Below are 57,052 nucleotides of genomic sequence, written 5' to 3'. Positions count from 1 at the left end.
GCGAGGCCGATCGCGAGCAGCACGAGCGCGTTGCGATCGTCGCCGCCATTCGGCGTGGCGGCGGCGCCGTTCGGTGCGCCGAGATGTTCATAGGGCTTGTTGAGCTTGTCGATCAGCGGCGCGACCGCGTCCGATTTCGCCTCGAGCGCGCGGCGGATCGAGCGGTGGAGCATCCACGCGTGGATGAGCCGTGCGAGCAGGAAAAAGCCGATGACGAACAGCGCGACCATCGTGATATTTTCCATCAGGCGGAAAAAGCTGTCGCTGACCGCAACGAGCTCGGTGGTCGGCGGCGGCGGCGGCATGAACGACGCGATGTCGCGCGGGTCGATATAGGAGGCGACGTCGGCGGGGCTGATCGATTGCGCGGGCATCGCGACGGGTGCGGCGACGGCGGCGGGCGGAACGGCCGGCGGGGCTGCGACAGCAGCGGCCTGGGTCGCGGCCAAAAGATGGAACATCGTCTTTCTCCCTGCATGCCCGAAGGCATGGTGAAACCACAGGCGGCGACCGCGAGCAAGGCCGCTGAGCCGGACCGCCCCGGGGAGAGCGGAAGGCCGGCCGCGAACCGCGTCGCGGTCGCCGCAAGGACCGGCTGTTGGGGCCGGTCAACTGGTAGACGGCACGAGGGTGCGCCGTGGATGCAGGGTTTGGAGAAAAATTGCTCGTCATTGCGAGGAGCCGGAGGCGACGAAGCAATCCAGTGTAGGCGTAAACCGCTCTGGATTGCCTCCCCCGGCTTTCGCCGGGGTCGCAATGACGGCGTTTTTGGGCGTTAGGTCAGCCTTTCGTCCACCGCCCGCCCAGCGCGCGGAACAGATCGACCTGCGCGTCGGCGATGCGGGCGTCGGCCAGCGCCAGCGCGCCCTCGGCTTCGGCGAAGGTGCGTTCGGCGTCGAGCGCGGCGAGGCCGTCGATCGCGCCTTCGCGCTGCTGCGCGCGGGTGATCTTCACCGCGATCCCGGCCTCGTCGCGCGCCGATTGCAGCGCGGTGCGGCGGTCGAGCATATGCGCGTAGGAAGACAGCGCGGTCTCGGTTTCCTCGAGCGCGCGCAGGACAGTGCCGTCGAAGGTCGCGAGCGAGGCCTGGGTATCGGCCTCGGCCCCCGCGATGCGTCCGCGGATCGCCTCCTGATTGCCGAAGCTCCAGTTGATCAGCGGGCCGAGCAGCCAGCGCAGCGGGCCGCCGCCGAACAGGTCGCCGAGACCGCCGCTGGTCTGGCCGATCGAGCCGCCGAGCGTGACCTTCGGGTAAAGATCGGCGGTCGCGACCCCGATCCGCGCGGTCGCGGCGGCGAGGCGGCGTTCGGCAGCCGCGACGTCGGGGCGCCTTGCGAGCAACGCGGCGCCGTCGCCGACCGGGATCGGCTGGTCGAGGCGGAGCGTCGTGGTGCGCGCCGCGGCGATCGGCGGCAGGTCGGCGGGGGTGCGGCCGGTGAGGGTCGCGAGGCGGAAGAGCGCGGCGTCGCGCTCGGCGGCGATCGCGGGGATGTCGGCGCGGCGCTGGTCGCGCAAGGCGGCGACGCGCGCGGTGTCGAGGCGGGTCGTGAGGCCGACCTCGGCGCGGCGCGCGGTGAGCTTCACCGACTGGTCGAGCAACGCGACGATCTTTTCCGCCACGCCCAGCCGTTCGGCCGAAGAGGCGGCATCGGCGTAGGCACGCGCGGTTTCGGCGACGACGGTGACGCGCACCGCATCGGCATCGGCCTCGGCCGCCGCGACGTCGCCGCGTGCGGCCTCGACCCCGCGGCTGACGCGGCCGAACAGGTCGACCTCGTAACCGACGGTGAGGCCGGCATCGACCTGCCACCCCTCGCGGTCGGCGCCCGCCGGAACCTGTCCGGCGCTGGCGCGGCCATAGGTGGCGCCAGCGCCGAGGTTGGTGCTCGGCAGGCGGTCGCCGCGCACTTCGCGCAAGCTGGCGCGCGCCTTGGCGATGCGCGCCACCGCGACGCGGACGTCGGTGTTGGCCGCGAGCGCGTCGGCGACGAGGGTGTCGAGCACCGGGTCGTTGTAGAGCCGCCACCAGTCGGCGTCGGCGGGGGCGGTGCTGGTGACGCCGGCCTTGACCGAGAGGAAGGGGCCGGACGCCGTCACGGGGGACGGGGGTGTGGCGAAGTCCGGCCCGACCGCGCAGGCTGCAAGGGTCAGCGCGGAGAGGGTGGAGAGCAAAAGGGTGCGCATGGGCTTTCTCCTTATTCGGCGGGCTGGAGCACGGGATCGGACTGGCCGCCGCGGCCGCGGCGGGCGGCGAGGCGGTCGCCGAGCGTGCGGCAGACGACATAGAAGCTGGGCGTGTAGATCAGCCCGAAGAAGGTGACCCCGATCATCCCATAGAAGACCGCAGTGCCGAGCGCCTGGCGCAGCTCGTAACCGGGGCCCGAGGCCCAGACGAGCGGCGCCACGCCGAGGATGAAGGCGAAGCTGGTCATCAGGATCGGGCGGAGACGCGCGCGCGCCGCCGCGACCGCGGCCTCGACGATGCTCGCGCCGCGTTCCTCGGCCTGCTTGGCGAATTCGACGATCAGGATCGCGTTCTTCGCCGCGAGCGCGATCAGCACGATGAGTCCGATCTGGGTCAGGATATTGTTGTCGAGACCGCGCAGGTTCACCCCCGCCATCGCGGCGAGCAGGGTCATCGGCACGATCAGGATGATCGCGAGCGGCAGCGTCAGGCTTTCGAACTGCGCGGCGAGCACGAGGAAGACGAACACCACCGACAGCGCGAAGATCAGCGCCGCGACATTGCCCGCCGCCTTTTGCTGGAACGCCAGATCGGTCCATTCGGCCGAGAAGCCCGCGGGCAATTTCTCGGCGACCTTTTCCATCACCGAAATCGCCTGGCCGGTCGAGTAACCGGGCGCGGTCTCGCCATCGACCTCGACCGCGGGGAAGAGGTTGTAGCGGGTGACGCGATAGGGGCCGGTCCGGTCGCTGAAGGTCGCGACCGCGCCGAGCGGTACCATATCGCCGGTGTTCGAGCGCGTCTTGAGCTGCGCGATGTCCGACGGATCGTCGCGCGCCGCCGCCTCGGCCTGTGCGGTGACGCGAAAGGTGCGCCCGAGCAGGTTGAAGTCGTTGACGTACGCCGAGCCGAGATAGACCTGCAGCGCCTCGAACACCCGCGCCGGCGGCACCCCGAGCATGTCGGACTTGGCGCGGTCGATGTCGGCGTACACGCGCGGTGTCGCGGTGTTGTAGAGGGTGAAGACGTTGGCGAGTTCGCCTTGCTTATGCGCTTCGCCGATCAGCTGGCCGCCCGCCTGTTCGAGCGCCTGATAGCCGGCGTCGCTGCGGTCCTGCACGATCATGCGGTAGCCGCCGCCATTGCCGATGCCTTGGATCACCGGCGGCGGGATGACGAACACGAAGGCGTCGTTCACGTCGGCAAGCGCCGCGCGCATATCATCCTCGATATTGCGTTCGGTGCGGTCGGTGCCCGCGCGCTCGGCGAAGGGCTTGAAGGTGACATAGGCGGCGCCGGCATTCGACGCCTGGGTGCCCGAGGCGCCGTCGAAGCCGGCGAACATCACTGCCGCCTCGGTGCCGGGCACCTCGAGCAGCTTTTTCACGACCTTCTTGAGCACCACATCGGTCTGCTGGATCGAGCTGCCCGGGGGGAGCTGGATCGCGGCCAGCGCATAGCCCTGGTCCTGCGCGGGGACGAAGCCCGCCGGCGTCGCCCAGAATATCCCGGCGGTCGCGGCGATCAGCGCGCCATAGGTGAGGAACGCCTTGCGCGGGGCGGCGACGACGCGGCGCACGGTCGCGGCATACCGGTCGCTCAGCCGGTCGAAACTGCGGTTGAAGCGGTCGCCCGCGAGCCAGGCGAAACGCCGCCATCCCGACGCGGGCGCTTCGGTGGCGCGCGGGCGGAGCAGCATGGCGGCGAGCGCGGGCGACAGGGTGAGCGAGAGGATCAGCGAGATCACGGTCGCGGTGGCGATCGTCACCGCGAACTGGCGGTAGAATTCGCCGGTGATGCCGGTGAGGAAGGTTGTCGGCACGAACACCGCGCAGAGCACGAGCACGATCGCGACGAGCGCGCCCGACACCTCGTCCATCGAGGTGTGCGCGGCTTCGCGGGGGCTGAGGCCATGCTCCATATTGCGCTCGACATTTTCGACGACGACGATCGCGTCGTCGACGACGATCCCGATCGCGAGCACCAGCCCGAACATCGACAAAGTGTTGAGCGAATAGCCGAGCGCGGCGAGCACCGCGAAGGTGCCGATCAGCGACACGGGGATGGCGATGACCGGGATGATCGCGGCGCGCCAGCTTTGCAGGAAGACGAGGATGACGAGGACGACGAGCAGCATCGCCTCGAGCAGCGTCGCCTGCACCGCCGACATCGATTCGCTGATGAACTCGGTCGGGTTCCAGATGATCTTGTACTCGAGCCCCTTCGGGAAGCTCTTCGACGCTTCGGCGAGTTCGGCCTTGATCCCCTCGGCGGCGGCGAGCGCGTTGGTGCCCGGCCGCTGGGTGACACCCATGATGATCGAATCCTGGCCCGACAGATAGGCGTTCACCCCATAATCCTCGGCCCCCAGCTCGACGCGCGCGACGTCGCTGAGCCGCGTGATCGCGCCGTCGGGCGCGGTGCGGACGATGATGCCCGCAAATTCGTCGGCGGTCTTGAAACGGCCCTGCGTCTCGACACTGAGCTGGTGCGCGGCGCCGGTGTCGAAGGGCGGCTGGCCGACGGTGCCGGCGGCGACCTGGACATTCTGTTCGCGCAGCGCCGTGACGATATCGCCTGCGGTGAGGTTCAGCGCAGCGGCGCGGCCGGGGTCGATCCACACGCGCATCGCATAGTCGCGCGCGCCGAAGACCTGGACGTCGCCGATGCCGTCGACGCGGGTCAGCCGGTCCTTGAGCTGGGTCAGCGCATAGTTGGAGACATAGCTGCGGTCGAGCGAACCGTCGGGCGAGAGGACGTTGACCGCCATCAACCACGAAGGCGAGGTCTTGCGCACGACGACGCCCTGTCGCCGCACTTCCTCGGGCAGGCTGGGATCGGCGAGCCCGACGCGGTTCTGGACGAGCACCTGCGCGGTGTCGAGGTCGGTGCCGAGCTTGAAGGTGACGGTGATCGTCAGCCGCCCGTCGCCGGTCGATTGCGACGATTGATAGAGCATATTGTCGACGCCGTTGATCTGTTGCTCGATCGGCGCCGCGACGGTGTCGGCGACGGTCTCGGCCGAGGCGCCCGGATAATTGGCGCTGACCGTCACCGTCGGCGGCACGACCGCGGGGAATTGCGACACCGGCAGCCCGAAATAGGCGAAGGCGCCAACGATCGTGATGATGATCGCGATCACGCCCGCGAAGATCGGGCGGCGGATGAAGAAATGGCTGAGACGCATGGCGAGCCTCCTCGGCCCGAAGGGGGCCGGCAAAATGGTCAATCGGGTTTGGCGGTGCCGCGCCGGACGAAGCCGACGCGGCGGGCCGGATTACGGCGCCAGCGTGGCCTGCGACGCGGCGGGCGACTGCCCCGCGCCGGCGGGCGCGGCGGGGGCGGCCCTGGGCCGGATCACCGTCGGCTTGGCAGTCACCTTGGCGCCCGGCTGGGCGAACTGGATGCCCTGCACAATCACCCGGTCGTCGGCCTTCAGGCCCGAGCGGATGACGCGCAGCCCGGCGACGAGCGGGCCGGTCTCGACCGGCCGTGCTGCGACCGTCCCGTCCTTGCCGACGACGAACAGCTGCTTGCGCGCCTGATCGGTGCGCACCGCGGCGTCGGGGACGAGCAAGGCCGACACCGTCCCGCCCTGCGCGAGACGCATATTGCCGAACATGCCGGGGGTCAGGAAATAGTCGGGATTGTCGATCACCGCGCGGACGCGCAGCGTGCCCGAATTGGCGTTGATCGCATTGTCGGCGAAATCGACGCGGCCCGTCCAGCGATAGTCGCTTTCATCCTGCAGGCGGATCTCGACCTGCTGCGCCGCGGCGCCGCCGGCCTGGCGCTCGCGCTGCGCTTTCAGGAACAACGCTTCCGAACTGTCGAAGTTGAAGTAGATCGGGTCGAGCGCGTTGATCGTCGTGAGCAGGCTGCCGCTCGGCCCCTCGCCCGCGGCGACGAGGTTGCCGGCATCGACGCGGCGGTCGGAGATCCGGCCGCCGATCGGTGCGCGTACCTGGGTGAATTCGACGTCGAGCGACCGCGAGCGCACCCGGGCATCGGCCGCCGCGAGCGCCGCCGAAGCGGCACGCACCCTGGCATTGAGCTGGTCGAGATCGCTCTGCGACACCGCCTCGTCGGCGATCAGGCGGTTGGCGCGGGCGAGGTTGACGCGCGCCAGTTCGAGGTCGCTGCGCGCGCTGGCCGCGTCGGCCCGCGCCTCGGCGAGCGCGGCGGCATAGGGCCGCGGGTCGATGGTGAAGAGCAGCTGGCCCTTGCGGACAATCGCGCCGTCGGTGAAATGCACCGCAGTGACCTGGCCCGAGATGCGCGGGCGCACCTCGACCGAGCGGCTCGCCTCGAACCGGCCGACATAATCGTCCCATTCGGTGATGTCGCGGACCAAAGGCGCTGCGACGGTGACGATCGGCACCGGCGGCGCGGCGATCGCCTGGCCGCCCCGCTGACTGAGGCCGTAGCCGCCGGCGACGACGAGCGCGATCGGCAGGCCGATCAGCGCCCCGCGACGCCAGCGGCTCGGTTTCTTGACCGTGCCGGGGACGAGTTCGACCTCCCGCGCTTTCGCGCGGTCGAAGGGGGAGAGCATGTTCATTTTTGTTACTTTCGGAAGAGGCGGGTGCTGAGCACATCGGCGACGCGCCGGCCGAGCAGGTCATAATGGTCGGTGGTGAAGCCCGCGCCGAGGAAGGCGTCGATCTGCACCGTCGTCACCGCATAGCCATGGTGCCAGGTGAGCACCGCCATGCGGCGCAGCGCCTCGAGCCTCGGGTCGGCGAGGCGGCGGTTGTAGCTGTCGCCGAAAATCGCGCCGAGCAGCCGGCCGACCCGGCCGGGTTCGCGCAAGGACGATGGCCGGTCGTGGCGGGCAAGCATCACGACCGACCATTCCAGCGCCGAAAAGCCCGCGGGTTTGGCTTTCGGTGCCGATGGGGAGAGCGCGGCGACGCGCGAAGGGGCGAGGGCGAAGTCGAGCGCTTCGTTGACGGCGAGATAGGCCATGATTGTCCTCCTTGGATGGGGGTGCCGGGCACAAGGGGGCTGGAGCCCCGGGACGCTTGCGCCCGGCGAGGGGAGATTTCGGATGAGCGAAAGGGTTCGTCCGCCGCGTGAAAACGGGGTCCGTCGCCCGATCGCGAGAATGTTGCTTATGTGCCCGGGCGGTCCCTAGGCGGTTCTACATGTCCGTTTGCGCATCGGCGTTCCCTTCGCGTCCTCGCAGCCGGTCGAACCGCCCAGCCACCTTCTGTACTATCCGGTATATAATCGGAATCGGTGCCGCGTCAAGAGTTTTATACCGCCCGGTACGAAATAATTTTCATCCGCCGTTCAGGCGCGCATATGTCAGGCGCTGGGCCAGAGCGTCATGCTGGTGTCGACCAGCCGTTCGAGTTCGGCGCGGGTCGCGCCGGCACCGGCCTGGACGGTGATTCCCTGGATCAGCGCATAAAGGACACTGGTCAGCCCCTCGGCATCGACATGCGCGGGGATATCGCCCTCGGCCTTGGCGCGTTCGAAGCGTTCGACGAGCAGGCGCTGCGACGAGGCACGGCGACGCACGACGTCGGCCTTGATCGACTCGGCCTCGGGGCTGCAGGCGAGCGACGAAATCAGCCCCATGCACCCCTTGGGGTCGCTGGCGCCGCCATGGATTTCGATCGCGCCGCGCAGATAATATTCGGCGACCTTGCGCGCCGTCGGCTGTTCGAGCGCGGCGCGGCCATATTCGAGCTTTTCCTGCTCGTAGAGATCCAACGCCTTGTGAAACAAGGCTTCCTTGTTGCCGAAGGCGGCGTAGAGGCTGGGCTTGGTGATGCCCATCGCCTCGGTCAGATCGTTCATCGACGCGCCGTCATAACCCTTGGCCCAGAAGACGTGGAGCGCCGAGGCGAGCGCCTGGTCGACGCAGAATTCGCGCGGACGGCCTTTCGGGGCGGAGATGACATCCTGTTCCATAACGGTCGGTATATAATATGCCGCCCGCGAAAGTCCAGAGGCGCCCCTAAAGCCCCTCGCCGCCGGTCCAATGCGCGTTGACCAGTCGCCGCGCGAGCGCGCTGACCTGGTTGCGGATGTCGGGCACCGCGACGACCTCCCACAAATCGCCGCGCGTCATCGGCCCGATCGCAAGGATATGCTCGGCCGGGCGCCCGTCGCGGCCGACGACATGGCCATCGCGGTCGATGTCGAGCCCGAGGCGCAGCGCGTCGGGACGGATGAGCCCCTGTTTGAGCAGGCGGCGGACGAGCGGGTCGGTGGCGCGGAGCAGGTCGCCCTGCGGCCCGGTGCAGTTGACGATCCGCGCGACGTCGAGCCGCTGGCGGCGATCCTCGCCGCGTGGGCGCCAGTGCACCGCGACCCCGTCGAGCCCGGCGGCGACCTCCTCGATCTTGCCGGCGCGAAAGACGAGGCGGCGCTCGGCGATCAGCGCGTCGATGCGGTCGGCGACCGCGGGGGCGAGGCGGTGGCGGTGGACATCCCAGAAGGGGCGCAGGTGGCGCAGGAAGCGCGCGCGCTTGTCGGCATCGGCCGACGCCCACATCATCTGGGTGATCGGGCGGATCGAATCGACCGTCAGGCGCCAGTCGCCCTGCTGCGCCGCGGTGCGCGCCCAGCGCACCAGGTCGGACAGTTCGGGGGCGGGTTTGGCGAGCACCGGACGCACCGGCGCGAGGCCATCGACATGGCGATGCGGGCGCAGGCCGCGGCGCGACATCGCGACGATCCGCCCTTCGAACCCGCTGGAGACGAGCCGCAGCACGACGTCGACCGCGGTCAGCCCGGTGCCGACGACCAGCACCGTCTGGTCGGGTTTCAGCCCCTCGCTGAGCGGCCCCGTCCACGGGTCGCCGACATAATGCAGCGGCGTCAGCCCGCCGCGCGCGATCGCCGGATGGTCGTGCGGCGGCAAATTGCCGATCGCCAGCGCGACCTTGTCGGCCTCGATCAACCCGCCGTTGACGAGGCCGAGGGTGACCTTGCCGCCATGTTCGGCGATGTCGAGCACCTCGTCATCGATCAGTTGAAGCCGGCGGCCATATTTCTCCATCGCCAGCCCGAGCGTTTCGCGCAGATATTGGCCATAGGTCGCGCGGCTGACGAACGCCTTATCGCAGCCGAGCCCGCGCGCGGCGAGCCAGTCGCAGAAATGGCCGGGGCGATCGGCAAAGGCGCTCATGTTGCCGGCGCGGACGTTGAGCAGATGGTCGGCATCGGGGCTGCTGTACGCGACCCCGGCGCCCATGCGCCGCCGGTCGCGCTCGATCAGCAGGACCTCGACGTCATCCTGTTCGAGCAGGTTGATCGCGAGCAGGGTGCCCGAAAAGCCGGCGCCGACGATCGCGACGCGGGTCGCGGTGCGAAAGCGTGGACGCGGCCCGAGGAGCATCGTGCCGTCGAACTTCACCGCGTCACCACGTCGCCCGACACGGTCACCCGTTCGAGCGCGCGATATTCGGGCCAATAGTCGCCGACCGCATAATGCTGGGTCGAACGATTGTCCCAGATGCCGATCGCGTTGGGGGTCCAGCGGAAACGCACCTGATATTCGGGCACCTTGATCCGGTCGAACAGCAATTTGAGCAGCGTGTCGCTCTCCTCCTCGGGCACATCGACGATGCGGCTGGTGAAGGTGTAGTTGACGTAGAGGATCTTCTCACCGGTTTCGGGGTGGGTGCGCACCACCGGATGGCGCACCGGCGGGAAGTCGCGCGCGAGCTGGGCGCGCTTTTCCTCACTCACACGGCCGCCGAAGCTGCGCACGATGTCATGTTCGGCCTCGAGCCCCTCGATGCGGTCCTTCACGGGCTGCGGCAGCCCGGCGTATGCCGCGGCGGTGTCGGCCCACATCGTGTCGCCGCCGAGCGGCGGCAGCACCCGCGCGCGCAGGATCGAGGCGATCGACGGTTGCTGGCGGAAGGTCACGTCGGTGTGCCATTTGTTATAGGCCTGAAACGGCGCGAGGGTTTCGGCGGTGAGCTGCACCCCCTCGACGCCCTCGATGCGCAGGATTTCGGGATAGCCCTCGACATGCGGGATCACCGGATGGCCTTCGAGTTCGCCGAACATGGTGCCGAGCCGGACATGGCTTTCGTGGCTGATGTCCTGATCGCGGAAAAACACGACCTTGAAGCGTAGCCAGGCGGCATGGAGCAGCTCGGCCTCAGCATCGGTCAGCGGCCGGTCGAGGTCGAGTCCGGCGATTTCGGCGCCGAGCGTCGTCGTCGCGGGCGAGATGGCGATGCCCAGCGAGCGGGCCTGTTCGAAAATATCGGGGGTCTGCGGCAGCGTGGCCATGCACGATCCTCTCTTGTCTCAAAGGGCGGGATCGGTCGACTCGGCTTACGTCCCGACATCCGCCCAACATAATTCAACTGAATTAATTGACAAGAGCGCCGCGACAGCCCGCGCGAAAGCCACGACTGGCCGCAGAAAGCACGGCGAGGCTTTTGCACGGTGCTTGGCCGGTTCGGGCGGGAGTGGCCATCAAAGCTTCCCTGTGGCCGCAAGCCATAGGGAGGGGGACCGCCGCCGCAGGCGGTGGTGGAGGAGCCGAAAGCTTGCACGACGCCTGACGGCGTCGGCCCCTCCGTCAGCGGCTTCGCCGCCGCCACCTCCCCATCGCTACGCGACAGGGAGGATCTTACGTAGCCGCCCGAACGGCAGGAATCAGGCGATCGGCAGCGCGCTGGTCGACTTGATCTCCGACAAGGCCACCGTCGAATTGATTTCCTGCACCCCCGGCAGCTTGCTCAGCCGGTCGAAGAAGAATTTCTCGTACGCGTCGATGTCCTTCGCGACGATGCGCAGCATGAAGTCGGTGCTGCCCATGAGCACAAAACAGTCGAGCACCTCGGGGAAATCGCGGATCGCGGCGCCAAATTCGTCGAGATTGGCGCGGCCATGCGCGTTGAGCTTCACCTGCGCGAAGATATGCGCGTTGAGCCCGACCTTGCGCCGGTCGACCAGCGCGACGCGGGCGCGGATATAGCCCTCCTGTTCGAGCCGGTTGATCCGCCGCCAGCACGGCGTCGCCGACAGCCCGACGCGCTCGGCGAGTTCGGCGGTGGTGAGGCTCGCGTCCTGCTGCAATTCGCGGAGGATTTTTTTCTCGAAGGGATCAAGATCAGTCATATCTACTCACATATCGACAATTTCGAGATAATCCATCCCGTAATAGCGGCATTCGTACGCTATTGAGGCAAGTTTCTCCCCGCCAGCCGCGCGATAAGCGGCGCGCAAGGAGGAGTATCCCATGGTCGTACAGGTTTCCCGCATGACGCCCGCCGCCGAGGTCGTCCGGCTCGAGGATCCCGCATCGGGGCTCGACGGGGTCATCGTCATCCATTCGACCGTGCGGGGTCCGGGCGCGGGCGGCTGCCGGTTCTGGCCTTATCCCGACCTTGCCGCCGCGGGCGCCGACGCCTTCCGCCTGGCCGAGGGGATGAGTTACAAGAATGCGATGGCCGGCCTGCCCTTCGGCGGCGCCAAGGCGGTGCTGCGACGCCCGGCGGGCGATTTCGACCGCGAGGCGCTGTTCCGCGCCTTCGGCCGCGCGGTCGCGGAGCTTGGCGGCTCCTATGTGACCGCCGAGGATGTCGGCACGACCGTTTCCGACATGCACAGCATCGCCGCGGAGACGCGCCACGTCGCGGGGCTGGCCACCGAGGGTGGACGCGCGGGCGGCGATCCCTCGCCCTGGACCGCGCAGGGCGTGTTCGACGCGATGGAAGCCGGTGCGGCGCACGCTTTCGGATCGAGCCTGCGTGGGCTGACCGTCGCGGTGCAGGGCACCGGTAACGTCGGCGGCGAACTGTGCCGCCGCCTTGCCGATGCCGGCGCCGACCTGGTGATCGCCGACGTCAATCCCGAGCGGCGCGATCGGCTGGAAAAGATCCTCGGCGCGCACGTCGTCGATGTCGCCGACATTCATCGGGTCGAGGCCGACATCTTCGCCCCCTGCGCGCTCGGCGGCGCACTGACGCCCGAAAGCGTCGCGGCGATGAAGGCGAAGCTCGTCTGCGGCGGAGCCAACAACCAGCTGGCGTCGCCCGAGGTCACCGACCTGATGCTGGCGCGCGGCATCGCCTATGTCCCCGACTATGTCGCCAATGCCGGCGGCATCATCAGCGTGTCGGCCGAATATCTGGGCGAAAATCGCGCCCATGTCGTCGCCCGCGTCGCACAGATCGGCCCGCGGGTGGCGGCGCTGCTCGAGGCGGCGGCGCGCGACCGCCGGTCGCCCGCGCTGGTCGCCGACCGCCTGGCCGAACGATTGATCGGCGGCGTCGACCGGATCGCGGCTTGAGCCAGCGATTCGAGATATGGGTGCAGGACGACCCGCAAGCCCTCCTGCGCGTTGTCGGGCTGTTCGCACAGCGATCGCTGATCCCCGAGACGATGACCGTCAGGCGCGCCGACGACACCCTCCATGTCGCGCTTGTCGCCGAACTCGACGCGGCGCGCGCCGACATATTGGTCGCCAGGCTGCGCGAAGGGGTGATGGTCATCGCCGCATCGCGGCACGACGCGGGCGCGGCGCTTGACGGGGCGCCGCCAGCCCGGATGGACTCCGGTACGGGAATGCTGTCCCCGGCCCGCGGGCGCGATCGCGCGAGCGCATCCGAGCAACAACAGAGTGCATGCCCCCCTCGCCAAATCCGGCTGTGATGTCCCCGCGCCGCGAGCGGCTTAGCAGCCCTGGAATTCGGGTCGCCGTTTCTGCATGAAAGCGCGCGGCCCCTCGCGTGCATCCTGCGTCGCCGAAACAACTGCCGTAAGCCTGGTTTCGATTTCGAACGCCTCCAGCAGCGGGAGTCCCGTCGTCAGCAACATGGCTTCCTTGGCTTTCTCGAGCGCGACCGGTGCACCAAGGGCGACACGCTCTGCCATTTCGAGCGCAACCCGCATGAGATCGGCGGGCGCCGCCACCTCGTTCACGATGCCAAGCTCCCGCGCACGCCGCGCGTCGCACGGTTCGGCGACGAGCATCAATTCCATCGCATTGGCCCAGCCGATCTGCCGGTGCAGCCGCGACAGAGCGCCGCCGCCCGCAATCATGCCGCGTCGCACTTCGGTAAAGGCGAGGCTCGCCCGGTCCGACATGATGCGAATATCGGAAGCGAGGACGAGTTCCGCGCCCCCGGCAAAGGCCGGACCATTGATCGCGACGATCACCGGTTTGAGGAATCCGACCCCGCGCAGCATCGCACGATCCCAGATCGACGGATCATCCTTGAGCGCCTGATCCCACTCGTCCTCGACTTCGCGTTCGCCGGTATAGAGCGGAATCAGCCGGTCGAGATCGCCGCCCGCGCAAAATGCCTGGTCACCGGCGCCGGTAAGGACGACGCAGCGCACCGTTCGGTTGGCCGCCAGCTGGTCCCAGGTTGCAGCCAGCTTCACCATCATTTCGGGGACAAGGGCGTTGCGTTTGTCGGGGCGATCGATCGTCACCACGGCGACATGGCCGATTGTCGTGACTTTGATCAGCGAGTTTGGATCATTCATGGGGAGAGCCCAGTCCTTATTTCAGGTTGAAACGCAGCGAGACGCCGAAGACGCGCCCCTTGTTGAGCGGCGCATAGGTCGCCCCCGGACCGCCGAACGCCGCGGGCAGCGCGGTGATGCTGCCTTCGGTGACTTCGTTGAGCAGGTTCTTGGCATAAAGCGCCGCCGAGAGGTTCAGCCGCTCGATGTCGAATGTCAGCGAGGCATCGATCATGTTGGCGGCCTGAAGCTTGGTGCCCGGGACATTGGCGTCGCTGAACCAGCTTGCGTCGCGGTAGTTATAGCTGGCGCGCACGCCCATCGACCCGAAGCGCGTATCGCGGCGATAATCGACCGTCGTGCCGAGCGTCAGCGGTACGAGACGCGGAATCTTCAGATTGAGATCGGCCGAATTGATGGCCCCGTCGCGGTTAATGTCGGCGAAAATCTTCTTATATTCGCCGCTGGTAATCCCGACATTGCCGCTGATCGTCAGCCCTTCGGCGGCCTGCAGCACCGCTTCGGCCTCGACACCCTGGATCGTCGCATCGGCGGTGTTCTCGATGACCTGCACGATGACCGACGTCGGGGAGACGGTGTTCACCTCGCGCTGCATCTTCTTCACCTCAGTGCGGAAGAGAACGAGGTTCAACCGCAAGCGACGATCGGCGAGGTCGAGCTTCGTCCCGAGTTCGTAGGACAAGACTTTTTCGTCGACGAACGGGCCGGGCAGCACGTTGACCGCGGCGCTGCGAATATTGAAGCCGCCGCCGCGGAGGCCGCGGCTGACATTGGCATAGACCAGCGTGTCGCGGTCGGGTTGCCAGGCGATGCCGAATTTGGGCGTGAGTCCGTTGACCGCATCCTGGCCCGAAAATTCATAGGTGCAGGTGCGCGCGTCGAAATCGCACCCGCCCGGCCGGATCGCGGCGACGATCGCGCTCTTCTCGTCACGGGTATAGCGCGCACCGGCGCTCAGCGTGATTTCGGGCGTGACCTTCCAGTCGAGGCTGCCGAACAGGCCATAGGTCGTGCTGTCGAGCGTGCCGCCGCCGGCGGTCGTCGAGGTGATCGCGGCGCCATTGCCGAACTTGCGCTGCTCGAAATACTCGACCGTCTGCTCGAACCAGTAAGCGCCGGTGAGAAGCGACAGGTCGCCGAAGGTCCCGGCGTAGCGCAGCTCGTTGCTGAACTGTTTCTGGTCGATGATCTGATATTGTTCGAAAAACCGGCCCGGCAGCGAGTCGACGTCGAGGCCGAATGCGGTGTCGAGCTTGCGCCAGCCAAAGATATTGGTGATCCGTCCGTCACCGAAACCGACGTCGAGATTGGCTTCGAGCGTGGCATTTTTATAGCGGATGTCGGCGCCGCCGATGCGGCTTCCAGCCACGTCGAAGCTGTCGGGATCATAGATCGCGCGGTTCTGCGACGGCGTTTCGTCCCTGGCGTCGATGTCGCCGATCTCGAAGCGGCCGACGAGCGACAAAGACGGCGACGGCGTCAGCGCAAAGGCCAGACGCCCGATCGCGGTCCGGCTGCCGCCATAATTATTTCCGTCGGCCTCATTTTCGAACCAGCCTTCGTCCTTGTTGAAATAGCCCGCCGCCTTGATCGACAAAAGGTCGGTCACGACCGGACCCGACACGACCGCCGACGCCGTGTAGTTCGGCCCCGTTTCGATGCCCGCCCGGACATCGACGATGGTATCCTTGCCGGGCGTCGTCGTGCGGATGACGACGGCGCCGCCGGTGACATTCTTGCCGAACAAGATGCCCTGCGGGCCGCGGAGCAGCTCGATCGCCTCGATATCGAACCCGTCGAGCAATACCCCTGCCGATGTGCCCAGATAGACCCCGTCGACAAACACGCCGACGGTGGGATCGAGCGACGGGATCGAGCTGTTGGTGCCCAGCCCGCGAATGGTGAAATTGGCAGTGCCCTTCACCGTGCCGATCGGATTGAGCTGCACATTCGGCGCGACATTGCCGATGCTTTCCAGCCCACGAAACTCCGAACGGTCGAGTTCGGCCTTGGCAAAGGCGGTGATCGCGATCGGCACATCCTGGAGCCGCTCGCCATCGCCGCGCTTGGTTGCGGTGACGATGATGTCATTGTCGCTGGCGTCTTCGGCGGCGGCGTCGGTATCGGACTGCGCCTGTGCCGGCAGAGCGATCAGCGCGGCGGCGAGACAGGTTGCCGAGGCCCCCATGGCGGTCCAGCGGCGGGTTCCGGTCCGGGCATGCCGCAGCATTCCAATAATCTTGGTCATTTCCACTCCCTCATCTGATGTTTGATTTTCTGAAGATCGTCGGTGCGCGATCAGCCTGTCGACCGCCGCGCTTTACCCATGAGACCCAGCGCCTCGAAATCGACGACAGGCCCCTTCGTCTCGCGGGTCTTGAGAAGATGCTTCATGACCCGGCCACTGGCGTTGCGCGGCAGCGCGTCGGCGCTTTCGATGAACCGCGGGACGGCGAAATAGGGCAGGACCGCCGCGAGGTGGCGATGCAGGTCGGCGGGATCCAGCGCCCCCGCCGCAACCACCACCGCATGGATCATGTCGTCGACTTCGCCCGCCACATGGACGCCGAAGACGGCCGCCTCGCTGATCGCCTCATACTGCAGCAGCGCGCGCTCGACCTGAAACGCCGACACATTTTCGCCGCGGCGGCGCATGAAGTCGGCCTTGCGGTCGAAAAAGGTCAGAAAGCCCTCGCGATCGACCTTGCCGAGGTCGCCGGTGCGCAGCCACCCGTCGCGTATCTTGGCGTCGCTCGCCGCGCTCTGCTTCCAATAGCCGGAGAAGAAGACCCCCGGCGCCAGCGCCCGTACGACAAGTTCGCCGAGTTCACCGGCGGGCAGAAATTCGCCCATCTCGCTCATCGCCCGAACCTCCATATCGGGCAGGACACGGCCGTGGGTGTCGCGTTTGCGCGCGCCGACGACGCTGCTCATCGCCACCGCCGCGCATTCGGTCTGTCCGTACATCTCGCCGAGGCACTGGGCGCCGAAACGGTCCTCGAAGGCCTGTTGGACTTCGGGTGCGAGCGGGGCGAAAGCGCAGAGGCGAAGATTATGGGACCGGTCGTGCGCGCCCGCGGGCTGGCCGAGCAGCGCCATGCCCAAAAACCCGACGCCAAGCGACAGCGTCGCGGCCGTTTCGGCGGCGCGGCGCATGAAGCCGCTGGCGCTGAACCCCGCTTCGACAACGAGCGCGGCATCGGCGACCAGCGCCGATACCAATGTCATGAAGGCGGCGGCGTGATAGAGCGGCGCGACGGTGAGATAGATGTCGTCGCGCGAAAGCCCCAGCGGTTCGACGATGATCGCGCCGCCGCGATGCAGCGCGTGATGATTGATGAGGCAGCCCTTCGGCGCCCCAGTCGTCCCCGAAGTATAGAGGATCGCCGCTGGGTCGTTCCAGTCGAGTTCGACCGGCCCCCTCCCCTCCGGCGCCGCCAGCAGATCCTCATGGCGGCACCATTTCTCGGGGTGCGCGGAGGCGGACACCTCGCCCTCGACGAGAATGAGGAGCTCGACCCCGGGCAGATCGGCCATCAGCGGCTCGACAACCTGCGCGGTCGCCGCATCGACGACCACCGCCCGCGCATTCGAATCGATCAGCTGATGCGCCAGCGCCTCGCCGCGCAAATGAACATTCAGCGGCGCGCAGATCGCGCCCAGCGACGACAGCGCAAAGACATGATCGAGGACGGGCAGACGATAGGCCGCGAGAATGGCGACGATGTCGCCGCGACCGATTTGCCGATCGGCGAGGCCCGCCGCCACGCGCCGGACCCGATCCTGCAGCGCGGCAGCGGACAGGACCGTATCGGCGAAGGTCACGAAATTTGCATCGGGCAGCCGCCGGACCCGCTCGTCCAGCAGCCCGATCAGGCATCCCGTTTGTCGATACTCTTGCGTCATCTATCCTCGCCCGACTCTCTGGTTCGATAAATTGAACTTAGTTCATTGACTCGCTCGATGCAATATGAAAAAAGAACGATGTTCAATTAAAGGAGAGGCCATATGGTTGACCAGCTTGCACGCAGGCGCGTCGGAGTTTTTTCGCCCATGCGCTTCGAGGCCGACGTGCCCGACTGCATCGTGACACAGGGAGAGATTCCCAAGGCGATCGCGGGCGGCTTTTATCGCTGTGGCCCTTCGATGCGCCGCCGATCGATTCAGGGCGCCTCGGGCGTCACCTCGATGGACGGGATGATCCAGGCACTGATCATCGAGAATGGCAGCGCCCGCTTCGCCAATCGCTGGATCCGGACCCAAAAATATGCCGCCGAGGAGGCGCATGGCCGCGCGCTGTTCCGTTGGGAAGACGGCGACTTTGGCGATTGGCGCAACTGGAGCGGCGGCTTCGCACCGGTGATCAAGGACGAGATCACGAAATCGATTCCGTCGGGCACCAACAATATCAACGCCTTTCCCTTCGGGCGCGACATGATCGCGGTGGGCGAGCAGGGTTGCCCGCCGATCGCGCTCGATCCGCTCACGCTCGAGACCAGGGGCATCGTTCCCTGGTCGCGTCAGCTCTCGGCGGGCATGGCCGAAAAGGTCCATGCCGACGACAGCTCGTTCACCGCGCACCCCAAATGGGATCACGACACGGGCCAGGTCTATGGATGGACCTATCGCGACCGCTCGCCGTTCGTGACGCTTCACGTCGTCAACCCCGACGGCAGCGTCATCACCCGCGATCTCGACGATGCGCCCTATAATACGGTGGCGCACGACATCTGGCTGACCCCGAGCTATGTCGTCGTGCCCTTTCAGCCCTATATCGCCAGCTTCGATCGCGTCGCGCAGGGACTCGGGGTTTTCGGATGGAAGCCCGAGCTTCCGATCATCCTCGCGCTGATACCGCGCGGCGACGTGGCCCGCGGCACGATCCGCTGGATCAAGGCCGATATGGAGACGCAATATGTCCTCCACACGATGTCGGCCAACGAACGCGACGGCAAGCTGATCCTCGACGCGCCGATTTTCGACCGCGCGCCCTTCCATTTCGAGGATCAGTTCAAGCCCGGCGATGCCTTCAAGAGCTTCTGGGAGCTGGGCATGAGCACGCTGGGGCGCTGGACGATCGACCTCGAGAAGGGCAGCGTGACGAGCGAACGGCTCGACGACCGGCCGTGCGAACTGCCCAAGGTCGACGAACGCTTTTACGGCAAGGGCTATCGCTGGGCCTATCTGGTCGCGGGCGAACGCCGCGCCAAGGGCGGGATGCGAATGAACCGCCTCGTCGTCCGCGACGTCGTCGCCGACCAGGAAAGTTCGTACAAGTTCGAATTTGGCCTGCCGGTCGAAATCCTCGAACCGACCTTCGTGCCGCGCTCGGTCGATGCGGCCGAAGGCGATGGCTGGCTGATCGTGCCACTGTCGCATTATTGCGAGGGCTTTGGGCAATATCTGTTCTTCGACACCTCCGATGTCGCCAGCGGTCCGATCGCCACGGTCGAAATCCCCTTTCACATGGGGTGGACGCCGCACGGCCACTGGATGGACTTCCGCACAGCCGCTCTATAGGGCATCGGCGGTGACAGATTTACGGGGATCAGGCGAGAATGAAGGGGCGGCCGCGTCGAAGCGCGGCCGCCCCTCGGTGGCGCGCGCCGACCGCGAATCGATCGTCGTCGCCGCCTTGAAGATCGTCGACGCCGACGGCCCGCAGGCGCTGAACATGCGCAGGCTCGCGCGCGAGCTCAACCTCGATTCCCAAGGGTCGATCTACAATTATTTCAAGAGCAAGGGCGAGGTCGAACTCGCGGTCGCGCAGCATATTGTCGCCGACATCCGCTCGCCGAAAATCACCGCCGGTCTCGATTGGCAGGCTTGGGTGATCGACGCGGCGGCGGCGTATCACAGGACATTGCTGCAACACCCCAACGCGATTTCGCTCATTCTCGAACTCCAGCCGCGCACCTTCGGCGCGCGCGTTTTCGCCTTTGCCGAGAAATTGATGCTCGATCAGGGGGTAGCGGAACAAAAGGTCGAGGATCTGTTTCTTGCGATTCAGTCGCTTGCAGCCGGCTCGGCGTGGAACGCCAAGGTCGCCGCGAACGGGACGGCAGCGGGCGCCGAACGGGGAGCGGAACCCGATCAGGCGGCGCTCGACAGGTGGTTCCGCCGGACCTGCACGATATTGCTCACCGAGCAAGGCGCCGAATAACCCCTGGACGGAGCACGCATTGGGGCTACCCCGGCGTGGGCAATGGCTGCGCACAAGTCTCGCGATGCAAATCTACCGCCGAGCGGGGTCGTTCACGAACGCCATACCAAGGCACCCCGCGATCAAGAGCGCCACCAACGCCGCAAAGCCCGCTTGCTGACTGGACCAGATCGCGGTGACCGCGCCCACCAGCGCGGACCCGAGCCATATCGTCACCGTGCCCGAGAGCGCGTAAAGACCGAACCAGCTTCCGACGGTCGCGGGGGTGGCGAGCGAGGTCAGCATCGAGCGGCTCGACGCATAGCAACCGCAGGTGCCGATCGCGTTGAAGCAGGCGATCGCGACGAACGCCATCTCCGGCAATGTGGTGAACATCGGGCCGTCCCAAAGCGGCGCCGCGACAAAGGGGGCATAGAGAAAGCGGTCGGGGGCAAGGCCGATCAGCAGGATCTGACCGATGATGACGATCGCCAGCTCTATCTGGATCGCGCGCCGCGGACCAAAGGCGCGATCGAGGCGCGCGCCCACAAGGCCGCCGATGGCGAGGAAGCAGCTGACGATAATGGCCAAGGCGGTGAGTTCGAGCGGCCCCCATCCCATCACCCCGGCGGCGTAGATGCCGGTGTAGAGGAGGATCGCGGTCAGCCCGTCGGTGTAGGTCATGCGCGACAACAGGAACACCGCCATCGGGCGATTGGACGGCAGCGTTTTGATCGTCGCCTTGAGCTGGCGAAAGCTGTCGCCGACCCCGCCGCCGATCCCGCGCGGCGCGTCGCGCCCGATGAGGAAGAGCGGCAACGCCCCGCAGGCGAAAATCAGCGCCACGATCGGCCCGACGATCCGTTCGGGTTCATGCGCCGCGGTGGACAGGCCGAACAAGGGCGCCGCGGGCAGCCACGACGCCGCCATCTTGGCAGGCAGAACGAAACCCCACAGGATGAAGATGAGGAGCAGCACCGAAATCGCGCTGCCCAGCGCAAGCCCCGTCCCCGAGGTCGCCGACGTCTGCGCCGACGGGGCGGCAAAAGGCAGCAGCGAGTTGTGGAGCACTTCGGTATAAGCGAACATCAGACCGGCAACGAAGATGATCGCACAGGTGGCGGCGAGGCCAAGGCCATCGGGGGTCGCCCACCAAAGACTGGCGCAGCAGGCGACCAGTACGGCGGTCAGCGCCGCGAGCAGGGGTTTGCGAGGGCCGATGCGATCCATCGCGACGCCGAGCAACGGCGCGGTCAGCGCCGCCAGCAATCCATAGCTCATCCCCAGTTTGGCGACGAGACTCTGCCCGCGCACCGGATCGCCGACGAGTATCGTCGCGAGATAGGGGATGAAGATATAGACCTTGATCAGCAGCACATAGGGCGTGCGCGCACCCTCATAGAGCGCCCAGGCGCGCGCCGAGGCGGGCAATTTTCCCGCAGGCACGGCGGCGGTTCCGATCGAGGCGACGGCGGCCATTATCCCGCCTAATGCGTCGGGCCGCCGGCGGCGATCAGTCGCTCATTCTCGGCGACGACCTCCTCGGGGGTCAGGCTGAGATCGATCGGCTTGCCGAAGGGCTGCGGCACATCGATGCCGGTCTGCCAGTAGATTTCGTTCGGATTGCCTTCGGGGTCGGAGAAATAGACGCCGATCGCATTGCCATGGGTGATCACCATGCGGATCGGCGATCCATAATCCAAGATCGCACGATAGAGCGATTGCAGCGACGGCAGATCGTCGACGCGCCACGAAATCTGGTTGATCAGCTTCACATCGCGCGGCGCGGTGCGCCCCTTGGCGAGGACGATCTCGTGATGCTCGACATCGGGGCGCGACGACAGGAAGCTCGCGCCGAGTTCGGGCGCCTCGTCGGTCACGGTCAGCCCGAGAACGCGGGCATAAAAATCGCGCATCACGTCGAGATCCTCGACGTGGAGGCCGGTGTGGCCGAGCTCTGCAATACCCATCCGCCTTCTCCTCAGTTCGCGGGTATGTTCGGCGCGATCAGCACCTTCAGCTGATCGCCGGCGGGGTCGAGCAACGCATCGAACATCGCGTCCGCCCGCTCGAGCGGCACGACGGCGGTGACGATGTCCTCGGCGCGCACACGCCCGGCGGCGAGATGGCCGATCGCCTCCTCCATTTCCGCCTGCGTACAGCTTGCCGAGCCGACAATCTCGACTTCCTTTTGCACCACCGAATATTGCGAGAGCAGGACGGACGCCTTGGGCACCCCCTGCAGCACGATGCGGCCGTTGTACGCGATGAGGTCGACCGCGAGGCCCGCCGCATCGACATGGCCGGTGCATTCGAAGATCGCGGTCGGGCGCCGTTCGCCGAGCGCCGCGACGCCGTCCTGCTGCACCGCCGCCAGATCGACCGCGCGATAGCCCGATTTTTCCATCAGCGCGCGCCGCGCCGGGTTGGGGTCGACGAACACGACGTCGGTGATATCGCGCGCCTTGAGCGCCGCCGCGGTCATCGCGCCGATCGGCCCTGCCCCCAATATGCACACAGCATCGCCCGGTTTCGCGCTCGACTTGTTGACGCCATGAAAGGCGATGGCGAGCGGTTCGGTGATGCCCGCCTGGTCGAAGCTCAAACCATCGGGGATGCTGTGGAGCAGCGCGGGGCTGACGACGATATGTTCGGCATAGCCCCCCTGCGCGACGCCGTGGCCGAGCGCCGAATCGAGATGGTCTAGGCACAGATAGTCGCGCCCGCTCAAGCACATCCCGCACTGGCCGCACGGGCTGCCATGATAGAGCGCGACGCGGTCGCCTGCCGCCCAGCCGGCTACCGCCTCGCCCACCTCTGCTACGGTGCCAACGATTTCATGGCCCAGCACGCTGCCCACCGCCCAGCGCGGGTTGGGACTGGTGCGGGCGACCAGATCGGTGCCGCAGATGCCGCAGCGCTCGACGCGGACCTTGACCGTGTTCGGCGCCGTGTTCGGCTCAGCAATCTGCGCGACTTCGATCGTGCGGTCGGGGGAGATGCGAGCGACCTTCATCGGCTTGGTTCCTCGGTGATGGGGTTGGTGAGCGTGCCGATGCCCTCGACCCAGCTGGTCAGAACATCGCCGGGCTTCAGGAAGATCGGTGGCTTGCGCGTCGCGCCGACACCTTCGGGAGTGCCGGTGAAGATCAGGTCGCCCGGGTACATGGGCATCAGGTGCGAAATATACTCGATCAGTTCCCCGACCGGGAAGATGAAGTCGCTGGTCCGCGAAGCCTGCATCGTGACGCCATTGACCGCGCAGCCGAGCGCGAGATCGGCGGGGTTGGCGAATTCGTCGGGAGTTACCACCAGCGGACCGACGGGGCCAAAACCCGGCAACGACTTCGCCATCGAAAATTGCGGCATCGGGCCGAGGCGCTGGATCGACCGTTCGGAAATATCCTGCCCCGTCGCCAACCCGGCGACATGGTCCCAGGCATCGGCGGCGCGAACATTGCGTGCTTCGCGCCCCATCACGACGACCAGTTCGACCTCCCAGTCGACGCGGTCGTGGCGAATCGCCACGGCGTCGTTCGGGCCGGTCAGGCAGCTCGGGAATTTGGTGAAGATGACGGGCTGCTCGGGCGGTTCGACCCCGGCTTCGGCGGCGTGGGCGCGATAATTGGCGCCAATCGCGAAAACCTGGCGCGGCCGCGGGACCGGAAGCTGAAGCGTGGCGGGATCGACCGGAGCGTAGCTGTCGGCCGGCACGCCCCGCGCCCATGCGCGCACTTCGTCCCACGCTTCGTACAGGGCTTGGGGGTCGACCGGAAACTTGCCGCCCGAGGCGGCCGCTATGTCGACACCCTGCCCTTCGGCCGTCACAAGCCAGGCGCGGCCGCCGATACATCCGATGCGCATATGTCCTCTCCTATTTATGATACATAGTGTATCGTATATACATCCGGGCGTCAACTGGCCGGAAGATGGGCGTCACCAGGGCATGGTCGTGCCGCCATTGGCGCGCAGAACCTGGCCGGTGACGAAGCGCGCGGCATCGGAGACGAGGTAGAGGCATTGCTGCGCGATATCCTCGGGCGAACCGACGCGCCCCAGCGGCGCGCTCTTGCTCCAGCGGTCGAGATAGGCGGCGCGATCGGCGGCGCCGCCGCCGGCCGCCTCCATCGACAGGGCGGTCGGCACGAACCCCGGCGCGACAGCGTTGACGCGAATCCCGTCGGGGCCGACCTCGTTGGCCAGCACCTTGGTGAGCATCGCGACCGCGGCCTTCGAAATCGAATAGCTGGCGTTGGTCGGGATCGCGAGATCGATCGCCGATGAGACCATGTTGACGATCGCGCCGCGGCGCGCCGCGATCATCGCGGGCAGCACCGCCTGGATGCAGTGGAGCGTGCCCTTGAAATTGACCGCGAAGATGCGGTCGAACGCGGCGCGATCCATCGTTTCGATGCGCTCGCCCGAGCTCGCGACCCCGGCGATATTGGCGAGGATATCGACGCCCCCCGCCGCGAAATCGCCGAGCAGTTGCTTGACCGCGATGCGGTCGGAGACGTCGAGCGCAACCGCAGTGCCGCCAATCGCCGCCGCCGCATCGGCGGCCGCATCGGGATCGCGATCAACGCACAGCACATGCGCGCCCGCCGCGGCGAAGAGCGTGGCGGTGGCGCGGCCGATGCCCGCACCGGCGCCGGTAACGATGGCGCGGCGGCCAGCGAGAGACAGACGATCGATCATGGAAATTCCGTTTGCGGATGTGGGCGACGCGGCGGTCGCAGCAGGATGACTCACCATGGCATCGAGATCCCGCCATTGGTGCGCAGCGTCTGGCCGGTGACATAGCTTGCGGCGTCGCTGGCCAGATAGAGGATCTGTGCCGCGACATCGTCGACCGAGCAGAGTCCGCCGAGCGGCGATTTGGCGCGCCACCAGTCGAGATAGCGGTCGCGCCCCTCGGGATCGTCGGCATAGCGTATCAGGCTGAGGTCGCTGGGGATGAAGCTCGGCGCCACGGCGTTGACGCGAATGGCGTCGCCCGCAACCTCGGCAGCGAGGATCTTGGTCAGCGCCGAAATCGAAACCTTGGCGACGGCATAGCTCGCGATGGTGGCCGGCGCGATGTCGATCGCCTCCGAACTCATGTTGACGATCACCCCGCCGCCCGCGCGGCGCAGGTGCGGGACCGCAGCCTGACAACCGTTCAAGACCCCTCCGAAATGCGCTTCGAACATCGCGTCAAACGCGTCTTCGTCGAGATCGACGACGCGCTGCGAGCGCCCCGCGATCCCCGCGAGATTGCAGACGATCCGCAACATACCCGGTGCCGCCGCAGCATCGATCGCCGCGCGAACCGCGACCGCGTCGGACACGTCGAGCGTCACCGGGGTGCCGCGCACCCGCTCAGCGACCGCGCGCGCAGCATCCTCGCGAATATCGGCGCAATGCACATGCGCGCCGGCCTCGGCCAAGGCGATTGCCACGGCTTCGCCAATCGCGCCGCCGGCGCCGGTGACGAACGCGGTACGGCCATCGAGCCGCCAGGCATCAAAGGGACTCGCCATCTATCGATCTCCCATGATAGGCATATACGAAACATGGAGTATCGTATGTTGAAGGAAGATTTTGTCGGGAGCTGGCAGCTGATCGATTATGTCACGCGGCTTTCCGACGGCACCTGCATCGAACCGCTCGGTGCCGAGCCCTATGGCCTCGGCACCTATACCGCCGACGGCTGGATGTCGGCGCATCTGATGCGGCGCCACCGCACCCCGCTCGGCAGCGCGCGCCCGGCGCTGGACGAGGTCGCGCCCAACCTGCTGGCCGCCACGGCGGCGGGCTATATCGGTTATGCGGGCCGTTACACGATCGACGCCGACGCCGGCCGCGTGATCCATCATGTCGAGGCGGCCTTTCTTCCCGACTGGGTGGGGACCGACATGATTCGCGAATATCGTTTCGAGGACGATATCCTCGCCCTGCGTCCGCCCGCCGTTGGCGGAACAACCCCTGTCCTGCGGTGGCGCCGCGCCATTTGAAGCCATGTCGAACCTCTCTTGCAAAACCGCCTTGACATTACGGTACATATTGTATCGTATATAGGCATGGATCGGCAGGAGCGGTCAAGGGGCGAGTTTCCCCTTGCCGCAAAAAGCCGGCAAATGAGGGAGAGGACCCATGATGGCGCGTCGCACGATTCGGATGATTGGCTTGATGCTTGGCAGCGCGATGCTGCCCGGGATCGCTTTGGCGCAGGAGACGGCCCAGAAAGCGCCGTCCCAGCCGGCGGCCGCCAATGATTTTGCCGACGAAATCATCGTCACCGCGCAAAAGCGCGAACAATCGCTGCAGGACGTCCCGATCGTCGTCACCGTCGTCAATGCGCAGCTGCTGCAGGATGCCGGCATCCGCGACATCAAGGACCTGACCGTCCTCACCCCCGGCCTCACCGTCGTCTCGACCGCGAACGAAACCCAGTCGACCGCGCTCATCCGCGGCGTCGGCACCGCGGGCGGCAATGTCGGCCTAGAAAGCTCGGTCGGCGTCGTGATCGACGGCGTCTATCGCCCGCGCACCGGCGTCGCGCTCGGCGATCTGGGCGAGACCGACCGGATCGAAGTGCTCAAGGGGCCGCAGGGAACGCTGTTCGGCAAGAATACCTCCGCCGGGGTGATCAATGTCGTCACCGCGAAACCAAGCTTCACGCCTTATGTTCGCGCCGAAGCGACGATCGGCAATTATGACGAGGTCGGCGGTTCGGTCTCGGTCGGCGGCCCGATCGTCGCCAACCGCCTCGCCGCGAGCCTGTTCGCGGTCCACCGCAAGCGTGACGGCTTTTACGACGTCGTCACCGGCAAGGGTCCGCGCACCCGCGACAATGATGCCGACCGCCGTTTCTGGTCGCTGCGCGGCCAGCTCTATTTCACCAACGAGGCCGGTTTCGACGCGCGGCTGATCGGCGACATCACCCGCCGCGACGAAAATTGCTGCGTCGCCGTCCAGCTCGTCAACGGGCCGACGACGGCGATCGTCAACGCGCTGGCGGGGGCCGGCAATGGCGTCCTTTCGCCCGCCGACCCCGATCGCCGCCTCGCCTTTTCGAACCGCGACACGACGCAGAAGATCCGCGACGGCGGGTTAAGCCTCGAGATGAATTATGATCTGGGCGATACCATTCTCACCTCGATCACCGCCTGGCGCGACTGGCGCTGGGTGACGGGATCGGATTCGGACTATAGCGGCGCCGATATCCTTTATCGCCAGGCCAATGGCGGGACGATGAATCGCTTCCGCCAGTTCAGCCAGGAATTGCGCGCGACCGGCAGCACGGGGCGGCTCGATTATACGGTCGGCGCCTTTTACGCGCACGAACTGCTCGATAGCCGCGTTGCCCAGCTCTATGGCAGCGACTTCCAGCCCTTCCTCAGCCTTCTCTTCTCGGGCGGTGCCAACCCCGCCTTTCTCAAGCCGATCCTCGATCTGGCGACGCCGGGCACCGGATCGCGCGACGTTTACAAGCAGACCGGCGACACCTTCGCGCTGTTCACCAACAACAGCCTCAAGATCACCGACGCGCTCGAACTGACGGTGGGGCTGCGCTACACGATCGATCGCAAGAAGGCGGTGGCGGACTATGATGCGACCGACGGCGGCGCCTTGTGCGACGCCGGGCAGGCAACCGGGTCGGCCGCGATCATCGGCGCGCTGTGCAATCCCTTCTTCAATTCGAACTTCATCGGCCTGACCAACAGCCAGAAGCGAACCGAAAAGGCGCTGAGCGGCACCGCGAAGCTGGCCTATCGTTTCTCGCGCGAACTCATGACCTATGCGAGCTATTCGCGCGGCTATAAATCGGGCGGGTTCAACCTCGATCGCGTCGCCTTTCCCTATGCGGCGGGGAACGCCAATTCGCTCCAGCCCGTGCTCGACACCCGCTTCCCCGGCGAGTTCGTCGATTCGTTCGAGATCGGCTTCAAATCGACCCTCGCCGACCGCCGGGTCTTCCTGAATGCGGCGGCCTTCTATCAGGATTTCACCGACTATCAGCTCAACGCCTTCAACGGCTTTTTCTTCTCGGTCTTCCCGGTTCCCGAGGTCACCTCGAAGGGCATCGATGCCGACATTTTGTGGCGCCCGAGCCGCAGCTTCACGCTGCAGGGCGGCCTGACCTATGCCGACACGCGCTATTCGGAAAAGAACCGCGCGCTGCTGTCGCTGACGCCATCGACCGCGCGGCTGCCCGGCGAACGGCTCAACCTCGCGCCGCTCTGGTCAGCCTCGCTGTCGGCGACGCACGAACTGCCGCTCGGCGGCGGGCTGGTGCTGCGCTCGAACGCCAATATGCGTTACAGCTCCTCCTATAATGCTGGCAGCGACCTGAACCCGCTCAAGCTCCAGAAAAGCTATGCGGTGATCAACGCCCGCATCGGCATCGGCGACGAGGACAAGCGCTGGGGCGTCGACCTGTGGGCGAACAACCTCACCGACAAACTCTATATGCAGAACGCCTTTGACGCCCCCTTCCAGTCGGGCAGCATCAACGCCTTCCTCGGCGCGCCGCGCACCTATGGCGTGACGTTGCGGGCGGGGTTTTGACCTCTCCCTTTTCTGACGAACTGGCCTCGGTCGCGCGCGTGATCGAGGCCGAATTTCTGGATACGGGGCGCTTCCCGGGCGGACATTTGCGCATCCTCGTCAAGGGCGAGAGCATTTTCGACGCCCGGCTCGGCCAGATGGATGTTGCGCGCGAGCGCCCCTGGTCCGAAGACGCGATCGTTCGCATCTATTCGATGACCAAGCCGGTCGTATCGGCGGCGCTGATGCAACTGGTCGAACGCGGCGCCGTCGCCCTCGATCAGCCCGTTTCCGACTTTCTCCCGGCATGGCGGGACCAGCGCGTCTGGGTCGCGGGATCGGGCGAGACCATGGAGACCGTCGCGGTCGCGACCCCCGTCACGCTACGCCATCTGCTGACCCACACCGCCGGACTGACCTATGGCACGCGGCTCGCGCTGATCGGCGGCCAGAAGGTCGAGGATCCGGTGGCGCTCCGCTATGCACAAGCCGACGCGGCGGCGGCAGACGGACTGCTCGCCTATGCCGACGCCCTGGGACAATTGCCGCTGCGCTATCAACCCGGGACGCGCTGGATGTATTCGGCCGCGACCGATGTCGTCGGCGCGATCGTCGAGGTCGCGGCGGGCGCGCCGCTCGGCAACGTCCTCGAGCGGGAGATTTTTGCCCCGCTCGGCATGGCCGACACGGGGTTCTTTGTTCCGCCCGAAAAAGCGGGGCGGCTGGGCGCCTGCTATATCGCCACCGCCGACGATCCGCTGCGCCTGGTCGATGACGCCGCGTCCAGCCCGTTTCTGGCGCCACCGCGCATGGAATCGGGCGGCGGCGGATTGCTATCGACCATGGATGACTATGCGCGCTTCGCGGAGATGCTGCGCCTGTGCGGAGACGGCCTGCTGACGTCCGCATCGGTCGCGGCGATGGCATCGAACCAATTGCCCGGCGGCACCGAGTTGAAGGACATCGCACTGATCGGCGACCCGCGGCTGCTGCCCGATGGCATGGGTTTCGGGTTCGGCCTCGCGACGACGCTCGACGCAAAGCGCGCCGGTGCTCCGGCCGATGGCGATCATTTTTGGAGCGGCGCGGCGACGACGGTCTGGTGGGTCGATCCCGCGCGCGACCTGACGGTGATCTTCCTGACCCAGTTGTTGCCGGCGACGGCTTATGGCTTCCAGGACTGGCTCAAGCGGCAGATATATTCTGCCATCGACTGACCCTTCCCTTACCAGCCCGCTTGCGCCAAAAGACCGCATGCCAAGCCCCGCCACAGCCTCTGCCGCAGATCCGACGCCGTCCGACAAGCCGCAGATGGGACGCCCGCGCTCGGCCGATGTCGACCGCCGGATTTTCAAGGAGACGCTCGACGTCGTGTCCGAACGCGGGTTTTCGGGCGTGACGGTCAACGAGATTTGCGAGCGGGCAGGGATCAGCCGGGCGACCTTCTATCGCCGCTATCCGAGCCCCGCCGAAGCGCTGGCCGAGGCAATCAACGAGGCGTTCGAATTCCATGCGCTGCCGCATTCGCAAGACCCTGTCGAATATCTGCTCGAGTTCGCGCAATCGATCGAGCGATCCTACTCCGATCCACGCATCGCCCCCGCGATCGGTTTTTTGATCGGCGAGTATAAGGCCAAGCCCGAGGTCTATGAGGGACTACAAAACGGCCTGCGCGAACGGCGGGCGCACGTCCGCGCCGCGCTGGAGAAGATGGATACGCTTCCCCGCCAGACGGACCATCCGCTCGACATCGACGAAGTGCTGGTCATCCTGTCGTCGCTCGCATGGAATGCGGCGGTGACGCAGCGCAAGCTCGACGCCGACGTGCTGCGCACGATCATCGGCCGACTTATCCGCTAGGGACGCATCGCCGTGCTCATCGCCCGGCCGATGCGCGCCGAACCGAACGCGAAGCTCCGATACGGGAGGCCCAGATCGATAAAATCGCGAAGGCCGGCAAATTTTTTCAAGCCATCGGGTAGCTCTGTCAGCAATGGGCCGGTTGCCGCCTGTCCGGTTCTGGCGCGTCCGTTCAAAACGCGGACGGCGTGGGTTGCCTCTGGACCGCCGAAATGCGCCATTGACGCGGCGACACGCCGAACATCTGGCCATGCCAACGGGTGTAAGCGCCGATCGATCCGTAGCCGAGCATTTCGGCGACATCGGTGATCCGCGTGCGCGGATTGGCGAGATATTGCGTCGAAAGCTGCATGCGCGCCCGGTTGAGAAGGTCGCTGAAGCTCGTCCCGTCGGCGTCGAGCATCCGCTGCAGCGTCCGCACCGTCGTTCCCATCGATTCGGCGCAATATTGGATCGTCGCGCGCCCCGAAGGCAGCAGGAGCATGATCAGCTGCTCGACCTCTTGCGAGGCGGTGCGCATCGCGGGGTTCATCACCGACGAGATCAATTCGCGCGCGTGACCGGCAAGCGCGGAATCGGCACGCGCCGCCGGCCGGTCGAGATCGGCCGCCGCGATCACGAGACCGTTGAACTCGCAGTCGAAGGTGAGCGTGCAATGGAACAGCCGCCGATAGACCTGCATCTCGGGCACCGGCGGCCTGGCGCGCGAAAAGCACACCGAGAGCGGCGACCAGCCATCGCCCAGCACGCTCGCGCAGAGGCGCGCGAGAACGCCCAGCGCGAGATCGGAGGACTGGCGATGCGGTTCCGGACTGCTCAGCGCGAAATCTTCGCGCAGCACGACCTCCTCACCGAAGGGTTCGACATGCAGGACGAGGGTCGAGTTGATCTGGTTGCGAAATTCGGTGATCGCCTGAAGCGCGAGGCGAAGCGTCGGCTGGTGCGCGATCAGCAGGCTGGCGACACCGAGATTGGCGAGCGCCCGCTCCTCGGCCATGCGAAGGCCGAGCGTCTCGCACCCGGTCGCTTCGGCGCTGCGTTCCAACAGGCGCATCGTGGCGCGCGCCGAGATCAATTGTTCGGGATTCGCGAACAATTCGGGCGACAGGCCGCATTCGCGGAGCAGGGGCCGCGGGTCGGCCCCCAGCCCCCGCATCGCCGGGAAATAGCCGGTCAGCGCCGCAACGCGGACGAGTTCGGCCACGCTTCTCTCCTTCGCTCGCGCCATTGGCGTCTATTGCCAAAATTATGTCATGAAATGTGAAAAGTACAAGGGAGCGCTGCTCTACCCCCAACGAAACGGGAGAGTATGAGATGGCAAAAGCCGTTCGCTTTTATGAAACTGGTGGCCCCGAAGTTCTGCGGGTCGAGGATGTCGCGGTCGGCGACCCCGGTCCGGGCGAGGTCCGCATCCGCCATGCCGCCGTCGGCTGCAACTTCGCCGACACCTATTTCCGCTCGGGCTATTATCCCGCACCGCTTCCCGCCGGGATCGGCGTCGAGGGTGCCGGGGTGATCGAGGCCGTCGGCGACGGCGTCACCGGCTTCGCGCCCGGCGACCGCGTCGCCTATAACGGCAGCCCGCTCGGCGCCTATAGCGAGGCGCGCGTCATGCCCGCGGCGCCGCTGTTCAAGCTGCCCGATTCGATTTCGTTCGAGGACGCCGCCGCGTCGACGATGCGCGGCCTGTCGGCGACCTATTGGCTCGCCAAGACCAATCCGCGCATGAAGGCGGGCGACACGATCCTGCTCCACGCCGCCGCCGGAGGGGTCGGGCTGCTCGCGGTCCAGCTCGCCAAGCTGATGGGACTGCGCGTCATCGGCACCGTGTCGAACGAAGCCAAGGCCGAAAAGGCGTTGTCGCTCGGCTGCGACGAAATCATCTTCTACCGCCGCGAGGATGTCGCGGCGCGGGTCAGGGAATTGACCGGCGGCGAAGGCGTGACGACGGTGTTCGACAGCGTCGGCAAGGACACGTTCGAAGGCTCGCTGAAATCGCTGAAGCGGCGCGGCGTGTTCGTCGCCTGTGGCACCGCGTCGGGGCCCTTCCCGCCGGTCGACGCCTTCCAGCTTCTGATGCAGGGCTCGGTCTATTTCACCCGCCCCGGCTTCGCCGATTATTATGCCGATCCCGCCGAGCGCGCCGAGCTGTCGGACCTGTGGTTCGGCCATCTGGCGGCAGGCCGCGTCAAGGTCGAGATCGGCCAGCGCTACGCCTTGGACGACTGTGTCGCCGCGCATCGCGAACTCGAAGCCGGCCAGACGATTGGATCATCCATCTTCGTGCTCTGAGGGAGAGGGACGATGAAGATCGAGAAGCTCACCACCCATATCGGTGCCGAAGTCCGCGGCATCGACCTCGCCGAAGCGGCGCGCAGCGACGATCTGTTCGGCGAAATCCGCGCCGCGCTGCTCGCCCACAAGGTCTTGTTCCTGCGCGATCAGAACATCGCCCGCGCCGATCATGTCGCCTTCGCGAGCCGCTTCGGGGCGCTCGAGGACCACCCGGTGGTCGGCAGCGACCCCGATCACCCGGGGCTGGTCCGGATCTACAAGGACGAGACGTCGCCGCCCGACTATTATGAGAATAGCTGGCATTGCGACGCGACCTGGCGCGAGGCGCCGCCGCTCGGCGCGGTGCTGCGCTGCGTGACCTGCCCGCCGGTCGGCGGCGACACGATGTGGGCGAATATGGCCAAGGCCTATGCCGACCTGCCCGACGCCGTGAAGGCGACCATCGCGCCGCTGAAGGCGCGCCATTCGATCGAGGCGAGCTTTGGCGCGCGGATGAGCGAGGACCAGCGTCATGCGCTGAAGGCGCGCTTTCCCGATGCCGAGCATCCGGTCGTCCGCACCCATCCCGAAACCGGCGAGAAGATCCTGTTCGTCAACGGCTTCACGACGCATTTCACCAATTTCCACACCGCCGAGAATGTCCGCTACGGTCAGGATTATGCGCCGGGAGCGAACCAGCTCCTCGCCTTCCTGATCGGCCGCGCCGCGATCCCCGAATATCAGGTGCGCTGGCGCTGGCAGCCGAACAGCGTCGCGATCTGGGATAACCGCTCGACCCAGCATTATGCCGTCATGGATTACCCGCCCACGATCCGCCGCATGGAGCGCGCGGGCATCGTCGGCGACCGCCCCTTTTAACGATCGACAAGGAGAGAGAATATGCAGTTTCTCGACGACAGCCTGCTTCCCGAAACGCAGGACAAACTGGTCATCACCGTCGCGCCCTATGGCCCCGAATGGCATCCCGACGATTTCCCCGAGGATATTCCGCTCACCATGGAAGAGCATATCCAGAAGGCGGTCGATTGCTACAACGCCGGCGCCACCGTTCTCCACCTCCATGTCCGCGAAGAGGATGGCTCGGGGTGCAAGCGCCTGTCGAAATTCAACGAGCTGATCGCCGGGGTGCGCGAGCGGGTGCCCGACATGATCATCCAGGTCGGCGGCTCGATCTCCTTCGCCCCCGAAAGCGACGAGGACGGCGCCGAAGCGAAATGGCTGTCGGACGAGGTGCGTCACATGCTCGCCGACCTGAAGCCCGCGCCCGATCAGGTGACGATCGCGGTCAACACGACCCAGATGAACATCATGGATCTGATGACCGAAGAGGAATATGGCCAGACCTCGCTCGCCAATCCGGCGCTGTATCAGGCCTATCGCGAGATGGTGGTGCCGGCGGGACCGCAGTGGGTCGAAGAGCATCTGCGCCGGCTGACCGCGGCAGGCATCCAGCCGCATTTTCAGCTCACCTGCATGCCCGACATGGAAACGGTCGAGCGGCTCGTGCGACGCGGGCTGTACAAGGGTCCGCTCAACCTGACCTGGGTCGGCATCGGCGGCGGCTTTGACGGGCCGAACCCCAATAATTTCATGGAGTTCATCCGCCGCGCCCCCGACGGCTCGACCGTCACGCTCGAATCGCTGATGCGCCACGTGCTGCCGGTCAATGTCATGGCGATGTGCCTCGGCCAGCATGTCCGCTGCGGCATCGAGGACACGCTCTACGACCAGCATGGCAACAAGATGACGTCGGTCCAGGGGGTCGAGCAGATCGTCCGTATCGCCAGGGAGCTTGGCCGCGAGGTCGCGACCGGCAAGGAAGCGCGCGAAATCTACAAGATCGGCGTGCAATATAATTCGGTCGAGGAAACGCTCGCCAAGCTCGGCATGGCGCCCAACCGCCAGCCCGGCCAGCGCGCGCTGCCGCTGCGCTACGCGGCCTGAGGCGGGAGCGCGGCGATGGCCTTCGGCGGCGACACGACGATCCTCTTCGTTCCCGGGCTTCGGGATCATGTCGAGGATCATTGGCAGACCCATGCCGCACGGGCGATCCCCGGCGCGGTGACGGTCGAACCGCTCGCCGCCGACCGACTGAGCCGCGCGGGGCAAGTCGCGGCGCTCGACGCCGCGCTTCGCGCCATACCCGGCGAGGTGGTGATCGTCGCGCATAGCGCCGGGTGCCTGACGACGGTGCATTGGGCGCTGGCGCCGACGCGGACGATCCGCGCGGCGCTGCTCGTCACCCCCGCCGACATCGAGACCCCGCTCCCCGCGGGCTACCCCGAACCAGCCGCGCTCAAGCAAGGCGGCTGGTTCCCGATCCCGCGCAAGCCCCTCCCCTTCCCCGCCATCACCGTCGCGAGCCGCAACGATCCGCTCGCAGCGTTCGACCGGGTCGTCAGCTTCGCCGACGCATGGGGTACGGCGCTGCACGACGCCGGCGAGGTCGGGCATCTCAACCCGGCCGCAGGCTATGGTCCCTGGCCCGCGCTGTTCGGGTTGCTCGACCGGCTCGACGATCACGCCAGGGCTGCGACGTTGTGAGCACCACCCCGATCAGCGACGCGATGCGCGCGGGCGGCCAGTGGAACGCCGCGTGGGACGAGATGGCAGCGCTCGACCCCGAATGGCTCGAAACCTTCCTCGCCGCGGGCACCTTGCCGTTGCGGCGCGGGGTTCTCGATCCCAAGATTTACGAATTTCTTGCAATCGCGGTCGATGCCTCGTGCACGCATATGTATGCGCCGGGCACGCGCCGCCACATCGCCGCCGCGCTCGACAAGGGCGCGACACCCGAGGAAGTGATGGCAGTGCTCGAAGCCGTCGCGGTGCTCGGGCTGCACTCGGTCGCGCTCGGCGCGCCGATGCTGGTCGAGGAAATGAAAGCACGCGGGCTGACGATAGCCGACGGCGGGGCGGACTGACATGCAATCGCCCGCCTATCCTCGAACGACGCAAGGGAGGCGGCTATGGCGGTAATGGCACCTGCGGCGAGTCCCGGCGTCGCGATGAGCGGCCCGCGCGATACGACGCTCTATGGCTGGATCGTCTTCGCGCTGAGCTTCGGGCTCCTGATCTCGGACTATATGGCGCGGCAGGTGCTCAACGCGGTCTTTCCGCTGCTCAAGACCGAATGGGTCCTAAGCGATGCCGAGCTCGGGCTGTTGTCGGGGGTCGTGGCGCTGATGGTCGGGCTGCTGACCTTCCCACTGTCGCTCGCCGCCGATCGCTGGGGCCGGGTGCGCAGCCTCGCGTTGATGGCGGCGCTGTGGAGTTTTGCGACGCTCTTCTGCGCGGTCGCCGCGAGCTATGAGCAAATGCTCTTCGGCCGCGTGATGGTCGGGGTCGGCGAGGCGGCCTACGGCAGCGTCGGTATCGCGGTCGTGATCAGCGTCTTTCCGCAGCGGCTGCGCGCGACGCTGTCGGCCGCCTTCATGGCCGGCGGGCTGTTCGGCCAGGTGCTCGGCGTCGCGATCGGCGGCGAAATCGCCGCGAGCCACGGCTGGCGGACCGCCTTCGCCGTCATCGGCCTCGGCGGCCTGGCGCTCGCGATCCTCTATCCGTTGGTGGTTCGCGAGAAGCGGATCGCCGAGATCGCCGGGGCGGGCGCGCTCACCGCCCATGGGTCGGGGGCCGCCCCGCGCGCGTCGCTGCGCGCGCTGTTCGCCAACCGCAGTGTGCGGCTCGCCTATCTCGCAAGCGGGGTGCAGCTCTTTGCTGCCGGCGCACTCCCGGCCTGGCTGCCGAGCTATTTCAACCGCTATTATGCGATGCCGGTCGACGCGGCCGGGCGCATGGCGGCGCTGTTCCTGCTGATCTGCGGCTGCGGCATGGTGCTGTGCGGCATGGCGAGCGACCGCGCCGCGCAGGGCCGACCCGACCGCAAGATATTGCTCGCTTCGGGCTATGGCTTCGGCAGCGCGATCGCGCTCAGCTTCGCGCTGATGCTGCCGCCAGGGCTGCCGCAACTCGTGCTGCTCGGTATCGCGATGTTCCTTGTCGCCGGGACGACCGGCCCCGCCGGCGCGATGGTCGCGAACCTGACCCCCGCCGCGCTCCACGGTTCGGCCTTCGCGACGCTGACGCTCGCGCATAATCTGCTCGGACTCGCACCGGGGCCGATCCTGACCGGGCGGATCGCCGACACGGTCGGGCTGCTCGACGCGCTGCGTTTCCTGCCCGCCGCCGCCGTCATCGCCGCGCTGCTCTTTCTCGCCGCGCGGCGCAGCTATCTCGCCGACCTCGATACGGTCGCATCGCAACCCTAGGAACCCGCCTCATGCCATCCCTTGTCACGCGCGTCGCCGCACCGGCGCCGGGCCTTGCCATCGCGCTCGTCGTCGCCGCGACCGCGACCTTCCTGTCCCAACATTATGACGCCCCGGTCATGCTTTATGCGTTGCTGCTCGGCATGGCGCTCAACTTCGTGACCGAAGCGCCGCGTGGACAGGCGGGGATCGACTTCGCCGCCAAGGGACTGATGCGGATCGGGGTCGCGCTGCTCGGCTTCCGCATCGGCTGGGATCAGGTCTCGGCACTCGGCTGGGGTCCGGTGGTGATGGTCGTGACACTGGTCGGCGCGACGATCCTGATCGCGACCCTCGCGGCGCGCGCGATGGGGTTCAACCCGCTGTTCGGCTTCCTGTCGGGCGGCGCGACCGCGATCTGCGGCGCCTCGGCGGCGATGGCGCTGTCGGCGGCGCTGCCCCCGAACGACCGGAAAGAGCAGGCGACCCTGTTCACCGTCATCGGAGTATCGGCGCTGTCGACGACCGCGATGGTGCTCTATCCGCTGATCACGCGCGCGCTGGGGCTGGGCGATCATGCCGCCGGCATCTTCATCGGTGCGACGATCCATGACGTCGCGCAGGTCGTCGGGGCGGGCTATGCGATCTCGCCCGATGCCGGCGACACCGCGACGATCGTCAAGCTGCTCCGCGTCGCGATGTTGCTGCCCGTCATCCTCGTCGCCGGACAGATCAGCCGGCGCGAGGCGGGGGCGGCCGGGACCGAACGCCCGCCGCTGCTGCCCTGGTTCGTCGTCGCCTTCGTCGCACTGGTCGCGCTCAACAGCTTCGTCACGCTGCCATCAACGATCACCGAGGCGGGAAACACGCTGTCGAGCTGGTGCCTCGTCACCGCGATCGCCGCGATCGGCATGAAGACCCGGCTCGGCGACCTGGTGCAGGTCGGCTGGAAGCCGGTCGCGCTGATGGTCGGCGAGACCGTGCTGCTCGCAGCGATGGTGCTCGGCTGGCTCGCCATAGCGCCACTGTGACGCGCATTGCAAAAAACCTGTCGTGAAATGTGAAATATCGCCGTCCGAGCGCCGATAGCTTTCGATCAAAGATCGCCAATAGATCATCCTGGGAGGGAAATATGAAAACGATTGCCTGCACGAGCCTTGCCGCCTTCGCCGCCGCACTCGCGGCCACGCCAGCCGCCGCACAGGAAACGGCCCCCGCCGACGTCGCGGCCGACGTGGGCGACACGATCGTCGTCACCGCGCAGAAGCGCGCCGAGAATATCCAGGACGTGCCGATCTCGATCGCAGCGGTCAGCGGCGAGGCGATGGAAAGCGCCAATGTGCTGACCGTGATGGACCTCGGCCGGGTCGCGACCAATTTCCAGACGGTGCGCTCGTCGAACACCGGCTCGACGCGCATCGGCATCCGCGGCGTCGGCAGCCTCGCCAACACCCTGATCGAGCCGAGCGTCGCGGTGTTCGTCGACGGCGTCTATGTCCCGCGCTCGGGCTCGATCCTCGGCGCCTTCCTCGACATCGACGGGGTCGAGGTGCTGCGCGGGCCGCAGGGCACCCTGTTCGGCCGCAACGCCAGCGTCGGCGCGCTGTCGATCCGCAGCGCGCTGCCCGAGAATGAATTTTCGGGCGCGGTCTCGGCCGAAGCCGGATCGTTCGATCGCTACAAGCTGTCGGGACACGTCAATATTCCGCTCGGCGAAAACGTCGCGGCGCGCGTCGCGGCGATGGGCCAATGGTATGACGGACCGTGGAAGAACCGCTACGACGGCAGGACCTATGGCGGGTCCGACGACGTCGCGGTGCGCGGCACCGTCAAGGCCGAGTTCGGCAATCTCGAATGGATCGTGCGCGGCGATTATGTGCGGCTCGACGGCGACGGCGTCGTCAATTTCGACTTCGACCCCGCCTCGGTCGCCCCGGCGCGCCTCGCCTTCCTCCGCGCCGCGTTCAGCGGCGGCTCCGACACCAATTTGAACGACCGGGTGATGAACCAGTCGGTCGCCTCGGGGCTGCTCGACAAGAATTGGGGCGTGTCGAGCATCGCCTCGCTCGACATCGCCGGCGGATCGACGCTGCGCCTCGTCAACAGCTATCGCAAATGGACGAACGACCAGCTCGACGGCGACATCGTCTTCCTGCCCGTCCCGCTTGCGACGCGGCGCAGCCTGTTCGATTCGGGGAGCTGGAACCACGAGCTGCAATTCATCTCGCCCGAACGTGAATGGCTGAACGGTCATTTCGACATGGTCGCCGGTCTTTACTATTTCGAAGAGAAATTTGCGCTCGGCGAGCAGCTCAATATGGACACGCAATATTGCAACGTCCTCGTTCCCGCCGGGCCGGGGCGCACCGCCTGCGCCGCCTATTACGCCAGCACCGGCGGCATCGCGGCGACCGATCAGGATGTGTTCCAGAAGGTCCGCAGCATCGCCGCCTATGCGCAGGGCAACATCTACCTCGCCGACGCGCTGACGCTGACGCTCGGCGGGCGCTGGACCAACGACCGCAAGCGCGGCAGCTATTCGCAGCTCTCCAGCCCCTTCACCCAGACGATCCGCGCGCCCGAAGTGCTGGACTATCCCGGCCTCTCCGAAAGCCGCTTCACCTATCGCGTCAGCCTCAACTACAAGCCGTCCGACGATGTGATGCTCTTCGCCACCCATTCGACCGGCTACAAGTCGGGCGGCTATAATTCGGGCGGCGGCATACCTTCGCTGTCGACCTTCGATCCCCAAGGCAATCTGATCTCGACGCGGCGCGTGTTCGATCGCGAGACGGTCAAGAATTACGAGTTCGGTGCCAAGACGAGCTGGCTCGACCGGGCGCTGACCGCGAACATCACCTTTTTCCGCATGGACATCGCGGGCTTTCAGGATCGCGCCTTCGACGGGGTCAGCTTCGTCGTCCGCAACGCCGGCAATCTGCGCCAGCAAGGTTTCGAACTCGATCTGCGGCTCGCGCCGAGCGACCGTTTCTCGCTCTCGGGATCGCTCGCCTATCTCGACTCCGAATTCACCGATTTCACAGGCGCTTCGGGCCTGCCGGGCATCGGCGGGACGCAGGATCTGACGGGCAAGCCCAACAGTTTTTCGCCGCCATGGTCGGGCAATGTCGCGGTCGACTGGAACGGCGACATCGGGTCGAGCGGCTGGACCTGGGCGGCGAACGCCAATGTCTCGTTCGTGTCCGACCAATATGTCGGCACCGTCAACGACGCCAATCCGCAATCGATCGCCGACGGCTACGCCCTGCTCGGCGCTCGCCTGGCGCTGAACGGCCCCGACGACCGCTGGTCGCTCGCGATCTTCGGCAGCAACCTCACCAACACCCATTATCGCCCGCTCGCGGTCTATCAGCCGCTCGGCGGCGCGCTCGGCCTCAACAACGGCGCCTTTCCGGGGAGCACGGCGAATCGCGTCCTCGCGAACGAACCGCGCACCTATGGCGTCAGCGCAACGATCCGGTTTTGAAGCCAACGCTGCGGCACGTTGCTAGCGACGTCGTGCCGCAGTTGGCCGTTTGGAGACGGACCGCTTCTAGGCGGAAATCGCGCGAAGCAGACATTTGATCCTCAACAGTGCCAGCAAGTGGCCGCGCACGCTTTGCGGGGGGCCGGTGCCAACTCTTCGATGTTGGCGAAAACGCTTTCCAACGACCAGCGGAGATCGGTGATACCAGCGGCAAGGCAAGCGCCCGAAACGCGCTGGTATGCCGGTAAAGAAGTTCGTGCTTGCAGAAAACCGACACGACGAATCGCGGATGCCGGAAGATTTGGGAAGCGCACTCTCCAAACTCTTTGATTTTGATAGCGCGTTATACAAATCAATTGACTCACCTTGCGCGCCCGACCTAGCTTTGGCAGCGAACAGACGCTGGCGACCCCGTCGATCGGCGCAGCAATCCGGGAGCATATGATGACCGATCAGGCGATGAACTTCCGAGGCGACCGGCATCCGGCCGACTCCTATGAAGACGTGCTCGCACGCGAGGACCGCCCGATCCCCGCCTATATGCGCGAAGGCCGCCAGCTTGGCGACGGCGCGATGACCGTTGCGACCGAACGCTATTGCAGCCCCGCCTTCGCCGCCAAGGAGGTCCGCCACGTCTGGCTGAAGACCTGGCAGTTCGCGTGCCGCGAAGAAGACATCCCCAAGCCTGGCGATTTTCACGTCTATGAAGTCGTCGGCAAGTCTCTGATCGTCATCCGCCAGGACGACGGGTCGATCAAGGCGCTGCACAATGTCTGCCTGCACCGCGGGCGCAAGCTGGTGTCGGGCAAGGGATGCCGCAGCGAGATCAAATGCCCCTACCACGCCTTCACCTGGGCGATCGACGGGGCGTACAAGAGCAATCCGATCCCGTGGGATTTCCCGCACATCGAGCCCGCCGAATTCCGCCTTCCCGAAGCGCGCGTCGACACCTGGGGCGGCTTCGTCTTCGTCAACTTCGATCCCGGCGTCAAGCCGCTGCTCGACGTCATAGCCCCGCTGGCGACCGACTTCGAACGCTTCGACTTCGCCAACCGCTATCGCGCGATCTGGGTCCAGAAAAAGTGCCGCTGCAACTGGAAGGCGCTGTCGGAGGCCTTCGCCGAATCCTTCCACAGCATCACCACCCATCCGCAGATCCTGCCCGGGATCGGAGACGCCAACAGCCAGTTCGACTGTCCGAACGATTATGTATCGCGGCAATTCTCGGCCACAGGGATCGCCAGCCCCTTTATCGCGCCGCTGAGCGAGCAGGAGATTTTCAGCCATCTGACCGGCGCGCGCACGCGCATCGCGGTCGACGGCGGCGCGCAGTTGCCCGAAGGCGCGACCGCGCGCTCGGCGCTCGCGGCGATGGCGCGCGAGAATCTCGCCGCCGAAACGGGCAAGGACTATAGCGACGCGACCGACGGCGAGATGCTCGATTCAATCCTCTACGACGTCTTTCCGAACATGGCCTTCTGGGCCGGCCATGTCTCGAACATCGTCTATCGCTGGCGGCCCAACGGGCTGTCGCCGAACGAGGCGATCATGGACATCATGATCCTGAAGCCCGTTCCGGCGAGCGGCGAGCGTCCGCGCCCCGCCCCCGCCTTTGAAATCGGGCTCGACGAATCGATGACGCTAGCGAACGACATTCTGGGGCCCGGGCTTGCCGCGGTCTTCGAGCAGGACATGCTCAACCTGCCGCAGGTCCAGGCAGGACTCGAGGCGTCGGAGACCGGGCGCGTCTATCTTGGTCGCTATGCCGAGCAGAAGATTCGCGCGCTCCACCTGATGATCGACCGCTACATCGCCGCGGGCGAAGCCTTAGAGGCGTGACGCGGACGGTCTGAGCGCGCGGCCGGAAAGTCGCGCGCTCAGACCGGCGCGCGTTCGCGTTCGTCGACGCGCGTCAGCAGCTCGCCGATCGCATCCTCGACATTCGCCGACGAAAATTCGTTGAGCATCACGGTCAGGATATGCTGCTGCGCGCGCGCGAGGAAGACATTCTGCAGCCGCGGGTCGAAGCGATCGCGCACCGTGGGATAATCGGGGAGGTGCGTCGCGACGATCGTCGGCGCGTCGATCATCCAGTGGAAGGCATCGACGCTGATCGCGAGGCGGTACATGAAGCGGAATTCGTCGAGGCTGATCGGCGGGCCGCCGGCGGTGCGATACTGGTCAACGAACGCCTCCATCAGCGCCTCGCGCTTTGCGTCCATCAGGTCGAGTTCGGCGGCGCAGGCCATGCCCCAGAAAGCGCGCGCGATGTTCATCTGTCCTGCGCTGCCCCAGTCGAGGAAGCCGACGCCGAGGCGGTTCTGTTCGTCGCGCCAGAACCAGGCATTGTCGATGTTGATGTTCCAGTGGCACAGCGCGATGAAATCGGACGCGGCGTTCAGATAGCCATAGATCTTGTCCTGATGCTCGATCACGAGGCGCGTCTCGCGCGCGAAGCGATCGAGAAATTCGTCGGTCGCGAAATTCTTGGGCAGCAGGTGCGGCGCCTTTTTCGCATAGGCGCGCAGCCGTTCGATACGCAGGTCGACATTGGCCTGATCGTGCGGGAAGCGTTCGCCGCCGATCTGCCGCGGCCCCGGGAAGCGGAACTTCTCAGCGATCGTCGATCCCAGCTTGCCCGCGCGATGCTCGCCCGCGAGCGCCGCATTCGCACGGCTGACGACGAGATAGCGGTCGAACTGGTCGTCGAGCCGGAAATCCTGGCACTTCTCGAGCGCGGGTTCGATAGCGCCCTCGCCATAGCCGATCCGCTCGGTGATCAGGATGCCGCACAGCGCCTCGCTGTTGAAATCGGCAAAGAAGGCGGTCGGGATCGGCACCGGCAGCGGGGTCTGGATCGACAGCAGATAAAAGCGCACCTCGGCCTGCATGGGCCAGGTGAATATCTCGCGCTGCGGATGCCCCTCGTCGAGCGGAAATTTGACGAACAGCTGCCGCGCGAGCCCGTCGCCGCGCGCATATTCGACATCGAGCAGCAATTTGCGCCCCATGCCGCCGCCGACGAATTCGTCGGCGCGCGTGATCGCGGTCACCCGGTCGTCGGCCGGCAGCGTGCCCACCGCATGAAAGGCGCGCGTCAGAAAGTCGGCGCCAACCTTGCGAAAGGATTCGATCGTTGTCGGAAACTCGGTGCCGGTTTCCTCGCCTGTTACCACTTCAGGAAGCACGATATTTCCTCCATTCGGACCCGCGGGACCGGATATCCGGCGCTGGCCGGATCAATGTTCGATGATGGCGACAACCTCGCCGACGGGATAGACCTCGCCGACGACGCCGATGCGCCGGACCTTGCCCGAAACGGGGGCTTCGACGTCCTGCGCGGTCTTCTCGCTTTCGAGCGTATAGAGGATCGCGCCCTCGACGATGTCGGCGCTATCGTCGACATGCCATTCGACCAGCGTGCCTTCGGACATGCCAGCGCCGAGGCCGGGAATGCAGATTTCGGTTTTCATAGTCGCTCCAAATGATGATGTCATGAAAGGCCCGGTGCGGCCGCCCCGACAGGGGCTGCCACCGGTTCGGAACGCGCTGCGGCCGGCCGCAGCGCGGTGCAGCCGTTGCGGATGACCGCCACGTCGCGCTCGACCGCCACTGCCCTGAAATCGACGATATCGTCATCGACCCACAGGTCGACGCGCAGCGTTTCGCCGGGAAACAGCGGCGCCGTGAAACGCGCGCCGTGGCTGAAGATGCGGCTGCTATCGCCGCCCACGACATGCTGCAAAATCGCGCGGCAGGTCATGCCGAAGGTACAGAGCCCGTGCATGATCGGCCCCGGGAACCCGACGCGCATCGCGACTGCCGGGTCGGCGTGGAGCGGGTTGCCGTCGCCGTTCAGCCGATAGAGCAGCGCCTGGTCGCGCCGCGTCGGCATCGACACGCTGATGTCGGGCGCGCGCGCCGGCTCGTCGGCCTGCTGCACACGTTCGGCGCGTGGTCCGCCGAACCCCCCGTCGCCGCGCGCGAAGATCGTGTTGACCAGCGCCGCGACATCGGCGCCGCCCTCATCGGTCCAGCGTGTCTCGGTCACGACGACCGCGCCACGCCCTTCGCCCTTGTCTTCGACGCTGATCGTGCGCGTGCTGGTGAACAGCGTGTCGGCGGGCCGCAGCGGGCGATAGATAAGAATCTCCTGCTCGCCGTGGACGACCTTCGGAAAATCGAAGCTGCTCTTCCGCAGCCCCGGGCCGGCGGCCAGCGGCGGCATGATGCTACCGCCGAGCACGGTCACCGCCGTGGGCACGAGTTGCAGCCCCGGTTCGTACACGAAGGGCAATCCGCCCGCGTCCTCGCCCATTCCGATGCTCAGCGCGTAGAGGATCGCGTCCTTCGTCGTGTAGGAGAAGGAGCGCCGTTCGCTCGCTTCGCTCAATATGTCGGGGTAGTGGATCGGCACCTATTTTCCTTTTGAAGCGGATGCGCCACCCGGCAGCCCGCTCCCCGCCAAAGGCCGGGGAAGCAGGCCCGCCGGGCCGCGCCTTACCCCATGATCCGCTTGATCGCGGTGGTGACCTCGTCCTCGCTGTAGAGGAACGCCTGCTCGAGCGGCGGGCTGAACGGCACCGGGGAATATTTGGACCCGATCCGCTGCACCGGCGCCTTCAGGTCACTGAACAGCTCTTCGTGGATGCGCGAGGAGATTTCGGCCCCGGTCCCGAACGACTTGATCGCTTCGTGGACGATCACCGCGCGCCCGGTCTTGGCGACCGAGTTGAGCACGGTTTCCTCGTCGAACGGCGCGATCGTGCGCAGGTCGATGACCTCGACGTTGATGCCGTCGCCCGCCAGCCTCTCGGCCATTTCGTCCATCAGCCGCACCGGGCGGCCATAGGTGATGACCGAGACGTCGGAGCCTTCGCGGCGGACGCGCGCCTTGCCGAGCGGAACCTTGAAACCGGGCGCGGGCGCCTCGCCCTGCTGCGAGTACATCATGATGTCCTCGATGAACAAGGTCGGGTCATCGTCTTCGATCGCCGACAGCAGCAGCCCCTTGGCCTCGGCGGGATTGGACGCCGACACCACTTTCATGCCCGGAACATGCGCGAACCATGCTTCGAGCATGTCGCTGTGCTGGCCGCCAAACCCGACCCCGGCGCCGGTGGTGCAGCGCACCGTCAGCGGAACCCAGGTCTTGCCGCCCGACATGAAGCGGAGCTTCGCCGCATGGTTGACGAGCTGGTCCATGCACACGGTCAGGAAGTTCATGAACATGATCTCGGCGACGGGACGATAGCCCGCGATCGCGGCGCCGACCGCCGCGCCCATGATCGCCTGTTCAGCGATCGGCGTCGTGCGGACGCGTCCGGTGCCATATTTGGTCGACAGCCCCTTGGTGGCCTTGAAGACGCCGCCGCCCTGTGCGTCGGCAATGTCCTCACCCATGATCATGACCTTGGGATCGGCCGCCATCGCCTCGTCGAGTGCCTGGTTGATCGCCTGCGCGAAGCTGATCTTGTCGGTGTTGCTCACGCGCGGATCTCCTCTTTCAGCACGTCGATCCTCAATTCCTCGAGGCCCGGATATTCGCTGGACAGCGCATGTTCGACCGCCGCGTCGAGCTCGGCATCGATCGTCGCCTCGATCGCCGCGATCTCTTCCTCGCTCACCCCGCGATCGAGCAGCAGCGTGCGAAACGCCGGGATCGGGTCATTAGCCTTCGCTTCTTCCTGCAGCTCCTTCGGAACATAGGAAAAATCGGCGCCGAAGGTGTGCCCGAGCATGCGATAGGTCATCGCCTCGATCAGCGTCGGCCCCTCGCCGGCGCGGGCGCGGTCGACTGCGGCCTTGGCGGCGCTATACATTTCGATGGGGTTGTTCCCGTCGACCTTCACCGCCTCCATGCTGTAGCCCGGCGCGCGGTCGATGATCTGTTTCGCCGACGTGCTGGCGGCATAGGCGGTATGTTCGCCGTAACGATTGTTCTGGCACAGGAAGATCACCGGCAGCTTCCACAGCGAGGCGAGGTTCAGAGCCTCGTGGAACGCGCCGATGTTGGTCGCACCATCGCCGAAGCAGACCACCGTCACGCGGCCATCGCCCGATTCCTGCGAAGCGAGTGCCAGTCCGTTGGCGATCGGCAGGCCGGCGCCGACGATGCCCGTCGTGACCATCACACCCGTGGCGGGATCGGTGATGTGCATCGGGCCGCCCTTGCCCTTGCAGGTGCCGGTCACCTTGCCGGTGAATTCGGCCCACAGATCCTTGAGCGGAATGCCTTTCGCGACCTGGTCGTGGACGCCGCGATAGGTGGTCACCAGATAATCGTCGATGTTGAGCGCGCTCATCATCGATGCCGAGAGCACTTCCTGGCCGCGCACCGGATAATAGACGAGCCGCAGCTTGCCGCTCATCAGCATCTGCCGAAACCGTTCGTCGGTCTTGTAGACCCGCATCGACCGGCGGAAAATCTCGATCAGAGTCGCGCCGTCGATATCATTGGCCTGGTCCAGTTGCTGGGCCATCCGTTCATCCTCCCTCGTCTTTCGGGTCCCCGCGCACGGCGGCGATACCCGGAATCATCATTTTGACAATCTATCATGCGTTATAGAAATGGCGAAGGCAAGAGACCATCCGGCGCCTGTCGGCGACCATCATCCGATCGTCCTGTCCGACGGCCAATAGGGCGCGCGCAACTGGCGCTTGTTCACCTTGCCCGCCGGATTGCGCCCGACGTCGGGTACGAAATCGATCGACCGCGGGCATTTATAGGCAGCGAGCTGGCCGCGCAGCCAAGCAAGCAGCGCCTCGGCTTCGGGGGGCGTCACCGGGTCGCGCGGAATGACCAGCGCCTTCGCCTCTTCGCCAAGGTCGGCGTTGGGCACGCCGATGACGACCGCGTCGACGATATCGGGATGCGCGACCAGCAGATGCTCGATCTCGGCGGGATAGATGTTCACCCCGCCGCTGACGATCATGTCCGACACGCGGTCGGTGATGTAGAGGAAACCCTCCTCGTCATAATAGCCGACGTCGCCGAGCGTGAAGACCCCCGGTTCGCGGTGCGCCGCACGGGTCTTTTCGGGATCGCCGCGATAGACGATCCCGCGCCCGCGCGTGTCGCGAAAGAAGATCTGACCCGGCACATTGGGACCGAGCCGCTCGCCCTCCTCGCTGTAGATCTCGAGCTCGAAGGGTGCGATCGTCTTGCCGACCGATCCCGGATGCGCCAGCCACTCGTCCGAATAGATAAGGTTGGTCGTCCCGCTTTCGGTGCCGCCATAGGCCTCGACGAGGACGGGGCCGAACCAGTCGATCATCGCGCGCTTGACCTCGGGCGGGCACGCGGCGCCGGTGTGCGTCACCACCTTGAGCGAGCCGACATCGAAGCGCGCGCGCACCGAATCGGGCAGCGAAAGCAGGCGCTTGAAATGCGTCGGCACCATCAGCGTCGTGACGATGCGATATCGCTCGATGAGTTCGAGCGCCCGCTCGGCGTCGAATTTGGTCATCACGACGAGCGGATGGCCCGCGCCGAGGATGCGGACCGAGGTCAGCGAGGCGTTGAAGTAGAGCGGACCGAGGCACAGGTGCGTGCCTTCGGGTCGTTCGGCGGTCCACTCGCGCAGCATCGCGAAGAAGCCCGCGACCGTGTCGGCCTGGGGCAATGTGGTGTCGACCGCGTCGATCGCCTTGGGGAAGCCCGTCGTTCCCGAGGTGAATTGCAGATAGCGGCGCGGCGGCATGTCGTCGGGCGCCGGCGCGTCGGACTGGGCCGCGAGCCACGCCTCCCACGCGGTCGCCCCGGCCTTCGCATCGCACCGCCAGCCGATCAGTTCGACGCCGCCGGCGGCGCGCGCCACCTCACCGCCGAGGTCCACCGTCTCGGGACCGACGAACAGGATTTCGGCCGCCGATTCGCGGAGGACATAGGCCAGTTCGTCGGCCTTGAGGTTCGGGTTGACCGGCACCGCCGAAACGCCGGCGTGCAGGCAGGCCAGATAGGCGACCACCGCTTCGCTCGAATTGGCCGCGAAGACCGCGACGCGGCGCTCGGGTCCCAGCGGGTGCGCAAGCAGGCCGTTCACCACCCGGTTCAGCATCGCGTCGAGCTCGGTCCAGCTCAGCGAAATCCGGTCGTCGGCGAGTGCCAGACCGTCTCCAGCGATTGCGACCATCCGATGCGACGCGAGCGCCATAGTCTCTCCTCTCCTTCGCGGTCCGCCGCCACGGCCGACCGCCGCCCGGTTTCGTTGAACCGGGAATCACATGGCCGGTCGCTATCATCGCGCCGGGCCAAAGTGAATAGTATTATATGTTATAAAATTATTGCGACGCGCCTTTGGCTCAGGGCAAGACGTAGCCACCGTCGACCAGCAGCTCGGCGCCGGTCGCGAACCCAGCCTCGTCGCTCGCAAGGAAAAGCACCGCATTCGCGATTTCCCGCGGCAGGCCCAGCCGCCCGATCGGATGCCGTGCAATGGCCGCGGCGCGCATCGCATCGGCATCGGGCGCCTGCCGGATCAGTTCGGCGACGAGGGGCGTTTCGACATAGCCCGGGTGGACCGAATTGACGCGAACGCCGAGCGGTGCCCATTCGAGCGCCGCGACCTTGGTGAGCTGCGCAACCCCCGCCTTGGACGCGCAATAGGCTGCACCGCGGATCACCGCCGCCTTGCTGGCGACCGAACTGATGTTGACGATGGCGCCGCCGCCGTTGGCGACGATCGCCGCGCCGCCATAGCGCAGCCCGAGAAATACCCCGTCGAGGTTGATCGCGAGGATGCGCCGCCAGTTCGCAAAATCATGCTGCAACAGCTCCTGGCCGCCAACCGCGACCCCGGCGCAATTGACCAGGATGTCGAGCCCGCCAAAACCGCCGAGCGTGTCGTGGACGACGCGCTGCCAATCGGCCTCGCTGGTCACGTCGAGCCGTTCGAAGGCCGCTTGCACGCCGCCTTCACTCAGCTTCGCCGCCAGCGCTTCGCCCACCTCGACATCGATGTCGGCGACGACGACGCGCGCGCCCTCTTCGCCCAGCCGTTCGGCGATCGCCGCCCCGATGCCCGACGCCGCGCCGGTGACGATCGCAACCTTGCCCGCAACCCTGCCATTGCTGCCCATGTCTCTCTCCCTCGATGCCGCGCCCTCTTCGCCGTTGGCGCGCTCCGCCGGAGCGCGCCAACCGGGACGCGTGCGATTTTGCCCGGACCATCGGTACCGGTTCGAGAAATATTAGCGCACGCTATATTATTATACCAGAGGCTTGTTCACCGTTCGGCGACTCCGGACGATCGCAAGGCTCAACGCTCGCTCGCCGCCTTTTTCGCAGGGGACCGGCGGGTGGTGGTCGCGGTTTTCGCCGCACCGCGCTTCCCGGCTTTCGTCGCAGCCGTGTCGCCGCCAGCCGCCTTGTCGGCCGTCGCGCCCGCCGCCTCGGCGACACCCTGTCCCTGCTGCTTGGCCTTGTGGGTCTGGAGGAAAGCGGCGCGCAATTCGCCAGGCTCGACCTCGGCCATCTTGCGGAAGGTCATCCAGCTCGGCCGGCTGTTCCGGAGGTCGTGCAGCCACTGCTCGGCCTCGGCCTTGTGCCTGCCGCGCGTCGAGGCCGCGACGATCATCAAAAAGCCTTCGCAAACCCGTTCGACGAGCAGTTGATCCTCGATATCGCCGATGCACCAGTCGGTCAGCGTCGCATAGGTGTTCGTCGTCAGATAGGCGGTGATATGCTCGGGCGTGACCTTGGTCTGGAGCCCCTTTTCCTCGTCGAGCATCTCGACGAAGGGCTTGTACGCATTGGTCGACATCAGCCGTACCGCGTTACGCAGCGCGCGGTCGGATTGCGCCGAATTGTAAACCGACATGATCGCGGTCGTATAGGATCGCAGCTGCGTGTTGCGCGAATGGACCTTGATCATCCGCTCGATCTGCCCTTCGAGCGTCTTGCGCGGGAATTTGTAATAGACGGAATTGTTGAATTCCTGGGTATATTGGGTGACCGCCAGCGTGATCACATGATCCTTGCTGCCAAAGGCATTATACAGCGTCTTCTGCGCGATACCCGCGCGCGCGCACAGCTCGCGAACGCTGAGCTCCGCGACCCCCGACTGGGCGATCATCTTGCGCGCGACGCGCAGGATCCGCTCGCGCCGTTCCATGATGCTGTCGCTCTTATATTTGGTCGGGCGTCCGGCGACGGATTCTTCCATGCTCTCTCTCCTGCCGGGATGGTCCCGCGAATCTTACATCCTGTGCGGCCATGGCCCGTTGCTGCCGATCACCCCTGACGTTTCGCACGGTTCACCAGTGCGTTTCAATCATGTTTCGCGCGCGCCATCTTGTCATGCCGCGCAACATTATATAGCGAATTGCAATATTATATATGGACGGGAGACCAAGATGCTGGACCACAAGCCCTGGAGCCAATCGATCGAAGCCGATCCGCTGCTGCTCGAAGAGGTCCGGAAACAGGGCATCGTGGATGACAGCTATATCGTCCAGCCGCTCGACGTCATCCGCCGCACCATGGCGCGAAGGATGACCGAGTCCTTTGGCGAAGTGCCCCATTTCTCCCTGAAATCGAAGATCGAGGTCGACCGGCTGCAGGCGGTGCGCGCGGCGATCAACGCCGGCCGCACCGACGACCGGATCTCGTTCAACGACCTGATCATCAAGGCCGCGGCGATCGCCATCGCCCGCTACCCCGCGATCAACGCCAGCTATCATCCTAAGGGCATATTGCTCCACGCCCACGCCGATATCGCGGTTGCGGTCGCGATCGAAGGCGGGCTGATCACCCCGATCATCCGCGCGGCGGAGGAAAAATCGGTCGCCGACATCTCGGCCGAAATGAAGGACATGGCGGCCCGCGCGCGCCGCAAGCGATTGTTGCCCGAGGAATATTCGGGCGGCACGATGACCATTTCCAACCTCGGCATGTTCGGCGTCACCGAATTCACCTCGATCATCAATCCGCCGCAGGCGTGCATCCTGTCGGTCGGCGCCGCCTTCGAGGAGTATCGCGTGGCGGGCGGCGCGCCCTATGTCGCGACGGTGATCGCGCCCACGCTCACCTGCGATCATCGCGTCGTCGACGGCGCGACCGGCGCGCGCTGGCTCCAGCAACTGCGCGAGGTGATCGAAGCGCCCGAGGAATGGGCGACGGCCTAGCTCTTCGCTTCCAGATAGCGGAGCAGCGCATCGCGCATCAACGCATAGGGGTCGGTCAGCACTTCGGCCGGGCGGGCGACGAACGCGTCGCGCAGATATTGCGAATGGAGGTCGGGAAACAGCGCGGTTTCGCCGCTCGCCCAGCCGTCGAGGATGTTCGCCGCGATCTCCCGCGGCGAGGTTTTCGCGAAGTCGGTACTGCGCATCATGTCGGTGTCCATCAGCCCCGGATAGGCGAGCGAGACCGCGACATTGGGCATCGCGCCGCGCACCGCATGGCCGAGCATCGTACCGGCGGCCTTGCTGGCGCTGTACAGTTCGGCGCCATGCGCGGGCACGAGCGCGGCGAGCGACAGTATCGAAATGAAGCCGCCGCCGCGCGCTTCGAGGTGCGGACCGAAGGCATAGACCAGCCGCAGCGGCCCGAAGAAGTTGGTCTCCATCGTCGCGCGCGCGCCGTCGAGCGTCGTTTCGAGCAGCGGCACCATATGCGTCACGCCCGCATTGCTGACCACAATGTCGATGTCGCCGAGCTTCGCAGCGGCGGCGACCTGCGCGTCGTCCGTCACGTCGAGCGCGACCGGAACCGCACGTGCGCCGAAACGATCGAGCGCCGATCCGAAGCTCGCGACATCGCGCGCGCCGCAATAGACTTTGGCGGCCCCCCGCGCGAAGGCGGCCTCGACCAGCGCCGCCCCCAATCCCCGGTTGGCGCCGGTAACCAACAGCGTCTTGCCCTCGAAACTCCGGTCATCGCTCATCTGGCACCCCTTCTTCTGTGGCTGGACAGGACGGCCCCAATGCCGCCCAGGCGAGTCGTTCGGCGAGCGCCCCGCCCGCGGGGCCGCGATCGCGGTCGTGCCACCCGGGAACGACGGCGGCGGGGACCTGATAGGTCAGGCAGGTTCCGACCACGTCGTCGGCCTTGTGCGTGTCGAGGATGATCGTCGCGAGCCGGTTGATCTCCGCGTCGGACCAGGCGCAATCGGGCGCGACATCGCGATAGGCCGAACGGTTGAGGAAGGTGGCGCAGAAATTGCGCCAGCTTTCACGCGTCGCGGTATGGACGAGCAGCCAGCCGTCGCGCGCGCGCCAGAGCGACAGCGGCGGACACAGCGGCAGGTCGTCGGGCGCGTGGTCCGCATGATCACGCGCCCTCTGCACGGACGGCAAGCATGCGACCGCGGCACCCGACACGAGCGCGAGCAGCGCAGCGGCAGCGTCGCCCGGTGCCAAGCCGCCCGGCAGCGCGACCTCCCGGTCGAATGCTTCGCCGCCCGGCGCGGTGGCGCCCGCGGGCAAGGCCGGCACTGCGGCGCCGGGCCAGAATTTCATCATGGCGCGCAGCGGCGGACCGCCCGGAGCATCGATCGCCAAGGCCGTTGCCTCGCCCTAGGCCTCGGGCGCCAGCGCGCGCGACCAAGCGCCTGCGAAATCGCCCGACAGCACCCCCTCCGCAGCCCCGCGCCCCGGCGCAAACGCCGCCAGCACCTCGTCGAGCCGCTGATCGAGCGCGTCGGACGACGGCTCGGCGGCATCGGGCGCGGCGCACAGGACCAGTTCGACCTCGGTCGTCTGCTCGTCGCGAGGCCAGGCCGCCATCATGGACAGTTCGCCGCCGGCTTCGACGAAGCAGATATTCGGGAAATGCGACTGCGCGCCGACGACGCGCGCGCCCAGATGCGCAACGACGCGTTTCCAGTTGGCATCGACCACGCGCGTCCGGCGTCCGGCCAGCCGGTAGTGCGTGCGTGCTTCGAGCCATGGGTGCAGCGCTCCGAGCGCGCCGGCAAGCTCAGGTGCCTCGCCGCTCTGGTCGATCCACAGCCAGCCGCCGAGTTCGGCCAAACGCAGCGGCACCAGCGAATGCGCGCAGCGATCGATATTGCCGAAGTCGCGTTCGTCGGGGATCGCCATCAGCTTGCCGAACGTGTCGTAGGTCCAGCTGTGATATTGGCAGCGAAAGGCGCGCGCGCGCCCGGTCGGGGTCCGCACCACGGGCGCGCCGCGGTGTCGGCAACTGTTGTAATAGCCCCTGATCTTTTGATCGACCGACCGGACCATGACCGTCGGGATGCGGGTGCGGTCCCAGGTGAAATAGCCGCCGGCATCGGCCAGTTCCTCGGCGCGGCCGACCGGCATCCAGAATCGGGCAAAAATCTGCTTGAGTTCGCGTTCGTAAAGGTCGGCCCCGCCCTCGAAATTCCCGGAAAGAGCCGCGTCTTCCACGGGCGCGGCAGGCAGCGTCAGCGACAATGATCATCTCCCGAACGACAGCGACGGCTGTTCTTTTCACACCAGCCGTATCGCATTCTCCGAACAAACTCTAGCACGCATTCCCCTTTTCATATAGTGATCGCGAAAACATGGCGCACCGGACGCGATTTCGGCAGCGCAGGAACCAGAACAGCAGGGCGAGGAGCAGAGACGATGGATCAGGCGCTCATGGACCGGATCAAGGGCAAGATCCTGGCCGAATTCGATCGCGAGGGACTGCCCGAAGGCTTCCCCGAGCTGCCGGTGATTCCGGCGGGGCGTTACACCGAACAGCTCTTCTTCGACCTCGAGCAGGAGCATATGTGGGCGCGAACCTGGCTCTATGCGGGCCGCGCCGAGCAACTGCCGCGCCCGGCAAGCTATCAGCTCTGGGGCTATAGCGGGCCGTCGATCGTCCTCGTCCGCGACACCGCGGGGCGAATCCGCGCCTTCCTCAACCAGAGTCCCAACGACGCGCCGCTGGTGCCGCTGACCGACCCGGGCGCGCACCAGCATGAAATGCCCTTCGACGCGCCGGGGCGGATGTTCATGCAGGTCGAATTCCCCGACTTCGACCTGCCCGGCGGCACCCTGCAATGCCAGCGCAAGGGCTGGACCTACGACCTCGACGGACGGCTCGTCGCGGTGCCCACCGGCCAGACGCTCGAAAGCGTGCCGCACGCGCAGCGCCAGCTCACCGAATATCGCTGCGACGTCTGGGACGGCTTCGTCTTCGTCAATCGCGATCCCGACGCCATCCCGCTGCCCGAATGGCTGGGTCCGGTCGTGCCGCAGATGGCGCAATATGAGGGCGCGAAACTCCGGATGTTCTCGCGCGCCACCGTGCTGCTGCGGACCAACTGGAAGGTCGCGACCGAAGCCTTTCAGGAGGTCTACCACTTCAAGCACATCCATCATCACGACGGCGTCGTCTCGCTCGACCAGCGCGGCGTGACCCACGCGATGTTCCCGCACGGCCATTCGCGCATGGTGACGCCCTTCGCCAAGCGGCAGCAGGAAATGATGGGCATGGCGGGCCCGACCGACTGGGAAACTGCGGCGGACAGCGCGCGCGAATCGCTGATCGGCACCGGTACGCCGTTGATCACGACGGTGCAGTCGATCGTCAACGGCGCGGTCCTGACCTACAGCCTCTTCCCCAATCTGACGACGCCGACCTCGGCGCGCGGGCTCCCGATCCTCGCCGCCTGGCCGGTCGATCCCGCGCACACCTTCTTCGAATGGACCTCGTTCGTGCCCGACTGGGGCGAGGACACCCCCGCGATCGACCAGATGCGGCAGGCGGTGCTGCAGACCCCGATGACGATCATGGAAGAGGATGTCCGCAACATGGAGCCGATGTTCCTGTCGCTCTCCTCGCCCGGGCTGCCGGGGCTGCGCATCGGCTATAACGAGCGCCGCCTCTATAATTCGGCCGAGGTGCTCGACCGGATCATCGGCATCGACCGCATCCCCGAACGCCTGCGCGTCCGCCAGCTTCTCGACGGCTTCGTGGAGCAAGACTGATGACCCTCGGGCGCATGGCGGTACTGCAACCCTTCGGATTCCTGGCGATCGAGGAGGCCGAGGTTCCGGCTCCGACGGGGCATCAGGTTGCGGTCGAGATGTTCGCCGCGGCGATCACCGCTGCCGATGTGGCGCTGCTCGCGCGGTCCGACGAGTCCGACTGGCAGCCGCTGGTGCCGGGGCTCGAGGGGGCCGGCGTCGTCACCGCGATCGGCGAGGCGGTGACGCGGGTCAATGTCGGGGATCAGGTCGTCATCGGGGCGACATCCGAGGGCGCCGAGCGGGCCGATCGTCCGGTCTCGACCTGGACGACCAATGCGCTTGTCGATGAACATCATGTCGCGCCCTTCCCGCGCGACGTCGGTACCGACCGCGACAGCCTGGGGCTGCTTGGCGCAACAGCGGCCGTCGCCGCCACGCTCGCGACGCAGGTCGGCGAAGCCGAAGCGGATGAACCGGTCGTCGTCGCCGGGAGCGGCGGATTGGCGCTCGCGACGGTCGCCACGCTGCGCGCCGCCGGCGCTGCCAGCATTGTCGCGGTCGCGCCCGATCATGCCCATGCCGCGGCCGCAGCAGCAGGCGCGAGCCTGTGCCTGAGCATCGGCACCGATCTCGGCGCGGCCGGCGCGCGGCGCGGCTTCGACTGCCGCGAAGAGATTTCGCCGGACCCCGGCGCGCTCGATCCCGGACTCGCATGGACCGATGCGCGCACCCAGCCGCTCGATCGCGACCGCGCGATGGCCGCGTTGACCCAGTGGATGGCCGCCGGGCACTTCAGTCCCTCGGTAGCGATCGGCAAACGCTACACGATCGAGCAGATCAACGAGGCGGTGATGGAGATCGAGGGCGGGCGCATCGCGGGCGCCGGGCTGGTCGTCATGGAACCGCTGAAATAGGCTTACCCACAGCGCCTCCATTTCCGCTTGCCTCGATCGGTGAAATGATATTAGCACGCGATATAGAAATTGTTGAAGAGAAGGGCTGGGCCGCACCTGACGGACCGGCCCCTCCCTGAAAACAGCGGCGCGTTCGGGAGAGTGACATGGATATTCGGGGAAAGTGTGCATTGGTCACGGGGGCAAGCGGCGGCATCGGGCGCGCCTGCGCGCTGATGCTCGCCCGCAATGGCGCGCGCACGATCATCCTTGCCGACATCGACGAAAAGGGTCTGGCCGCCGTCGCCGCAGAGGTCGCCAGCCTTGGCGCCGAAGCGCTGACCGAGACGGTCGACCTGTCGGATTCCGCCGCCGCGATCGCGATGTACGCGCGCGCCGAGGAACGGTCGGGCGGCCTCGACATCATCCACAATAATGCCGGCATCATGGGCGGCCCGCCCGATTTTCCCGACGATAATATCGACCGCATGATCGCCGCGATGCAGATCAACCTGATCGCGATGATGATCGGCACGAAGATGGGCGTCGGCTTCCTGCGCGCCCGGTCCGTCCCGGGGGTGATTATCAACACCGCATCGACCGCGGCGCTCGGCCCGCTGCCCAAGGACCCCGCCTATGCCGCGTCCAAGCGGGGTATTCTCGCCTATTCGGAATCGTGCAAGCCGCTGCACGCCGAGTTCGGGATTCGCGTGATCCCGCTCTGCCCCGCCGTCACCGACACCCCGATCGTCGCCAAGGACGCCGACTGGCTCCAGCCGATCCTCGAATCAATCCGCCTGCTGCAGCCCGAGGAAATCGCTGAAGAAGTGCGGCGGATCATCGAGGACGACAGCGTTTCGGGCGAGGCCGTCGTGGTCCACAACGAGCCGCTGGCGCAATGAAGCGACCGCGGGCGCGGGCGGACCTGACCGCCACCCGGCCCGCACAGTCACGAAGCAGAAACAACGGATCATACATGGCCACAATCACCTATATCGAACCCGACGGCTCCGAACGTATCGTCGACGTCAAAGCCGGCCTTTC

52 protein-coding genes (2 of these 52 cut by a window edge) are annotated in these 57,052 nt (G+C 66.4%); 22 read left to right on the top strand and 30 right to left on the bottom strand.

The genetic code is table 11. The features are described from left to right. The 9 genes from AC07U1_RS07510 to AC07U1_RS07470 form a co-directional block, all read right to left on the bottom strand. Positions 1–461, bottom strand: the 5' portion of a protein-coding gene (locus tag AC07U1_RS07510; RefSeq protein ID WP_495176946.1) for a hypothetical protein. 157 nt of this gene lie to the left of the window's left edge; only the first 461 of its 618 coding nucleotides appear in the window; the start codon lies at positions 459–461; its stop codon lies off the left edge, out of view. Between the two features lie 319 nt (positions 462–780). Beyond that, complete coding sequence (locus tag AC07U1_RS07505; protein WP_495176947.1) at positions 781–2,184, bottom strand: efflux transporter outer membrane subunit; 1,404 nt, start codon at positions 2,182–2,184, stop codon at positions 781–783. Between the two features lie 11 nt (positions 2,185–2,195). After that, complete coding sequence (locus tag AC07U1_RS07500) at positions 2,196–5,372, bottom strand: efflux RND transporter permease subunit (RefSeq protein WP_495176948.1); 3,177 nt, start codon at positions 5,370–5,372, stop codon at positions 2,196–2,198. A gap of 90 nt (positions 5,373–5,462) precedes the next feature. Beyond that, complete coding sequence (locus AC07U1_RS07495; protein ID WP_495176949.1) at positions 5,463–6,746, bottom strand: efflux RND transporter periplasmic adaptor subunit; 1,284 nt, start codon at positions 6,744–6,746, stop codon at positions 5,463–5,465. A 5-nt stretch (positions 6,747–6,751) separates the two neighbouring features. After that, the gene (locus AC07U1_RS07490) at positions 6,752–7,153 is read right to left on the bottom strand and encodes a hypothetical protein (RefSeq protein ID WP_495176950.1); all 402 of its coding nucleotides are present in this window, start codon (positions 7,151–7,153) and stop codon (positions 6,752–6,754) included. A gap of 342 nt (positions 7,154–7,495) precedes the next feature. Further along, complete coding sequence (locus AC07U1_RS07485) at positions 7,496–8,107, bottom strand: TetR/AcrR family transcriptional regulator (RefSeq protein WP_495176951.1); 612 nt, start codon at positions 8,105–8,107, stop codon at positions 7,496–7,498. Between the two features lie 46 nt (positions 8,108–8,153). Continuing rightward, complete coding sequence (locus tag AC07U1_RS07480) at positions 8,154–9,557, bottom strand: FAD/NAD(P)-binding protein (protein WP_492737542.1); 1,404 nt, start codon at positions 9,555–9,557, stop codon at positions 8,154–8,156. After that, the gene (locus AC07U1_RS07475) at positions 9,554–10,447 is read right to left on the bottom strand and encodes a TauD/TfdA dioxygenase family protein (RefSeq protein WP_495176952.1); all 894 of its coding nucleotides are present in this window, start codon (positions 10,445–10,447) and stop codon (positions 9,554–9,556) included. The genes AC07U1_RS07480 and AC07U1_RS07475 overlap by 4 nt, the downstream gene beginning before the upstream one ends. Before the next feature lie 372 nt (positions 10,448–10,819). Then, the gene (locus tag AC07U1_RS07470) at positions 10,820–11,284 is read right to left on the bottom strand and encodes an Lrp/AsnC family transcriptional regulator (protein ID WP_187141245.1); all 465 of its coding nucleotides are present in this window, start codon (positions 11,282–11,284) and stop codon (positions 10,820–10,822) included. A 121-nt stretch (positions 11,285–11,405) separates the two neighbouring features. Here AC07U1_RS07470 and AC07U1_RS07465 point away from each other — a divergent pair, with 121 nt between their 5' ends. After that, positions 11,406–12,458, top strand: coding sequence for a Leu/Phe/Val dehydrogenase (locus AC07U1_RS07465; RefSeq protein ID WP_495176953.1), 1,053 nt, complete (start codon positions 11,406–11,408; stop codon positions 12,456–12,458). Then, positions 12,455–12,820 carry an ACT-like domain-containing protein gene (locus tag AC07U1_RS07460; protein ID WP_495176954.1) on the top strand — a complete coding sequence of 122 codons (366 nt, stop codon included), beginning with the start codon at positions 12,455–12,457 and terminating at the stop codon, positions 12,818–12,820. Before AC07U1_RS07465 ends, AC07U1_RS07460 begins: the two co-directional genes overlap by 4 nt. A gap of 21 nt (positions 12,821–12,841) precedes the next feature. Here AC07U1_RS07460 and AC07U1_RS07455 read toward each other — a convergent pair whose 3' ends face one another. From AC07U1_RS07455 to AC07U1_RS07445, 3 genes are read right to left on the bottom strand one after another with little or no spacing between them, the layout of a single operon-like run. After that, positions 12,842–13,660, bottom strand: coding sequence for an enoyl-CoA hydratase/isomerase family protein (locus tag AC07U1_RS07455; RefSeq protein WP_495176955.1), 819 nt, complete (start codon positions 13,658–13,660; stop codon positions 12,842–12,844). Between the two features lie 16 nt (positions 13,661–13,676). Continuing rightward, a complete protein-coding gene (locus tag AC07U1_RS07450) occupies positions 13,677–15,908 on the bottom strand; it encodes a TonB-dependent receptor (RefSeq protein ID WP_495176956.1) in 2,232 nt (743 codons plus the stop codon). Between the two features lie 50 nt (positions 15,909–15,958). Next, positions 15,959–17,566, bottom strand: a complete 1,608-nt coding sequence (locus tag AC07U1_RS07445) for an AMP-binding protein (protein WP_495176957.1) — start codon at positions 17,564–17,566, stop codon at positions 15,959–15,961. Between the two features lie 102 nt (positions 17,567–17,668). On the opposite strand from AC07U1_RS07445, the gene AC07U1_RS07440 reads away from it, so the two are divergent. Both AC07U1_RS07440 and AC07U1_RS07435 read left to right on the top strand, forming a co-directional pair. After that, positions 17,669–19,180, top strand: coding sequence for a carotenoid oxygenase family protein (locus AC07U1_RS07440; protein ID WP_495176958.1), 1,512 nt, complete (start codon positions 17,669–17,671; stop codon positions 19,178–19,180). A 10-nt stretch (positions 19,181–19,190) separates the two neighbouring features. Continuing rightward, a complete protein-coding gene (locus AC07U1_RS07435) occupies positions 19,191–19,823 on the top strand; it encodes a TetR/AcrR family transcriptional regulator (RefSeq protein ID WP_495176959.1) in 633 nt (210 codons plus the stop codon). 72 nt (positions 19,824–19,895) lie between these two features. Here AC07U1_RS07435 and AC07U1_RS07430 read toward each other — a convergent pair whose 3' ends face one another. From AC07U1_RS07430 to AC07U1_RS07405, 6 genes are all read right to left on the bottom strand, one after another. Further along, a complete protein-coding gene (locus AC07U1_RS07430; RefSeq protein ID WP_495176960.1) occupies positions 19,896–21,281 on the bottom strand; it encodes an MFS transporter in 1,386 nt (461 codons plus the stop codon). 8 nt (positions 21,282–21,289) lie between these two features. Beyond that, positions 21,290–21,772 carry a VOC family protein gene (locus AC07U1_RS07425; RefSeq protein WP_056342763.1) on the bottom strand — a complete coding sequence of 161 codons (483 nt, stop codon included), beginning with the start codon at positions 21,770–21,772 and terminating at the stop codon, positions 21,290–21,292. An 11-nt stretch (positions 21,773–21,783) separates the two neighbouring features. Continuing rightward, positions 21,784–22,818, bottom strand: coding sequence for a zinc-dependent alcohol dehydrogenase (locus AC07U1_RS07420; RefSeq protein WP_495176961.1), 1,035 nt, complete (start codon positions 22,816–22,818; stop codon positions 21,784–21,786). Next, complete coding sequence (locus AC07U1_RS07415; RefSeq protein ID WP_495176962.1) at positions 22,815–23,666, bottom strand: fumarylacetoacetate hydrolase family protein; 852 nt, start codon at positions 23,664–23,666, stop codon at positions 22,815–22,817. The genes AC07U1_RS07420 and AC07U1_RS07415 overlap by 4 nt, the downstream gene beginning before the upstream one ends. Before the next feature lie 72 nt (positions 23,667–23,738). Then, complete coding sequence (locus tag AC07U1_RS07410) at positions 23,739–24,500, bottom strand: SDR family NAD(P)-dependent oxidoreductase (RefSeq protein ID WP_495176963.1); 762 nt, start codon at positions 24,498–24,500, stop codon at positions 23,739–23,741. Between the two features lie 50 nt (positions 24,501–24,550). Next, the gene (locus AC07U1_RS07405) at positions 24,551–25,324 is read right to left on the bottom strand and encodes an SDR family NAD(P)-dependent oxidoreductase (protein WP_495176964.1); all 774 of its coding nucleotides are present in this window, start codon (positions 25,322–25,324) and stop codon (positions 24,551–24,553) included. Positions 25,325–25,357: 33 nt separating this feature from the next. Between AC07U1_RS07405 and AC07U1_RS07400 the strand changes: the two genes are divergently transcribed. The 4 genes from AC07U1_RS07400 (at position 25,358) to AC07U1_RS07385 (ending at position 30,194) form a co-directional block, all read left to right on the top strand. Further along, a complete protein-coding gene (locus AC07U1_RS07400; RefSeq protein WP_495197677.1) occupies positions 25,358–25,798 on the top strand; it encodes a lipocalin-like domain-containing protein in 441 nt (146 codons plus the stop codon). 163 nt (positions 25,799–25,961) lie between these two features. Next, positions 25,962–28,355 (top strand): TonB-dependent receptor, encoded by a 2,394-nt coding sequence (locus tag AC07U1_RS07395; protein ID WP_495197676.1) that lies wholly within the window; start codon positions 25,962–25,964, stop codon positions 28,353–28,355. Further along, positions 28,352–29,551 carry a serine hydrolase domain-containing protein gene (locus tag AC07U1_RS07390; RefSeq protein WP_495176967.1) on the top strand — a complete coding sequence of 400 codons (1,200 nt, stop codon included), beginning with the start codon at positions 28,352–28,354 and terminating at the stop codon, positions 29,549–29,551. The genes AC07U1_RS07395 and AC07U1_RS07390 overlap by 4 nt, the downstream gene beginning before the upstream one ends. A gap of 37 nt (positions 29,552–29,588) precedes the next feature. Next, positions 29,589–30,194 carry a TetR/AcrR family transcriptional regulator gene (locus AC07U1_RS07385; protein ID WP_495197675.1) on the top strand — a complete coding sequence of 202 codons (606 nt, stop codon included), beginning with the start codon at positions 29,589–29,591 and terminating at the stop codon, positions 30,192–30,194. Positions 30,195–30,366: 172 nt separating this feature from the next. Here AC07U1_RS07385 and AC07U1_RS07380 read toward each other — a convergent pair whose 3' ends face one another. Then, entirely contained in the window at positions 30,367–31,398 is a 1,032-nt protein-coding gene (locus AC07U1_RS07380) for an AraC family transcriptional regulator (protein WP_495176969.1), read from the bottom strand. A 110-nt stretch (positions 31,399–31,508) separates the two neighbouring features. Between AC07U1_RS07380 and AC07U1_RS07375 the strand changes: the two genes are divergently transcribed. The 9 genes from AC07U1_RS07375 (at position 31,509) to AC07U1_RS07335 (ending at position 42,062) form a co-directional block, all read left to right on the top strand. Continuing rightward, the gene (locus tag AC07U1_RS07375; protein ID WP_495176970.1) at positions 31,509–32,486 is read left to right on the top strand and encodes a quinone oxidoreductase family protein; all 978 of its coding nucleotides are present in this window, start codon (positions 31,509–31,511) and stop codon (positions 32,484–32,486) included. A 12-nt stretch (positions 32,487–32,498) separates the two neighbouring features. Next, positions 32,499–33,347, top strand: coding sequence for a TauD/TfdA dioxygenase family protein (locus tag AC07U1_RS07370; RefSeq protein WP_495176971.1), 849 nt, complete (start codon positions 32,499–32,501; stop codon positions 33,345–33,347). 21 nt (positions 33,348–33,368) lie between these two features. Next, positions 33,369–34,433, top strand: a complete 1,065-nt coding sequence (locus tag AC07U1_RS07365; protein WP_495176972.1) for a beta-keto acid cleavage family enzyme — start codon at positions 33,369–33,371, stop codon at positions 34,431–34,433. Positions 34,434–34,448: 15 nt separating this feature from the next. Further along, a complete protein-coding gene (locus AC07U1_RS07360) occupies positions 34,449–35,033 on the top strand; it encodes an RBBP9/YdeN family alpha/beta hydrolase (RefSeq protein WP_495176973.1) in 585 nt (194 codons plus the stop codon). Next, entirely contained in the window at positions 35,030–35,413 is a 384-nt protein-coding gene (locus AC07U1_RS07355) for a carboxymuconolactone decarboxylase family protein (RefSeq protein WP_495176974.1), read from the top strand. The genes AC07U1_RS07360 and AC07U1_RS07355 overlap by 4 nt, the downstream gene beginning before the upstream one ends. A 45-nt stretch (positions 35,414–35,458) precedes the next feature. After that, positions 35,459–36,757 carry an MFS transporter gene (locus tag AC07U1_RS07350; RefSeq protein WP_495176975.1) on the top strand — a complete coding sequence of 433 codons (1,299 nt, stop codon included), beginning with the start codon at positions 35,459–35,461 and terminating at the stop codon, positions 36,755–36,757. Between the two features lie 11 nt (positions 36,758–36,768). Next, a complete protein-coding gene (locus AC07U1_RS07345; RefSeq protein WP_495176976.1) occupies positions 36,769–37,767 on the top strand; it encodes a YeiH family protein in 999 nt (332 codons plus the stop codon). 101 nt (positions 37,768–37,868) lie between these two features. Beyond that, positions 37,869–40,223 (top strand): TonB-dependent receptor, encoded by a 2,355-nt coding sequence (locus tag AC07U1_RS07340; protein ID WP_495176977.1) that lies wholly within the window; start codon positions 37,869–37,871, stop codon positions 40,221–40,223. A 366-nt stretch (positions 40,224–40,589) separates the two neighbouring features. After that, on the top strand, positions 40,590–42,062 hold the full coding sequence (locus tag AC07U1_RS07335; RefSeq protein WP_495197674.1) for an aromatic ring-hydroxylating oxygenase subunit alpha: 1,473 nt from the start codon (positions 40,590–40,592) through the stop codon (positions 42,060–42,062). Positions 42,063–42,100: 38 nt separating this feature from the next. On the opposite strand, the gene AC07U1_RS07330 is transcribed toward AC07U1_RS07335, so the two are convergent. The 8 genes from AC07U1_RS07330 to AC07U1_RS07295 form a co-directional block, all read right to left on the bottom strand. Next, the gene (locus AC07U1_RS07330; RefSeq protein ID WP_495176979.1) at positions 42,101–43,411 is read right to left on the bottom strand and encodes a hypothetical protein; all 1,311 of its coding nucleotides are present in this window, start codon (positions 43,409–43,411) and stop codon (positions 42,101–42,103) included. Positions 43,412–43,462: 51 nt separating this feature from the next. After that, complete coding sequence (locus tag AC07U1_RS07325; protein ID WP_187141240.1) at positions 43,463–43,696, bottom strand: biotin/lipoyl-containing protein; 234 nt, start codon at positions 43,694–43,696, stop codon at positions 43,463–43,465. A gap of 20 nt (positions 43,697–43,716) precedes the next feature. Continuing rightward, a complete protein-coding gene (locus AC07U1_RS07320; protein WP_495176980.1) occupies positions 43,717–44,640 on the bottom strand; it encodes a MaoC family dehydratase in 924 nt (307 codons plus the stop codon). A gap of 83 nt (positions 44,641–44,723) precedes the next feature. Further along, complete coding sequence (locus AC07U1_RS07315; protein WP_495176981.1) at positions 44,724–45,713, bottom strand: alpha-ketoacid dehydrogenase subunit beta; 990 nt, start codon at positions 45,711–45,713, stop codon at positions 44,724–44,726. Then, positions 45,710–46,705: a thiamine pyrophosphate-dependent dehydrogenase E1 component subunit alpha gene (locus tag AC07U1_RS07310; protein WP_495176982.1), complete on the bottom strand. Its 996-nt coding sequence runs from the start codon at positions 46,703–46,705 to the stop codon at positions 45,710–45,712. The genes AC07U1_RS07315 and AC07U1_RS07310 overlap by 4 nt, the downstream gene beginning before the upstream one ends. Before the next feature lie 129 nt (positions 46,706–46,834). Then, positions 46,835–48,379 carry an AMP-binding protein gene (locus tag AC07U1_RS07305; protein WP_495176983.1) on the bottom strand — a complete coding sequence of 515 codons (1,545 nt, stop codon included), beginning with the start codon at positions 48,377–48,379 and terminating at the stop codon, positions 46,835–46,837. Between the two features lie 148 nt (positions 48,380–48,527). Then, positions 48,528–49,304, bottom strand: coding sequence for an SDR family NAD(P)-dependent oxidoreductase (locus AC07U1_RS07300; RefSeq protein WP_495176984.1), 777 nt, complete (start codon positions 49,302–49,304; stop codon positions 48,528–48,530). A 179-nt stretch (positions 49,305–49,483) separates the two neighbouring features. After that, positions 49,484–50,389 carry a TetR/AcrR family transcriptional regulator gene (locus tag AC07U1_RS07295; RefSeq protein WP_495176985.1) on the bottom strand — a complete coding sequence of 302 codons (906 nt, stop codon included), beginning with the start codon at positions 50,387–50,389 and terminating at the stop codon, positions 49,484–49,486. Between the two features lie 190 nt (positions 50,390–50,579). Between AC07U1_RS07295 and AC07U1_RS07290 the strand changes: the two genes are divergently transcribed. After that, positions 50,580–51,350: a 2-oxo acid dehydrogenase subunit E2 gene (locus AC07U1_RS07290; RefSeq protein ID WP_495176986.1), complete on the top strand. Its 771-nt coding sequence runs from the start codon at positions 50,580–50,582 to the stop codon at positions 51,348–51,350. On the opposite strand, the gene AC07U1_RS07285 is transcribed toward AC07U1_RS07290, so the two are convergent. From AC07U1_RS07285 to AC07U1_RS07275, 3 genes are read right to left on the bottom strand one after another with little or no spacing between them, the layout of a single operon-like run. Continuing rightward, the gene (locus tag AC07U1_RS07285) at positions 51,347–52,111 is read right to left on the bottom strand and encodes an SDR family NAD(P)-dependent oxidoreductase (protein ID WP_495176987.1); all 765 of its coding nucleotides are present in this window, start codon (positions 52,109–52,111) and stop codon (positions 51,347–51,349) included. The two genes, AC07U1_RS07290 and AC07U1_RS07285, sit on opposite strands and share 4 nt — an antisense overlap. Continuing rightward, the gene (locus tag AC07U1_RS07280) at positions 52,101–52,685 is read right to left on the bottom strand and encodes a CoA transferase (protein ID WP_495197673.1); all 585 of its coding nucleotides are present in this window, start codon (positions 52,683–52,685) and stop codon (positions 52,101–52,103) included. Before AC07U1_RS07280 ends, AC07U1_RS07285 begins: the two co-directional genes overlap by 11 nt. Positions 52,686–52,742: 57 nt before the next feature. Beyond that, positions 52,743–53,606, bottom strand: coding sequence for an aromatic ring-hydroxylating oxygenase subunit alpha (locus AC07U1_RS07275; RefSeq protein ID WP_495176989.1), 864 nt, complete (start codon positions 53,604–53,606; stop codon positions 52,743–52,745). 174 nt (positions 53,607–53,780) lie between these two features. On the opposite strand from AC07U1_RS07275, the gene AC07U1_RS07270 reads away from it, so the two are divergent. The 4 genes from AC07U1_RS07270 to AC07U1_RS07255 all read left to right on the top strand — a co-directional run. Further along, positions 53,781–55,133 carry an aromatic ring-hydroxylating oxygenase subunit alpha gene (locus tag AC07U1_RS07270; RefSeq protein WP_495176990.1) on the top strand — a complete coding sequence of 451 codons (1,353 nt, stop codon included), beginning with the start codon at positions 53,781–53,783 and terminating at the stop codon, positions 55,131–55,133. Further along, complete coding sequence (locus tag AC07U1_RS07265; protein ID WP_495176991.1) at positions 55,133–56,029, top strand: alcohol dehydrogenase catalytic domain-containing protein; 897 nt, start codon at positions 55,133–55,135, stop codon at positions 56,027–56,029. The genes AC07U1_RS07270 and AC07U1_RS07265 overlap by 1 nt, the downstream gene beginning before the upstream one ends. A gap of 170 nt (positions 56,030–56,199) precedes the next feature. After that, positions 56,200–56,910, top strand: a complete 711-nt coding sequence (locus AC07U1_RS07260; protein WP_495176992.1) for an SDR family NAD(P)-dependent oxidoreductase — start codon at positions 56,200–56,202, stop codon at positions 56,908–56,910. Positions 56,911–56,984: 74 nt separating this feature from the next. Then, positions 56,985–57,052 carry the start of a 2Fe-2S iron-sulfur cluster-binding protein gene (locus AC07U1_RS07255; RefSeq protein ID WP_187141228.1) on the top strand. Its footprint extends 253 nt past the window's final position, so 68 of the gene's 321 nt are visible here — the first part of the coding sequence; the start codon lies at positions 56,985–56,987; its stop codon lies beyond the right edge, outside the window.

Source organism: Sphingopyxis sp. GW821-FHT02C12 (assembly GCF_059421785.1).
The sequence above is the reverse complement of the archived record's forward strand: the minus strand, read 5'-3'. Positions and strand labels throughout refer to the sequence as shown.

Bases quoted from the DNA above. Each gene is read 5' to 3' on its own strand.
- AC07U1_RS07505 (WP_495176947.1), bottom strand. From the start codon at position 2,184: ATGCGCACCCTTTTGCTCTCCACCCTCTCCGCGCTGACCCTTGCAGCC.
- AC07U1_RS07500 (WP_495176948.1), bottom strand. From the start codon at position 5,372: ATGCGTCTCAGCCATTTCTTCATCCGCCGCCCGATCTTCGCGGGCGTG.
- AC07U1_RS07495 (WP_495176949.1), bottom strand. From the start codon at position 6,746: ATGAACATGCTCTCCCCCTTCGACCGCGCGAAAGCGCGGGAGGTCGAA.
- AC07U1_RS07490 (WP_495176950.1), bottom strand. From the start codon at position 7,153: ATGGCCTATCTCGCCGTCAACGAAGCGCTCGACTTCGCCCTCGCCCCT.
- AC07U1_RS07485 (WP_495176951.1), bottom strand. From the start codon at position 8,107: ATGGAACAGGATGTCATCTCCGCCCCGAAAGGCCGTCCGCGCGAATTC.
- AC07U1_RS07475 (WP_495176952.1), bottom strand. From the start codon at position 10,447: ATGGCCACGCTGCCGCAGACCCCCGATATTTTCGAACAGGCCCGCTCG.
- AC07U1_RS07470 (WP_187141245.1), bottom strand. From the start codon at position 11,284: ATGACTGATCTTGATCCCTTCGAGAAAAAAATCCTCCGCGAATTGCAG.
- AC07U1_RS07465 (WP_495176953.1), top strand. From the start codon at position 11,406: ATGGTCGTACAGGTTTCCCGCATGACGCCCGCCGCCGAGGTCGTCCGG.
- AC07U1_RS07455 (WP_495176955.1), bottom strand. From the start codon at position 13,660: ATGAATGATCCAAACTCGCTGATCAAAGTCACGACAATCGGCCATGTC.
- AC07U1_RS07450 (WP_495176956.1), bottom strand. From the start codon at position 15,908: ATGACCAAGATTATTGGAATGCTGCGGCATGCCCGGACCGGAACCCGC.
- AC07U1_RS07445 (WP_495176957.1), bottom strand. From the start codon at position 17,566: ATGACGCAAGAGTATCGACAAACGGGATGCCTGATCGGGCTGCTGGAC.
- AC07U1_RS07440 (WP_495176958.1), top strand. From the start codon at position 17,669: ATGGTTGACCAGCTTGCACGCAGGCGCGTCGGAGTTTTTTCGCCCATG.
- AC07U1_RS07430 (WP_495176960.1), bottom strand. From the start codon at position 21,281: ATGGCCGCCGTCGCCTCGATCGGAACCGCCGCCGTGCCTGCGGGAAAA.
- AC07U1_RS07425 (WP_056342763.1), bottom strand. From the start codon at position 21,772: ATGGGTATTGCAGAGCTCGGCCACACCGGCCTCCACGTCGAGGATCTC.
- AC07U1_RS07420 (WP_495176961.1), bottom strand. From the start codon at position 22,818: ATGAAGGTCGCTCGCATCTCCCCCGACCGCACGATCGAAGTCGCGCAG.
- AC07U1_RS07415 (WP_495176962.1), bottom strand. From the start codon at position 23,666: ATGCGCATCGGATGTATCGGCGGCCGCGCCTGGCTTGTGACGGCCGAA.
- AC07U1_RS07410 (WP_495176963.1), bottom strand. From the start codon at position 24,500: ATGATCGATCGTCTGTCTCTCGCTGGCCGCCGCGCCATCGTTACCGGC.
- AC07U1_RS07405 (WP_495176964.1), bottom strand. From the start codon at position 25,324: ATGGCGAGTCCCTTTGATGCCTGGCGGCTCGATGGCCGTACCGCGTTC.
- AC07U1_RS07400 (WP_495197677.1), top strand. From the start codon at position 25,358: ATGGAGTATCGTATGTTGAAGGAAGATTTTGTCGGGAGCTGGCAGCTG.
- AC07U1_RS07395 (WP_495197676.1), top strand. From the start codon at position 25,962: ATGATTGGCTTGATGCTTGGCAGCGCGATGCTGCCCGGGATCGCTTTG.
- AC07U1_RS07385 (WP_495197675.1), top strand. From the start codon at position 29,589: ATGCCAAGCCCCGCCACAGCCTCTGCCGCAGATCCGACGCCGTCCGAC.
- AC07U1_RS07375 (WP_495176970.1), top strand. From the start codon at position 31,509: ATGGCAAAAGCCGTTCGCTTTTATGAAACTGGTGGCCCCGAAGTTCTG.
- AC07U1_RS07370 (WP_495176971.1), top strand. From the start codon at position 32,499: ATGAAGATCGAGAAGCTCACCACCCATATCGGTGCCGAAGTCCGCGGC.
- AC07U1_RS07365 (WP_495176972.1), top strand. From the start codon at position 33,369: ATGCAGTTTCTCGACGACAGCCTGCTTCCCGAAACGCAGGACAAACTG.
- AC07U1_RS07360 (WP_495176973.1), top strand. From the start codon at position 34,449: ATGGCCTTCGGCGGCGACACGACGATCCTCTTCGTTCCCGGGCTTCGG.
- AC07U1_RS07350 (WP_495176975.1), top strand. From the start codon at position 35,459: ATGGCGGTAATGGCACCTGCGGCGAGTCCCGGCGTCGCGATGAGCGGC.
- AC07U1_RS07345 (WP_495176976.1), top strand. From the start codon at position 36,769: ATGCCATCCCTTGTCACGCGCGTCGCCGCACCGGCGCCGGGCCTTGCC.
- AC07U1_RS07340 (WP_495176977.1), top strand. From the start codon at position 37,869: ATGAAAACGATTGCCTGCACGAGCCTTGCCGCCTTCGCCGCCGCACTC.
- AC07U1_RS07325 (WP_187141240.1), bottom strand. From the start codon at position 43,696: ATGAAAACCGAAATCTGCATTCCCGGCCTCGGCGCTGGCATGTCCGAA.
- AC07U1_RS07310 (WP_495176982.1), bottom strand. From the start codon at position 46,705: ATGGCCCAGCAACTGGACCAGGCCAATGATATCGACGGCGCGACTCTG.
- AC07U1_RS07305 (WP_495176983.1), bottom strand. From the start codon at position 48,379: ATGGCGCTCGCGTCGCATCGGATGGTCGCAATCGCTGGAGACGGTCTG.
- AC07U1_RS07300 (WP_495176984.1), bottom strand. From the start codon at position 49,304: ATGGGCAGCAATGGCAGGGTTGCGGGCAAGGTTGCGATCGTCACCGGC.
- AC07U1_RS07295 (WP_495176985.1), bottom strand. From the start codon at position 50,389: ATGGAAGAATCCGTCGCCGGACGCCCGACCAAATATAAGAGCGACAGC.
- AC07U1_RS07290 (WP_495176986.1), top strand. From the start codon at position 50,580: ATGCTGGACCACAAGCCCTGGAGCCAATCGATCGAAGCCGATCCGCTG.
- AC07U1_RS07285 (WP_495176987.1), bottom strand. From the start codon at position 52,111: ATGAGCGATGACCGGAGTTTCGAGGGCAAGACGCTGTTGGTTACCGGC.
- AC07U1_RS07280 (WP_495197673.1), bottom strand. From the start codon at position 52,685: ATGAAATTCTGGCCCGGCGCCGCAGTGCCGGCCTTGCCCGCGGGCGCC.
- AC07U1_RS07270 (WP_495176990.1), top strand. From the start codon at position 53,781: ATGGATCAGGCGCTCATGGACCGGATCAAGGGCAAGATCCTGGCCGAA.
- AC07U1_RS07265 (WP_495176991.1), top strand. From the start codon at position 55,133: ATGACCCTCGGGCGCATGGCGGTACTGCAACCCTTCGGATTCCTGGCG.